The sequence below is a fragment of the Aquincola sp. J276 genome, from assembly GCF_024700035.1.
In the GTDB taxonomy this organism is placed as follows: domain Bacteria; phylum Pseudomonadota; class Gammaproteobacteria; order Burkholderiales; family Burkholderiaceae_C; genus Aquincola; species Aquincola tertiaricarbonis.
The window spans coordinates 392,225-449,746 of record NZ_JAJONC010000002.1 but is presented as its reverse complement, the minus strand read 5'-3'; the positions used below and the strand labels follow the sequence as shown (position 1 = coordinate 449,746).

Sequence of the window (57,522 nt, the reverse complement as noted above, 5' to 3'; positions counted from 1 at the left end):
GGTCCACCGCCTCGCGCATCGCGGCCACGCAGTCGCGCACCAGCGCCGGCTCGGCCATCAGGCAGGCACCGAAGGCACCGCGCTGGACCCGCTCGCTGGGGCAGCCGCAGTTCAGGTTGATCTCGTCATAGCCCCATTGCGAACCCAGGCGCGCGGCCTTGGCCAGGTCGTCGGGCTCGCTGCCACCGAGCTGCAGGGCCACCGGATGCTCCTCGTCGTTGAAGTCGAGGTGGCGCGGCACGTCGCCGAACAGCAGCGCGCCGGTGGTCACCATCTCGCTGTACACGCGGGTGTGGCGGGTGATCTGGCGGTGCAGCAGCCTGCAGTGGCGGTCGGTCCAGTCCATGCAGGGCGCGACGTTCAGGCGCCAGGGGAGAAGTCGGTCTCGGGCGGCATGGCAGTGGGTTCAGGCGCGGGCTGCATTGGTGGCGATGCCATCGGCAAAGCGCGGCAGCAGTTCGTCCGGCAGATCGTGGCCCATGCCGTCGACCAGGTCCAGCGTGGCCTCGCGCAGCTTGAGCTTCAGGTCGAGCGCGGCGGCCGAGGGCAGCAGCGGGTCGGCGCGGCCGTGGATCAGGTGCACCGGCTGGCGGATGTCGCGCAGCCGGCGCGAACGGTCGCCGTCGGCCAGCACCGCCGCCATCTGCCGCGCCACGCCGGCCGGCCGGTAGGCGCGGTCGATGGAGGCGGTCACCCGCGCCCGCAGCGCCTCCTCCGTCGCCGGATAGGCCGGGCTGCCGATCAGCCGGAAGATGGCCTCCGCCCGCGCCACCAGGGCCGCGCGGTCGCGCCGCGGCGGCGGCTTGGCCATCATCGCGCGCTGCACCGGCCAGGCCGGGCGCGGCAGGTGGCGGGCGCCGCTGCTGGTCATCATCAGGGTCAGGCTCTTCATGCGCAGCGGCTGCTGCAGCGCCATGTGCTGGGCGATCATGCCGCCCATGGAGGCGCCGCACACGTGGGCGTCGGCCACCTCCAGCGCATCCAGCACCGCCCAGGCATCCTGCGCCATGTCGGCCAGGGTGTAGGGCGCGTCGATCGGCAGGCGCAGCATGTGCCGCGTGGCGGCCCAGCCCAGGTTAGGCACGCCCAGGTGGTCGAAGCCGTCGGACAGGCCGGCGTCGCGGTTGTCCAGCCGGATCACGCGGAAGCCGCGCGACACCAGGCCATCGACCAGCGCCTGCGGCCAGCCGATGAGCTGCATGCCCAGGCCCATCACCAGCAGCAGCGGCGTGCCGTGGGCCGGCCCCTGCACATCCACCTGGATGCCGATGCCGTTCGCACGCAGCTTCATGCGCAGGCCTTGGCCGGCGCCGGGCCGCGGCGCAGCGCCACGGCTTCGTTGGCGATGAGCGCGGCCAGCACCAGGCCGCCGCCGCCCAGCACCGCCGGCGTGGGCGACTCGGTGGTGCCCAGCCAGGTCCAGGCCACGCCGAAGATGATCTCCAGCAGGCCCAGCAGCGAGGCCTCCGGCGCGCGCAGCACCTTGCCGGCGGCCACCGCCAGCACGCAGGGAATGGCCAGCTGAACCACGCCCAGCATCGACAACCAGCCGATGTCGCTGGCCGAGGCCTGGAACGGCAGCGACAGCGGCAGCGTGAGCACGGACGACAGCACCGCGCCGATCAGCACCGCCGGCGTCATGTCGCGCGGGCCGTCGGCCGCGGGCCCGGCCGCGGTGCGGGCATTCAGCTGCAGCAGCGTCCACATCGTGGCGCCGGCGATCGGCACGCTCAGCGCGACCAGCGTGCCCAGTGCATCACGCCCGGTTCCACCGCCCACCTGCGAGCCGTACATCCAGGCCACGCCGATGCCGGCCACCACGATCGCGGCCCAGGTGCGGCCGGGCAGCCGCTGGCCCAGCACCACGCGCGAGATGAGCGCGGTGAACAGCGGCGCCAGCGACATCGTGATGAGCACGTTGGCCACGGTGGTCAGCGTGAGCGCCACCATGAAGGAGGTGAACATCACCGTCCAGCACAGGCCCGACAGCCACAGCACCCGGCCGCCGTGGCGCACCTGTTGCCACAGCGGGCCGAAGCCTCGCTGCCAGCCCAGCAGCAGCGCGAGCGCCACCGCATTGGCGGCGCTGCGCCAGAAGGTCAGCTCGAAGCTGCCGGCGGTGTCGAGGTGGCGCGTGACCACCCCGGCGATGCTCCACAGCAGCGTGACCAGCAGCATCGTGGCCACGGCCCGACGGTGCGTCACGACGACCGCGCCCGGATCAGTTCGCTTCGCGCGAGGCGCGCTTGCGCTCGTGCTCGCTCAGGTGGCGCTTACGCAGCCGCACCGACTTGGGCGTGATCTCCACCAGCTCGTCGTCCTCGATGAACTCCACGCCGTATTCCAGCGTGAGGTCGATCGGCGGCGTGATCTTGATCGCGTCTTCCTTGCCGCTGACGCGGAAGTTGGTCAGCTGCTTGGTGCGGGTGGCATTGACCACCAGGTCGTTGTCGCGGCTGTGGATGCCGACGATCATGCCTTCGTACACCGGGTCGTTCGGCTTGACGAACATGCGGCCGCGGTCGTCCAGCTTGCCCAGGGCGTAGGTGAAGATCTCGCCGGCGTCCATCGAGATCAGCACGCCGTTCTTGCGGCCGGCGATCTCGCCCTTGTGCGGCTCGTAGCCGTCGAAGATGTTGCTGATCAGGCCCGAGCCGCGGGTCAGGTTCAGGAACTCGTTGGAGAAGCCGATCAGGCCGCGGGCCGGAATGCGGTACTCCAGGCGCACGCGGCCACGGCCGTCCGGCTCCATGTTCACCAGCTCGCCCTTGCGCTCGCCCAGGGCCTGCATCACGCCGCCCTGGTGGGCTTCTTCCACGTCGGCCGTCACCAGCTCGATCGGCTCGCACTTCTCGCCGTTGATTTCCTGGAACACCACGCGCGGCTTGCTCACGGCCAGCTCGTAGCCTTCGCGGCGCATGTTCTCCAGCAGGATGGTCAGGTGCAGTTCGCCGCGGCCGGCCACCTCGAAGATGCCGTCCTCGTCGGTTTCCTTCACGCGCAGCGCCACGTTGCTCTGCAGTTCCTTCTGCAGGCGGTCCCAGATCTGGCGGCTGGTGACGAACTTGCCTTCGCGGCCGGCCAGCGGGCTGGTGTTGACGCAGAAGTTCATCGTCAGCGTCGGCTCGTCCACCTTCAGCATGGGCAGCGGCGCCGGGTTGGCGGGGCTGGTCACGGTCACGCCGATGCCGATGTCCTCGATGCCGTTGATCAGCACGATGTCGCCGGGGCCGGCTTCGGTCACCTGCACGCGGTCCAGGCCCTGGAAGGTCAGCACCTGGTTAATGCGGCCCTTGACGGTCTTGCCGTCCGGGCCTTCCATCACCAGCACGTCCATGCCGGGCTTGATGGTGCCCTGGCTGATGCGGCCCACGCCGATGCGGCCGACGAAGGTCGAGTAGTCGAGTGCCGAAATTTGAAGCTGCAGCGGCGCCTGCGGATCGCCCTTCTGCGGCGGCACGTGCTTGAGCACGGTGTTGAACAGGGCCGACATGTCGGGGCCCCACTGCTCGCCCGGCGCGCCTTCTTCCAGCGAGGTCCAGCCGTTGATGCCCGAGGCGTACACCACCGGGAAGTCGAGCTGCTCGTCGTTGGCGCCCAGCTTGTCGAACAGGTCGAAGGCGGCGTTGATCACCGCGTCGGGCTTGGCACCCGGCTTGTCGACCTTGTTCACCACCACGATGGGCTTCAGGCCGAGGGCCAGCGCCTTCTTGGTCACGAAGCGCGTCTGCGGCATCGGGCCTTCCTGGGCGTCGATCAGCAGCACCACGCCGTCGACCATCGACAGCGCGCGCTCCACCTCGCCGCCGAAGTCCGCGTGGCCCGGGGTGTCGACGATGTTGATGTGGGTGCCTTCCCAGCTCACGGCGCAGTTCTTCGCCAGGATGGTGATGCCCCGTTCGCGTTCGATGGCGTTGTTGTCCATCACGGTGTCGACGACCTTCTCGTGTTCGGCGAAGGTGCCGCTCTGGCGGAGCAGCTGGTCGACCATGGTGGTCTTGCCATGGTCCACGTGGGCGATGATGGCGATGTTGCGGATCTGCTTGGTCATGGAACGTTCTTTCAGGAAATCAGGCCCTGCACCTCGACGGGACTGAGCAGGCGGTCGGCGATCAATTCACCCGACGCAATGTGTGCGCTGCCGAGAAACGCACTCGGCTGCGGGCCGTAAACGCGCACGGCGGGCGCATCGGCCAATCGCACGCGCCGTCGCAGGCCGGTGAGGAAACGACCGGCTTCGTCTTCCGGCAAGGCCACGCAGGGCCAGTCCGAAAGCAGCCAGTCGACGGGCTTCAGCAGCGCTTCGCGGGCCGCCTCGTCGAGCGCCGCGAGTTGTTCAAGCGTGACCGCGTCGGCCACCCGCAGCGGGCCGCTGCCGGTGCGCCGCAGGGCCGACAGGTGGGCGCCGCATCCCAGCGCCTCGCCGAGGTCCTGGCCCAGCGTGCGGATGTAGGTGCCCTTGCTGCAGCGCACGTCGATCACGAGCGTGTCAGCCTGCCAGTCGATGATGTCGATGGCGTGAATCGTCACCTGCCGCGGCTCGCGCTCCACCTCGATGCCGGCGCGCGCGTACTCGTACAGCGCCTTGCCGTCGCGCTTCAGTGCCGAATGCATTGGCGGCAGCTGCGAGATAGGACCGGTGAAGCGCGCGCAGGCGGCTTCGATGGCTGCGCGGTCCACCGCCACCGGGCGCTGCTGCAGCACGTCGCCCTCGGCATCGCCGGTGGTGGTGGTGCGGCCCAGCGCCAGCGTGGCGCGGTAGGCCTTGTCGGCGTCCAGGCTCACCTGGCTGAACTTGGTGGCTGCGCCGAAGCACAGCGGCAGCAGGCCGGTGGCCAGCGGATCGAGCGTGCCGGTGTGGCCGGCCTTCTCGGCGCGCAGCAGCCACTTGGCCTTCTGCAGCGCGTCGTTGCTCGACAGGCCGACCGGCTTGTCGAGCAACAACACGCCGTGCAGCGCGCGGCGCTGGATGCGCTGGCGGGCCGGGCGCGGGCCGCGGCGGGGGGCACTGCGTACTGCGTCGTCCACGGTCAATCCTTGGCCTGTTGCTCGTTGGCCTGGCGGATGAGCGCATTCAGCTCGGCCGCACGTTCTGTGGTGCGGTCGAACTGGAAGTGCAGCGTGGGCACGGTGTGGATCTGCAACCGCTTGAACAAGCCGTTGCGGATGAACCCCGCCGCCTCGTTCAGCGCGGCCTGGCATTCGTCCGGGTCGCCCACCAGCAGCGAGAAGCGCACCGTGGCGTGGGCATAGTCGGGCGTGATGTCCACGCCGGTGACCGTCACCATGCCGATGCGCGGATCCTTCAGGTCGCGGATCAGCTCCGACACATCGCGCTGGATCTGGTCGGCGATCCGCAGGCTGCGGTTGGGTATCGCTTTCTTGTGTCGCATGAGGTTGTCCTTGCGGCCCTACAAGCACGAACCCCGCCACCTTGCGGACGGCGGGGTTCGGGTGAAGAAGCCCGCCGTTGTTACAGCGTACGCGCCACTTCCTTGATCTCGAAGAATTCGAGCTGGTCGCCCTCGGCGATGTCGTTGTAGTTCTTCAGCTTCACGCCGCACTCGAAGCCTTCCTTGACCTCGCGCACGTCGTCCTTCATCCGCTTCACCGAATCGACCTCGCCGGTGTAGATCACCACGTTGTCGCGCAGCAGGCGGAAGCGCGCGTCACGGCGCACCACGCCCGCGGTGATCATGCAGCCCGCGACCGTACCGATCTTGGACGCCACGAACACCGTGCGGATCTCGGCCGTGCCGATGACTTCCTCGCGTTGTTCCGGCGCCAGCATGCCGGTCATCGCCGCCTTCATCTCGTCGACCGCGTCGTAGATGATGTTGTAGTAGCGCAGGTCGACGCCGTTGTTCTCGGCCAGCTTGCGGGCGCCCGCATCGGCACGCACGTTGAAGCCCACGATGACCGCCTTCGACGCGATGGCCAGGTTGACGTCGTTCTCGCTGATGCCGCCCACCGCCGCGTGCACGATCTGCACCTTGACTTCGGCGGTGCTGAGCTTCTGCAGCGATTGCGACAGCGCTTCCTGCGAGCCCTGCACGTCCGCCTTGACGATCAGCGCCAGCGTCTGCGCCTGGCCTTCGCCCATGTTCTCGAACATGTTCTCCAGCTTGGCGGCCTGCTGCTTGTTCAGCTTCACGTCGCGGTAGCGACCCTGGCGGAAGGTGGCGATCTCACGTGCACGACGTTCGTCGGACAGCACCATGAAGTCGTCGCCGGCCTGCGGCACTTCGGTCAGGCCCTGGATCTCGACCGGGATCGACGGGCCGGCCTCGTTGGTCGGCTTGCCGTCCTCGTCCAGCATGGCGCGCACGCGGCCATAGCTGGAGCCGGCCAGCACCACGTCGCCACGCTTGAGCGTGCCCGACTGCACCAGCACCGTGGCCACCGGGCCGCGGCCCTTGTCCAGCTGCGCCTCGATCACGATGCCCTTGGCCGGCGCTTCCTTGGAAGCGGTCAGCTCCAGCACCTCGGCCTGCAGCAGCACCTGCTCCAGCAGGTCGTCGATGCCCTGGCCGGTCTTGGCCGACACCGGCACGAACGGCGATTCGCCACCGAATTCTTCCGGTACCACCTGCTCGGCCACCAGCTCGCTCTTCACGCGCTCGAGGTTGGCATCGGGCTTGTCGATCTTGTTGACCGCCACCACCAGCGGCACGCCGGCCGCCTTCGCGTGGTGGATGGCTTCCTTCGTCTGCGGCATCACGCCGTCGTCGGCCGCCACCACCAGGATGACGATGTCGGTGGCCTTGGCGCCACGGGCACGCATCGCGGTGAACGCCGCGTGGCCCGGGGTGTCCAGGAAGGTGATCATGCCGCGCGGCGTCTCGACGTGATACGCACCGATGTGCTGCGTGATGCCACCCGCTTCGCCTGCGGCCACACGGCTGCGGCGGATGTAGTCCAGCAGCGAGGTCTTGCCGTGGTCCACGTGGCCCATGACGGTGACCACCGGGGCGCGCGGCAGCAGCTCGGTGTCGACCGTGGCGTGCTCTTCCTCGAGGAAGGCTTCCGGGTCGTCCAGCTTGGCGGCCAGCGCCTTGTGGCCCATTTCCTCGACGAGGATCATGGCCGTTTCCTGGTCCAGCTGCTGGTTGATCGTGACCATCTGGCCCAGCTTCATCAGCTGCTTGATCACCTCGGCGGCCTTGACCGACATCTTGTGCGCCAGGTCGGCCACGCTGATGGTCTCGGGCACGTGCACCTCTTGCTGCACGAACTCCGCCGGCGGCTGGAAATGCGAGCCACCGCCGTCGTTGCGGTCGCGGCCACCACGGCCACGCGGCGCGCGCCAGCCCGGGCGGCCGGCGGCCGGCCCGTCGGTGCGGCCCTTGGCCGCGGCGCTGCGCTTCTTGGCGTCGTCGGCCCAGCTGGACGAGAGCTTCTCGGACTTGACCGACTTCTTCTCGCCCGGCTTGGCGCCCGGCGCACCGGCACCGGCGGGCGCAGGCGCGCCCGGCTTGGCGGCCGGCTTGTGGATAGTGCCCTTGATGGCGTTCTCGGCCGACACCGCCGGCTTCGGCGGCTCTTCCGGCTTCTTCGCGATGAGCACCTTCTTGGGCGCATTCATCATGGCGCGGATGGCCGCGGCTTCGGCTTCGGCGGCACGGCGCCGCTTCTCCAGGTCGAGCATGCGCTGCTTCTCCGCGGCGTCGGTGTCGGCGGCCTTGACCACGCGCAGGCCAGGCTTGGGGGCTTCCGCCGGCGCGGCGGGCTTGGCAGGCGCGGCGGCAGCCGGTGCGGGCGCAGCGGCGGCGGGCGCCGATGCCGGCGCAGGCGCCGGGCTCGGTGCCTTGGCGGCTGCGGCGGCGGCTTCGGCGGCGGCCTTGGCGGCCGCAGCTTCGGCAGCGGCCTTCTCGGCGGCTTCGCGGGCACGGGCCTCTGCGGCTTCGCGCTCGGCGCGCTCCTGCTCCTCGCGCTGGCGACGCTTCTCGGCCAGCTCTTCTTCCTGGCGGCGGAGCTGCTCGGCCTGCTGCTGGGCTTCTTCCTCGCGGCGCTGCAGTTCCAGCGCCTCGTCGACCGGCGCGGGTGCACCTGCCTCTTCGCCGGCCGGCGCGTCGTCACGCTTGATGAAGGTGCGCTTCTTGCGCACTTCCACCTGGATGGTGCGGGCCTTGCCGGTGGAATCGGCCTGCTTGATCTCGCTGGTGCTCTTGCGCGTCAGCGTGATCTTCTTGCGGTCGCCGCCGGTGTTGCCGTGGCTGGTCCGCAGGAAGCCGAGCAGGCGTTCCTTGTCGGCGTCGGTGAGCTGATCGTCGGTGGAGACTTTGCGCACCCCGGCGGACTGCAGCTGCTCGAGCAGCGTCGCGGCCGGGCGGTTCAGCTCGGCGGCAAATTGGGCGACGGTGGTCACTGCCATTGTGAAGATCCTTGGAAAACGGGGGCGCGGGTGGCGTACTGGCGTTGGGCGATCAATCGATGTCCGTGAGGTGTCAGGCGGTGAACCAGTGTTCACGCGCCTTCATGATCAGCGCCTTCGCCTGGTCGGCATCCATGCCGGTCATGTCGGTGAGCTCGTCGACGGCCAGGTCGGCCAGGTCGTCGCGGGTGTGGACGCCGGCGTCCGACAACTTGGCGATCAGCTCGGAATTGAGGCCATCGAGGTCGCGCAGATCCTGCGACACCTCCTCGACACTCTCCTCGCGGGCAATCTCCATCGTCAGCAGGGCGTCCTTGGCGCGGGTGCGCAGCTCGGTGACGGTGTCCTCGTCGAAGCTCTCGATCTCGAGCATCTCCTGCATGGGCACGTACGCCACTTCTTCCAGGCTGGTGAAGCCTTCGGCGATCAGGATCTCCGCCACTTCCTCGTCGACGTCGAGCTTCTCGACGAAGAGCTTGCGGATCACGTCGCTCTCGGCAGCCTGCTTGGCCTGCGATTCCTCGGCGGTCATGATGTTGATGCGCCAGCCGGTGAGCTCCGACGCCAGGCGCACGTTCTGGCCGCCGCGGCCGATGGAGATCGCGAGGTTCTCCTCGTCGACCACCACGTCCATCGCATGCGGCTCCTCGTTCACCACGATCGACTGCACGTTGGCCGGGGCCAGCGCGCCGATGACGAACTGCGCCGGGTCCTCCGACCACAGCACGATGTCCACGCGCTCGCCGGCCAGCTCGTTGGTCACCGCGTTAACGCGCGAGCCCCGCACGCCGACGCAGGTGCCGATCGGGTCCACGCGCTTGTCGTGCGACACCACGGCGATCTTGGCGCGCGAGCCCGGATCGCGGGCGCAGCTCTTGATCTCGAGCAGGCCCTGCTCGATCTCCGGCACTTCCTGGGCGAACAGCTCGATCATGAAACCGGGCGCGCTGCGCGACAGCATGATCTGGGGGCCACGCACCGTGGGATCAACCCCTGCGATATAAGCCCGCACGCGGTCGCCGGTGCGCAGGTTTTCCTTCGGGATCATCTCGCTGCGCTTCAGGCGGCCTTCGACGCGGCCGCTCTCCACGATGATGTCGCCCTTGTCCAGCCGCTTGACGGTGCCGACGAAGATCTTCTCGCCACGGGCGAGGAAGTCGTTCAGCAGCTGCTCACGCTCGGCGTCGCGGATCTTCTGCAGGATGACCTGCTTGGCGGCCTGCGCGCCGATGCGGCCGATGGGCACCGACTCGATCGGCTCCTCGATGTGGTCGTCGACCTCGATGTCGCCGATCTGCTCCTTCGCTTCGAAGAACAGGATCTCGGCGTCAGGGATCTGCAGGCCGGCTTCATCCGGCACCACGTGCCAGCGGCGGAAGGTCTCGTATTCGCCGGTGTCGCGGTCGATCTGAACGCGGATGTCCACTTCGCCGCCATGCAGCTTCTTGGTGGCGGAGGCCAGGGCCGCTTCGACGGCGCCGAACACGACGTCGCGCTCCACGCTCTTCTCGCGTGAAATCGCATCCACCAGCATCAACAGTTCGCGGTTCATTCTTCTGGACCTCCATGCACCTCGGGCTGCACAGGAGCAGCCGGACGACCTTTGAAATTGACGACGGGAACGAGCCGCGCTTCGCGCACCTCATCGAGCGTGAAGTCGAGCGCCGGCTGCGTGTCCGCCCCGGCGGCACCGGCCGCAGCCTTCGCCTTGCTCGACTTGCCGCCAGTCTTGGCGCCGGCGCGCACCGGCGCACCCGCGTTGTCGTCCAGCAGCAAGCGCCACCCACCGTCACGCGACATCAGGATGCCGCGATACTTTTTGCGCCCCTGGAAAGGCAGTTTCAACGTGATGTCGATCGCCTCGCCGGCAAACCGCTCATAGTCGGCCGATTTTTTCAAAGGCCGATCGAGCCCCGGCGACGAAACTTCCAATCGTGCGTATTCGACGTTCTCGACTTCCAGCAGATACTGCAACTGCCGCGTGACAGCCTCACAATCCTCCACCGTCACGAACTCGGATGCACCCAGCCCCTCGGGGTAGGCGTGGCCCGCCACGCGGTCGATGGTGACGCGCAGCAACCCACCCCCCGTGCGTTCGAGGTCGACCAGGTCGTAACCCAGCCCAGTGACGGTACGTTCGACGGCAGACTGCCAAGTCATCTAAGAAAGCGTTCGAGCAAAAAAAAGGGCAGGAACAGAATCCGCCCGGTTGGGAGCACACGGTGTTTCCAGGGAAATGCGGATTGTACTGCGGCAACCACGCTGCCGCCAAGAGGTGAATCCGTCGGCCGGTAAGGCCATGCCAGAATCACGGCCCTTTCCTGACCTGAGCTACGGAGACACCATGGGTTTTCTCGCCGGCAAGCGGCTGCTGATCACGGGCGTGCTGTCCAACCGTTCCATCGCCTACGGGATCGCCCGGGCCTGTCACCGCGAAGGGGCAGAACTGGCATTCAGCTACGTCGGCGAGCGTTTCAAGGACCGGATCACCGAATTCGCGAGCCATTTCGGCTCCACCCTCACCTTCGATTGCGACGTCGGCAGCGACGAGCAGATCGACAAGCTGTTCGCCGACCTGCGCAGCGCCTGGCCCGAAGGTTTCGACGGCCTGGTGCATGCCATCGGCTTCGCGCCGCGCGAGGCGATCGCCGGCGATTTCCTCGAAGGGCTGAGCCGCGAAGCCTTTCGCATCGCGCACGACATCTCCTCCTACAGCTTCCCCGCGATGGCCAAGGCCGCCGCCGGCCAGCTGCGCCCGAATGCCGCGCTGCTGACGCTGAGCTACCTCGGCGCCGAGCGCGCCGTGCCCAACTACAACACGATGGGCCTGGCGAAGGCTTCGCTGGAAGCCAGCGTGCGCTACCTGGCCGCCGGCCTGGGGCCCAGGGGCTGGCGCGTGAACGGCATCTCGGCCGGGCCGATCAAGACGCTGGCGGCCTCGGGCATCAAGGGCTTCGGCAAGATGCTGGACGTGGTGGAGCAGAACGCGCCGCTGCGCCGCAACGTGACGATCGACGACGTGGGCAACGTCGCGGCCTTCCTGCTGTCCGACCTGGCCGCCGGCGTCACCGGCGAGATCACCTATGTGGACTGCGGCTTCAGCCGCGTGATGGGCGGGCTGGCGGAGACGCCGGCGGCCTGACGGCGGCCCACGCCGGCGACCAGGCGCCCCGCGGGGCGCCTTTTTCATGGGGCGGCGCGGCGGCTCACAGCGCCTGCAGGATCTCCTTGCGCTTGGCCTGGTATTCCTCTTCGGTCAGCAGGTTCTGGTCGCGCAGGCGCTTCAGGCTGCGCAGGCGCTGCTCCTGTTCCTCGTAGAAGCGTGCGTCGCGTGAGACGGGCACCGGCTGCACCGCCGGGCGCGGGGCGGCGGCGGCAGCGCCTGCCGGCGCGACCGGGGCGGCGGCCGGCGACACCGCCGCGGCCGCAGCGGCCGGTGTCACCCCGGCCGGCGCCGGTGCGGCCACAGCCGCCGGCGTGCCCAGCGCAAAGGCCAGCCAGTCCGCACGCACGCCGGTGGCCTCCGGGCTGGACACCTTCACCGCCCCGGCCGCGCCCCGGCTGCCGAAGCGGAACTCCGGCAGGATGCGCGCGCCCCGGTACTGGTTGTAGAAGTCCAGCCGCGCCTCCTGCACCAGCAACTGCAGCGCCCCGCCCTGCACGAACAGGCGCGCGGTGATGCCGTAGGGCGTGCCCAGCAGGCCACCGTCGCGGCGCGAGGTGCTAAGCAGCAGCAGGTCGTCCTGCGGGCTGGCGACGGCCAGGGCATCGGCGATCACCGCCGGCAGCGAGGCCAGCTCGTCCGTGCCGAACAGCGGCTCACGCTGGGTGCCGCGCTGCAGCACCACGCCCTGCATCCATTGACGCAGCACCGCGGCCGGAATCACCTGCGGATGCTCGTTCAGCGCCGCCGAGGTTTCGCGCGGCTCCAGCCGCAGCTCGGTGAACTCCGCCAGCTGCCAGTGGCGCCGTCCCGGCTTGGAACTCGGGGCCGCTTGCTCCGAAGCGGCGGCCGTCGAGCGGCCGAACAAGGTGTCGAACACGCCGGCCTGCGCGGGGCCGGTGGCGGCCAGCAGGGCCGCGGTGCAGGCGAAAGCGGCGGTGCCGCGGGCGATCGGACGGTGCATCTGCATGTCTCCTGACTGTCGCGATGTTTTCAAAGTACACAACTACACCTCACTACACGGCCAGTAGTCAAGCTACATCTGGCCTCGTGCGCGCGAAGCGTAGCGCCCAGCTGTAGCCCTGAAAAACCGGGTATTCCCCGGTAATCGGCTTGTAACGCCGCCAGGAATTCCCGGATGGGCGGATGTAGTTTCGCTACGTAAAGTGCCTTCAGTCGCTGCGGAGTCCTTCCGCATGTAGTCAAGCTACAGGCCCACCGAACGGTTTCCGTCGGGCGGAGCCGCCGTGCCAGACGTTTTTGCCGGCGCCTCCGAGGCGCTCCCCTCCACCTTCCGTACAACAGAGGAGAGACTGATGAAGACCCGTTTGAAGTTGATCGCCGCCGCCGCGGCCACCGTGGCCGCCGCTGGCGTGGTGAGCCCGGCCACGGCCCAGGGCCTGGAGTTCAAGGGCTACGCCCGCACCGGCACCGGCGGCTCCACCGAAGGCGGCAAGCAGGTGTGCTTCGGCCTGCCGGGCGCCGGCGCCAAGTACCGGCTGGGCAACGAGTGCGAGACCTACGCCGAGAGCCAGTTCGTCATGCCCTTCGGCAAGAGCGACGGCACCTGGGCCAAGTACAACCTGATGCTGGCCCTGGTGGAGAACAACGCCGGCGCCGACTACGAAAGCTCCAAGGGCGACAAGTTCGACATCGCCAGCCGGCAGAACTACTTCGAGGCGGGCGGCTTCTTCGGCCCCGGCGCACTGGAGAAGGCCAGCATCTGGATCGGCAAGCGGTACTACAACCGCCATGACGTCCACATCAACGACTACTACTACTGGAACAACAGCGGCCTGGGCGGCGGCATCGAGGACATCAACATCGGCGCGGCCAAGCTGGCCTTCTCGTACCACAGCAAGGGCGACGACACGCTGGTGACCGACACCATCAACGGCCTGAACACCAGCCGCTTCTCGGCCCGCGCGTACGACATCGTGACCAACCCCGGCGGCACGCTGGAATTCGAACTGGTGGCCATGCGCGGCACCAGCGCCGGCCGCGCCGAGCGTGGCGAGGGCAGCGGCTGGCTGCTGTTCAGCGAGCACAAGCAGACCGGCATCTTCGGCGCCGGCTACAACAAGCTGGCCCTGGTGCTGGGCAAGGACGCCGGTGCGGGCGGTGCCGACGTCAACAACTACCGCGACGCCACCGACGATGTGCGCGGCTCCAGCTGGCGCGTGGTGGACCAGCTGTACTTCGCGCCCAACGGCTCGCCCTGGTCGGCCATGGCCACTGCCGGCTACCAGCGCGTGAAGCTGGACGACGCGGCCAAGACCACCTGGTTCACCGCCGGCATCCGCCCGCAGTACCAGATCAACAACTTCTTCAGCATCGCCGCCGAGCTGGGCTATGACCGCGTGAAGACCGACGGCCAGGACACCGCGCACCTGACCAAGCTGACCATCGCGCCGCAGGTGGCGCTGGCGCCGGGCTTCTGGTCGCGTCCGGTGTTCCGTGCCTTCGTCACCTATGCCAAGTGGAACGACGCCGCCAACGGCGCCGGCACCAACGGCGTGTTCGGCAACAAGAACAACGGCGTGACGTACGGCATCCAGGCCGAAGCCTGGTGGTGATCCGCCGATGAGCCAACAGCCTTCATCCGGCGCGCAGCGCCCCTGGTGGCGCGGCGGCGTCATCTACCAGGTGTACCCGCGCAGCTTCGCGGACCACGACGGCGACGGCGTGGGCGACCTGCCCGGGATCATCGACCGACTCTCGTACATCGCCGACCTGGGCGTGGACGCGATCTGGATCTCGCCGTTCTTCCGCTCGCCGATGAAGGACTTCGGCTACGACATCAGCGACTACCGGGATGTCGATCCGATGTTCGGCACCCTGGCCGATTTCGACCGCCTGGTGGAGCAGGCCCATGCGCTGGGCCTGAAGGTGGTGATCGACCAGGTGCTGTCGCACACCTCGGACGAATCGGCCTGGTTTCGCGAAAGCCGCGCCAGCCGGCACAACGACAAGGCTGACTGGTACGTGTGGGCCGACCCCCGGCCGGACGGCACGCCGCCCAACAACTGGCTGAGCGTGTTCGGCGGCTCGGCCTGGCAGTGGGAGGCCCGGCGGCGCCAGTACTACCTGCACAACTTCCTCATCAGCCAGCCCGACCTCAATTTCCACTGCGAGGCGGTGCAACGGCAGCTGCTGGACGACGTGCGCTTCTGGCTGGACCGCGGCGTCGACGGCTTCCGCTTCGACGCCTGCAACTTCCACTTCCACGACCGGCAGCTGCGCGACAACCCGCCGGCCGAGGTGCGGGACACCAAGTCGGTGCAGGCCAGCAATCCTTATGGCATGCAGCGCCACCTGCATGACAAGACGCAGCCGGAGAACCTGGACTTCCTGCGCAAGCTGCGTGCGCTGCTCGACGAGTACGGCGCTGCCAGCCTGGGCGAGGTGGGCTGCGACAACACCCTGGCCACCATGGCGGCCTACACCTCGGGCGGCGACAAGCTGCACATGGCCTACGGCTTCAACCTGCTGACCACCGACAGCAGCGCCGGCTACATCCGCGGCCAGGTGGACGAACTGGAACAGGCGCTGACCGACGGCTGGCCCTGCTGGTCGGTCGGCAACCACGACGTGATGCGGGTGCGCAGCCGCTGGGGCGGCCCCGATGCACCGCCGCACTACAACAAGCTGGCAATGGCGGTGCTGCTGAGCCTGCGCGGCAGCGCCTGCTGGTACCAGGGCGACGAGCTGGGCCTGCCCGAGGCCGACGTGGCCTACGAGCGCCTGCGCGACCCCTATGGCCTGGCCTTCTGGCCCGAGTTCAAGGGCCGCGACGGCTGCCGCACGCCCATGCCGTGGGTGCACTCGCTGCCCGATGCCGGCTTCAGCCGCGTGCCGGCGCACGCGCCCTGGCTGCCGGTGCCGGCTGAACACAGCGCGCTGGCGGTGGACCTGAACAACGACGACCCGGACTCGGTGCTGAACTTCAGCCGCCGCTTCCTGGCCTGGCGCAGGCAGCAGCCCGCGCTGCTGGACGGCGAGATGCGCTTCCTGCCCGCGCCGGAGCCGGTGCTGGCCATCGAGCGCCGCTCGACCGACGGCAGCCAGCGCGTGCTGGCCGTCTTCAACCTCGGCCGCGAGCCGGTGCAGCTGGCGCTGGCCGAGGCGCCCGCGGGCAGGGCGCTCACCGGCCATGGCTTCGGCCCGGCGCAGACCGGCCACCGCGAAGGCACGGTGTTCCACGTGCCGGCCTGGGGCGCCTGCTTCGAGACACCGCTGGACTGACGGGCTCATTTCCGATGGCGAACCTTCAACTCAAGGGCCTGCGCAAGTCGTACGGCGATGTGCAGACGCTGCACGGCATCGACCTCGACATACCCGATGGCGAGTTCACCGTCTTCGTCGGGCCTTCGGGCTGCGGCAAGTCCACGCTGCTGCGCTGCATCGCCGGGCTGGAGGACATCACCGCCGGCGAGCTCTACATCGGCGGCGAGCGGGTGAACGAGGTGCCGCCCGCACGCCGCGGCATCGCGATGGTGTTCCAGAGCTATGCGCTGTATCCCCACATGACGGTGGCGGACAACATGGGCTTCGGCCTGCGGCTGGCCGGCTTCAACCGCCAGCAGCAGGACGAGGCGGTGGCCCGCGCCGCGCAGATCCTGCAGATCGAGCACCTGCTGCAGCGCAAGCCCAAGGCCTTGTCGGGCGGCCAGCGGCAGCGCGTGGCCATCGGCCGCGCCATCGTGCGCAAGCCGGGCGTGTTCCTGTTCGACGAGCCGCTGTCCAACCTGGATGCGGCGCTGCGGGTGCAGATGCGGGTGGAGCTGGCGCGCCTGCACCGCGAGCTGCGCACCACCATGATCTACGTGACCCATGACCAGGTCGAGGCGATGACGCTGGCCCACCGCATCGTGGTCTTCAACGCCGGCCGCATCGAGCAGGTGGGCCGGCCGATGGACCTGTACCACCGCCCGGCCAACCTGTTCGTCGCGGGCTTCATCGGCTCGCCGAAGATGAACTTCGTCGAAGGCACGCTGGCCAGCGCCGATGCGGCCGGCGCCCGCGTGCGCCTGCCCGACGGCACCCTGCTGGCGGTGGCCGCCGATGCCACCCGGCTGGCCGCCGACAGCCCGGTGACGCTGGGCGTGCGGCCCGAGCACCTGGGCGCCGATGCGGCGCCGGCCGCCGGCACCGCCGCCGCGGCCAATGCGCTGCATGGCAGGGTGCAGGCCGCCGAGCACCTGGGCGACAGCACCTACCTCTACGTCGACGTGCCCGGCGCCCTGCAGCCGGTGGTGGTGCGCGCCGACCCCGACAACCCCTGGCCGCCGGCGACACCGCCTGGCTGACGGTGCCGCCGCCGCGGGCCCACCTGTTCGACGGCAACGGCATCGCCCTGCCCCGCGCCTGACCGAGGCGCAGCTTCCATCCCACCCCCACGAAGGAGACAGACATGACCATCCAACGCCAACGCATCCGCCTCATCGCGGCCGCTGCCGCCCTCACGCTGGGCGGCACCGCGGGCATCGCCCAGGCCGCCGAGCAGGGCAAGCTGCTGATCTGGATCAACGGCGACAAGGGCTACAACGGCCTGGCCAAGGTGGGCGAGGAATTCACCAGGAAGACCGGCGTGCCGGTGGTGGTGGAGCATCCCGAGGACGCGCCCAACAAGTTCCAGCAGGCCGCGGCCGCCGGCAAGGGCCCGGACATCTGGATCTGGCCGCACGACCGCGTGGGCGAATGGCTGGGCGCCGGCCTGCTGCAGCCGGTCACGCCTTCGAAGAAGGTGCAGGCCGACATCGACCCGCTGGGCTGGAAGGCCTTCACCGTGGGTGGCAAGACCTGGGGCTATCCAGTGTCGATCGAGGCGGTGGCCCTGGTCTACAACAAGGACCTGGTGCCCACGCCGCCCAAGACCTTCGAGGAAGTGATCGCGCTGGACAAGAAGCTGGCCGCGCAGGGCAAGAAGGCCATCCTCTGGGACTACACCAACACCTACTTCACCTGGCCGCTGCTGGGCGCGGGCGGCGGCTATGCCTTCAAGGCCAAGGGCGATGGCAGCTATGACGCCACCGACACCGGCGTGGCCAATGCCGGCGCGCTCAAGGGCGCCGAGCTGCTGGCGCAGATGGTCAAGGACGGCGTGATGCCCAAGGGCGCGGCCTATGCCGACATGGAGTCGGGCGTCAACCAGGGCAAGGTGGCAATGATGATCAACGGCCCGTGGTCGTGGGACAACCTGCGCAAGTCGAAGATCAACTTCGGCGTGGCCAAGATCCCGGCGGTGGGCGGCGCCAAGGCCACGCCCTACGTGGGCGTGCTGGGCGCGATGATCTCCAAGGCTTCGCCCAACCGCGAGGTGGCGGTGGAGTTCATCGAGAACTTCATGCTCACGCCGGCCGGCCTGAAGATGATCGACGACGACGTGCCGCTGGGCGTGCCGGCCTCCAAGGCCTTCTACGACCAGCTCAAGTCCAACCCCAACATCCAGGCCACCATGGCCAGCGCGCAGGACGGCTCGCCCATGCCCAACAACCCGGAGATGGGCCGCTTCTGGTCGTCGATGCAATCGGCGCTGCAGAACGTGACCGAGGGCCGGCAGACGCCCAAGGCCGCGCTGGACGCCGCCGCCAAGCGCATCACCGCCAAGTAAGCCGCCGCCGGCGCTGCACCGCATGCCCCTGAACCCGAATACCGCCGCGGTCGCCCTGCCGGGGCTGCCCGATGCCCGATCGCGACGCCGGCTGCGCTGGCTGGGCCCTGCGCTGGGGCTGCTGCTGGCGCTGGGGGCGCTGTACATCCTCACCGCCGTGTACCTGGCCGGCGAAACCCTTCTGGCCGGCGCGCTGCTGGCCACGCTGGCGCTGGCCGGCTGGGTGTACGGCTCGCAGCGGCTGTATGCCTGGCGCTACCTGTTCCCGGGCGTGGCAGCGGTGGTCATCTTCGTGGTGTTCCCGATCCTGTACACGGTGTCGATGAGCTTCAGCAACGCCAGCTCGCGGCACCTGCTCACCTTCGAGCGCGCCACCCGCTACTTCCTCGACGAGACCTATGCCGGCGAGGGCCGCAGCCTGCAATCCAGCCTGCGGGCCGAGGGCGGCGGCTACCGCCTGCGGCTGCAGGACGAGGAGGCTGGCACGGCGTACGAGACGGGCCCGCTGCCGCTGGACCGGGACACGCCCGCCAAGGCCAAGGCCGTGCCCGCGAGCGGCGAGCCGGCGGGCGAGGCCCTGCCGTTGAAGGACGTGATCCGCCTGCAGCCGGCGCTGAAGGCGCTGACGGTGCAGATGCCCGACGGCAGCGAGCTGCGCAGCACCGGCCTGCGCAGCTTCGGCCCGGTGACCCACCTGTATAGACAGGATGCGCAGGGCCGGCTGGTCAACCAGCAGGACGGCAGCCTGCTCACCCCCAACATGCGCAGCGGCTTCTACGAGGCCGCCGACGGCAGCGCGGTGCAGCCCGGCTTCCAGGTGGGCATCGGCTGGGCGCATTACGCACGCATCTTCACCGACGAGGCCTTCCGCGAGCCCTTCCTGCGCATCTTCGGCTGGACGGTCACCTTCGCGGCGCTGACGGTGCTGTTCGCCGCCTCGCTGGGCATGCTGCTGGCGGTGCTGCTCACCTGGGAGGCGCTGCGCTTTCGGGCCGTGTACCAGACGCTGCTGTTCCTGCCCTACGCGGTGCCGGGCTTCATCTCCATCCTGGTGTTCAAGGGCCTGTTCAACAACAACTTCGGCGAGATCAACCTGATCCTGGATGCGCTGTTCGGCATCAAGCCGGCGTGGTTCTCCGACCCGCTGCTGGCCAAGTCGATGCTGCTGATCGTCAACACCTGGCTGGGCTACCCGTACATGATGGTCATCTGCATGGGCCTCATCAAGGCGATACCGGCCGACCTGTACGAGGCCTCGGCCGTGGCCGGCGCCGGGCCGCTGACCAACTTCTTCCGCATCACCCTGCCGCTGGTGCTCAAGCCGCTGACACCGCTGCTCATCGCCGCCTTCGCCTTCAACTTCAACAACTTCGTGCTGATCAGCCTGCTGACCAACGGCCGGCCCGACTTCCTCGACACCCGGATCCCGGCGGGCACCACCGACATCCTGGTGTCGTACACCTACCGCATGGCCTTCGAGGATTCGGGCCAGAACTTCGGCCTGGCTGCGGCCATCTCCACCGTGATCTTCGCGATGGTGGCGCTGCTGTCGTGGATCAACCTGCGCGCCGCGCGCGTGACCAAGGAGGCGAGCTGACATGCCGATGGTGCTGGACAAGTCCCACCGCTGGCGCGTGGTGGCCGCGCATGTGTTCATGCTGTGCCTGATCGCGCTGGTGATCTTCCCGTTCCTGATGATCCTGTCGATCTCGCTGCGGCCGGGCAACTTCGCCAGCGGCAGCCTGATACCGGAGCAGATCAGCCTGGAGCACTGGCAGCTGGCGCTGGGCATTCCCTACACCGAGCCTGACGGCCGCGTGGTGCAGCCGCCCTTCCCGGTGCTGCTGTGGCTGTGGAACTCGGTCAAGGTGGCCACGCTGTCGGCCTGCATCATCCTGCTGCTGAGCACCACCGCGGCCTATGCCTTCGCCCGCATGCGCTTCCGTGGCAAGTCGCAGGCGCTGTCGGCGCTGATGATGATCCAGATGTTCCCGGCGGTGCTGGCGCTGGTGGCCATCTACACCGTGTTCGACCGCGTGGGCGGCATCTTCCCGGCCTTCGGCATCGACAGCCACTGGTCGCTGCTGCTGGCCTATGCCGGCGGCATCGGGCTGCACGTGTGGACGATCAAGGGCTACTTCGACACCATCCCGACCGAGATCGAGGAAGCCGCCAAGGTGGACGGCGCCACGCCGTGGCAGGCCTTCCGGCTGGTGCTGCTACCGATGGCGGTGCCGATCCTGATGGTGGTGTTCCTGCTGGCCTTCATCGGCGCCATCATCGAGTACCCGGTGGCCTCGGTGCTGCTGAACGAGGAGCGCCAGCTCACGCTGGCGGTGGGCTCGCGGCTGTTCCTCTACGAGCAGCGCTACCTGTGGGGCGACTTCGCCGCGGCGGCCATCCTGTCGGGCCTGCCGATCACGGTGGTGTTCATGCTGGCGCAGAAGTGGATGGTCTCCGGCCTGACCTCGGGCGGGCTCAAGGGATGACCATGCCGCGCCGATCCTGGCTGGCGCTGGCCGCGGCCGCGCTGCTGTGCGGCTGCGCCGGCCTGCCGGCCGCGCCCGCCGCGGTGCCCGGCAGCTTTGCCGACAACCCCATCGTCTACCTCGTCATCACCGACCGCTTCGCCAACGGCGATCCGTCGAACGACGGCGCCTACGGCCGCCAGCGCGAGCCCGGCAACGATGCCGGCACCTTCCATGGCGGCGACCTGAAGGGCCTGAAGCAGAAGCTGGACGAAGGCTGGTTCCGTGCGCTGGGCGTCAACGCGATCTGGATCACCGCGCCCTACGAGCAGATCCGCGGCTGGACGCAGGGCGGCCAGGCCGCCTTCAAGCACTACGGCTACCACGGCTACTACGCGCTGGACTACACCGTGCTCGACCAGGCCATGGGCACGCCCGACGAGCTGCGCGCGCTGGTGGACACGGCGCATGCACAGGGCATCCGCATCCTGTTCGACGTGGTGATGAACCACCCGGGCTACCTCGACCTGGCCACCGCGCGCGAGCTGCTGCCGGAGGTGCTGTGGCCCGGCAGCGAGCAGGCCACGCTGAAGAACTACCACTCCTTCTTCGACTACAACAGCTTCGAGTTCGGCAGGTGGTGGGGCCGCGACTGGGTGCGCGCCGGCCTGCCCGGCTACACCGACCCCGGCCGAGACGACCTGACGATGCAGCTGGCCCACCTGCCCGATTTCCGCACCGAGAACCCGCAGCCGGTGAGGCTGCCCGAGCTGCTGCGCCGCAAGCAGGACACGCGCGCGGTCGACCTGCCCGGCACGCCGGTGCGCGGCTACCTGGTGCGCTGGCTGACCGACTGGGTGCGCGAGTACGGCATCGACGGCTTCCGCGCCGACACCGTCAAGCATGTGGAGCCCGAGGCCTGGGCCGAGCTCAAGCGCGAGGCCACCGCCGCCCTGGCCGACTGGAAGGCGCGCCATCCGGGCAAGAAGATCGACGACGCGCCGTTCTGGATGGTGGGCGAGTACTGGGGCCAGGGCCCGGCGCGCTCGCCGCTGCATGACAGCGGCTTCGATGCGCTGCTGGACTTCGACTTCCAGCAGCGCGCCGCGCAGTACACGCAGCCCGAGCCGCTGTTCGCCGCCTATGCCGCCACCTACGCCGGCCGGCCCGGCTTCAGCAACCTGGCCTACATCTCCTCCCACGACACCACGCTGTTCGACCGCGGCCGGCTGTTCGAAGCCGCCACCGCGCTGATGCTGGTGCCCGGCGGCGTGCAGGTCTTCTACGGCGACGAGACCGCCCGCCCGCCAGGCGAGGCACCGCGCGGCGATGAACAGCAGGCCACCCGCTCCGACATGAACTGGACCGACATCGACCGGCCGCTGCTGGCGCATTGGCAGCAGCTGGGCAGCTTCCGCCAGCGTCATGTGGCGCTGGCCCGCGGCCGCCATGCGCAGCTGCAGGCCACGCCCTACGCCTTCAGCCGCATCGACGACGCCAGCGGCGACCGCGTGGTGGTGGCCCTGGGCGTGGACGCACCCGCGCTGCTGGACGTGTCGTCGGTGTTCCGCGAGGGCGAGCGGCTGTGGGAGGCCTATGGCGGCCAGGCGCTGGTGGTGCAAGGCGGCCGCGTGGCGCTGCCCGCCCAGCGCGTGGTGCTGCTGGAACGTGCGCCCGCCCCATGATGGCGCATGCGGCCGGCCCGGGGCGGGCGCGATGTCTGCTACAAGTGATATCCCGTCCGGCACCGCCGGGCGCTTCGTGCAGCCGAACCGAGACACGCCGGCCAACGCCGGCTCCCACGCGACGATGAGCTCAACGCCCCCGCACTGTTCCGCAGTGCACCGCGCCTGCTGGCCGACATCGGCGCCACCTATGCCCGCTTCTGCATCGAGCAGGTCGCGGGCCGCTTCGAGCACATCAGCGTGCTGCCCTGCGCCAGCTATCCCGGCTTCGTGGAGGTGGTACAGGCCTACATTGGCACGGTGCCGGTGGCGCTGCGGCCGCGGCATGCGGCGGTCGCCATCGCCAACCCGATCGAAGGCGACCGGGTGCGCATGATCAACCGCGACTGGGCGTTTTCCATCCGCGACGCGCAGCGCCGGTTGGGCCTGGACACGCTGCTGCTGGTCAACAACTTCACCGCGCTGGCGATGGCGCTGCCGCACATCGGCCCGGCCGGCCGCATGCAGGTGGGCGGCGGCGAGCCGCAGGAGCTGGGCGTCATCGGCCTGATCGGCCCGGGCACCGGCCTGGGCGTGTCCGGCCTGGTGCCCAGCGGCGCCGACCGCTGGTCCACGCTGGCCAGCGAAGGCGGCCATGCCAGCTTCTCGCCCAGCGACGAGCGCGAGCTGAAGGTGCTGTCCTTCGCCTGGAAGCAGCACCTGCACGTGTCGGCCGAGCGGCTGGTGTCGGGGCCAGGGCTGGAACTCACCTACCGCGCGCTGGCCGCCGATGCCGGCGCCGCGGTGCAGGCGCTGGAGGCGGCGGAGATCGTGCGCCGCGCGATGGGGGAGACCGACCCGCTGTGCATGGAGGCGCTGGAATGCTTCTGCCGCATGCTGGGCACGGTGGCCGCCAACGTCGCCCTGATGCTGGGCGCCACCGGCGGCATCTACATCGGCGGCGGCATCGTGCCGCGGCTGGGCGGCACCTTCCTGCGCTCGGGCTTCCGCGAGCGCTTCGAGCGCAAGGGCCGGCTGTCCGACTACGTGGCCCGCATTCCCACCTATGTGGTCACGGCCGAGCACCCGGCCTTCCTGGGTGTGTCGTCCCTGCTCACCGAGCACTTGCCCACGCCCGATGGCGGCAATGCGCTGCTGGACCGGGTGCGTGCCGCGCGGCCCACGCTGTCGCCGGCCGAAGGCCGCGTGGCCGACTTCGTGCTGGCCCATCCGCGCGCCATGCTGAACGACCCGGTGGGCGTGATCGCCCAGATGGCCGACGTGAGCCAGCCCACGGTGATCCGCTTCTGCCGCTCGCTGGGCATGCAGGGCCTGGCCGACTTCAAGCTCAAGCTGGCGTCCGGCCTGAACGGCAACATCCCGGTGCAGCGCACCCAGGTGCGCCGCCACGACGCCACGCCCGACCTGTGCGCCAAGGTGCTGGACAACACCATCTCGGCCATCATGCAGTTCCGCGAATCGCTGAACGTGGAAGCCGTGGACCGGGCCATCGGCCTGCTGCGCGCCGCACGCCGGGTGGAGATCTATGCGGTGGGCAACTCGGCCGCGGTGGCCGCCGACGTGCAGCACAAGCTGTTCCGCTTCCGCATCCCTTCCAGCACCCACACCGACCTGTCGACGCAGGCGCTGTCGGCCGAGCTGCTGGGGCCGCACGATGTCACCGTGTTCATCAGCAGCTCGGGCCAGCCGCCGGAGCTGGTGCGCGCGGCCACGGTGGCGGTGGAGCGCGGCGCGGCGGTCATCGCCATCACCGCCAGCCATTCGCCGCTGTCGCGGCGGGCCACGGTGTGCGTGCCGGTGGACCACGGCGAGGACGCATCGAACTTCCTGTCGATGATCTCGCGCATCCTGCACCTGCTGGTGGTGGACATGATGGCCGTGGGCGTGGCCGTGCGCCGTGAGCCCGACGGCGGCCTGCCGCCCACCGGCAGCGCACCCGCCGGCAACGCCGCTGCCGGGGTGCTGATCTCACACGTGGTGTGATGGGGCCCCCAAGGCCCGGCACTTGGTGGTTGTGCCCGCCTGGGTCTACTCCGCCTTGACGCAGTCCACGTAGGCTTCGCCGTCCTGCTCCACCAGGCCGTGCACGTCGGTGTGGAAGCCCGGGAAGCGCTTGTTGAAGTCGCGGGCGAACTTCAGGTACTCCACGATCTTGCGGTTGAAGCGCTCGCCCGGGATCAGCAGCGGGATGCCCGGCGGGTACGGCGTCAGCAGCGAGGTGGTGATGCGGCCTTCCAGCTCGTCGATCGACACCCGCTCGGTATCGCGGTGGGCGATGCGGGCATAGGCGTCGGCCGGCTTCATCGCCGGGTCGAGGTTGGACAGGTACATCTCGGTGGTCAGCCGCGCGATGTCGCCCTTGGCATAGGCCTCGTGGATCGACTGGCTCAGGTCGCGCAGGCCCATGCGCTCGTAGGTGGGATGCGCGGCCACGAAGTCCGGCAGGATGCGCCACAGCGGCGCGTTCTTGTCGTAGTCGTCCTTGAACTGCTGCAGCGCCGTCAGCAGCGTGTTCCAGCGGCCCTTGGTGATGCCGATGGTGAACATGATGAAGAACGAATAGAGGCCCGTCTTCTCCACCACCACGCCGTGCTCGGCCAGGAACTTGGTCACGATGCTGGCCGGGATGCCGGTGGGCGCGAACTTGCCGCTCATGTCCAGGCCCGGGGTGATCAGCGTGCTCTTGATTGGGTCCAGCATGTTGAAGCCGGTGGCCAGGTTGCCGAAGCCGTGCCAGGTGGCATTGGCTTCCAGCACCCAGTCCTCCTGGCGGCCGATGCCCTGGTCGGCCAGCTTCTCGGGGCCCCAGACGGTGAACCACCAGTCCTGGCCATAGTCCTTCTCCACCTTGCGCATCGCGCGGCGGAAGTCCATGGCCTCGGCCAGGCTCTCCTCCACCAGCGCGGTGCCGCCGGGCGGCTCCATCATCGCGGCGGCCACGTCGCAGCTGGCGATGATGGCGTACTGCGGCGAGGTGCTGGTGTGCATCAGGTAGGCCTCGTTGAAGAGGTGCCTGTCCAGCTTCTGGTTCTGCGCATCCTGCACCAGCACCTGCGAGGCCTGGCTGAGGCCGGCCAGCAGCTTGTGCGTGCTCTGGGTGGCGTAGACCATCGCCTCCTTCGGGCGCGGGCGGTTCTTGCCCATCGCGTGGTAGGCGCCGTAGAACTTGTGGAAGGCCGCATGCGGCAGCCAGGCCTCGTCGAAGTGGATCGTGTCGATCCAGCCGTCCAGCTTGGCCTTGATGGTCTCGGTGTTGTAGAGCACGCCGTCGTAGGTGCTCTGCGTCAGCGTGAGGATGCGCGGCTTGACCGCATCGGGATCCACGCCCTTGAGCAGCGGGTTGGCCGCGATCTTGGCGCGGATGGCCTCGGGCGAGAACTCGCTCTCCGGGATCGGGCCGATGATGCCGTACTGGTTGCGCGTGGGCGCCAGGAACACCGGCACCGCGCCGGTCATGATGATGGAGTGCAGGATGCTCTTGTGGCAGTTGCGGTCCACCACCACCACGTCGCCCGGTGCCACCGTGTGGTGCCACACCATCTTGTTGCTGGTGCTGGTGCCGTTGGTCACGAAGAAGCAGTGGTCGGCATTGAAGATGCGCGCCGCATTGCGCTCGCTCTGCGCCACCGGGCCGGTGTGGTCCAGCAGCTGGCCCAGCTCCTCCACCGCATTGCACACGTCGGCGCGCAGCATGTTCTCGCCGAAGAATTGGTGGAACATCTGGCCCACCGGGCTCTTCAGGAAGGCCACGCCGCCGGAGTGGCCGGGGCAGTGCCAGGAATAGGAGCCGTCCTGCGCATAGTCCATCAGCGCCTTGAAGAACGGCGGCGCCAGGCCGTCCAGGTAGCTCTTGGCCTCGCGGATGATGTGGCGGGCCACGAACTCCGGCGTGTCCTCGAACATGTGGATGAAGCCGTGCAGCTCGCGCAGGATGTCGTTCGGGATGTGCTGCGAGGTGCGTGTCTCGCCGTACAGGTAGATCGGGATGTCCGCGTTCTTGAAGCGGATCTCCTCGATGAACTTGCGCAGGCTCAGCACCGCGGGATCGAGGTCGGGGCCGTCCTTGAACTCCTCGTCGTCGATCGACAGGATGAAGGCCGAGGCGCGGCTTTGCTGCTGCGCGAAGGACGACAGGTCGCCGTAGCTGGTGACGCCCAGCACCTCGAAGCCCTCGCGTTCGATGGCCTGGGCCAGCGCGCGGATGCCGAGGCCGGAGGTGTTCTCCGACCGGTAGTCCTCGTCGATGATGACGATGGGAAAGTGAAAACGCAGCATGCGCAGGACTCCTCGTGGCCCCCGGGGCGGCCGGCGGCGAAATGGGCTTCCAAGCCCCGGAAAGCCGCGCAGTGTAGGGCGTGTACGTGTCGCTACACTGCCCGCCCACGACAGGAGCCGCAATGGACTGGAATGCGCCGACCCTCTGGTGGCTGATCGCCGGCCTGCTGGTGGCGGTGGAGCTGGTCACCACCACCTTCTACCTGCTGATGATGGCGCTGGGCGCGGTGGCCGGCGCCCTGGCCGCGCACCTGGGCCTGGGCCTGAACCTGCAGGTGGCCATCGCCGCCCTGGTGGGCGGCGGCGCGGTGGCCGTCTGGCACCTGGTGCGTCGCCGGCGCCGCGCCGTTGCGGCCGGCGATGCCGAGCTGCAGCTGGACGTGGGCGCGCAGGTGCAGGTGCCCGCCTGGCAACCCGATGGCCAGGCGCGGCTGTCCTACCGCGGATCGACCTGGAGCGCACGCTACGTGGGCAGCGGCGCCGCCCTGCCCGGCCCGCACGTCATCCGCGGCGTGCAGGGCAGCCTGCTGCTGCTGGACCGCCTGCCGGGCTGACCGGCGCATACCTCCCGAACCCTTGCCGAAAGCAACCATGGAAATCATCGCGATCGTCCTGCTCGTCATTGCCGTGGTGTTCGTCGTGCGCACCCTCAAGGTGGTGCCGCAGCAGAACGCCTGGGTGGTGGAGCGGCTGGGCAAGTACAACGCCACGCTCACGCCGGGGCTGAACTTCCTGGTGCCCTTCGTCGACCGCGTGGCCTACAAGCACTCGCTCAAGGAGATCCCGCTGGACGTGCCCAGCCAGGTGTGCATCACCAAGGACAACACGCAGCTCACGGTGGACGGCATCCTGTACTTCCAGGTCACCGACCCGATGCGCGCCAGCTACGGCAGCAGCAACTACATCGTGGCCATCACGCAGCTGGCGCAGACCACGCTGCGCAGCGTGATCGGCAAGATGGAGCTAGACAAGACCTTCGAGGAGCGCGACGCGATCAATGCGGCCGTGGTCAATGCGCTGGACGAGGCGGCGGCCAACTGGGGCGTGAAGGTGCTGCGCTACGAGATCAAGGACCTGGCGCCGCCGGCGGAGATCCTGCGCTCGATGCAGGCGCAGATCACCGCCGAGCGGGAGAAGCGGGCGCTGATCGCGGCCAGCGAGGGCCGTCGCCAGGAGCAGATCAACATCGCCACCGGCGAGCGGGAAGCCAACATCGCCCGGTCCGAAGGCGAGAAGCAGGCGGACATCAACCGCGCCCAGGGCGAGGCCGCGGCCATCGTGGCGGTGGCCGATGCCACGGCCGAGGCCATCCGCAAGATCGCCAGCGCGCTGCGCGAGCCAGGCGGCCCGGAGGCGGTGCAGCTCAAGGTGGCGGAAAAGGCGGTGGACGCCTTCGGCCAGCTGGCCAAGGTGAACAACACGATGATCGTGCCCGGCAACCTGAGCGAGGTGAGCGGACTGGTCGCCAGCGCGATGGCGCTGTTCAAGAGCGCCGACATCGGCGGCAAAAACCTCGGCTAGAATCGCGGGCTTCCCGGAGAGATGGATGAGCGGTTTAAGTCGCACGCCTGGAAAGCGTGTGAGGGTTAACAGCCCTCCGCGGGTTCGAATCCCGCTCTCTCCGCCACACAGCAAGCAAAACGGGCCCTCGCGGCCCGTTTCTGCTTTCTAGCCTTCCCTTTTTTCCCCCGCCACGTTCATCCCCGCCCCACCCGCACCACCACCTTGCCGATATGGCGGCCGTCCAGCAGGTCCTGCAGCGCTGCGGGCGCGTGTTGCAGGCCGTCGATCACCTCCTCGTGCAGCTGCACCTCGCCCCGCTGCACCCAGGCCGCCATCTCGCGCTGGAAGGTCTCGAAGCGCTGGCCGTCGTGGTCCAGGATGATGAAGCCCTGCAGCCGCACGCGTTTTTGCAGCACGGTGGCCAGCAGCGAGGGCCGCAGGTCCGGGCCGGCCGGCGCGGGCCCGTCGTTGTAGTGGGCGACGAAGCCGCACAGCGGCACGCGGGCGCCGACGTTCAGCAAGGGCAGCACCGCATCCAGCACCGGGCCGCCGACGTTCTCGAAATACACGTCGATGCCGCGCGGACAGGCCTGCGCCAGCCGCTGCGCGAATTGCGGGTCGTGCCGGTCGACGCAGGCGTCCAGGCCCAGCGCCTCCAGCGCATGCCGCACCTTGGCCGCACCGCCGGCCACGCCCACCACCCGCGCCCCTCGCAGCCGGGCGATCTGGCCCACCACCGAGCCCACTGCACCGGTGGCCGCGGCCACCACCACGGTCTCGCCCGGCGTCGGCTGCCCGATGTCCAGCAGGCCCACATGGGCGGTGAAGCCCGGCATGCCGAGGCCGCCCAGCGCATGCGAGGGATGGGCCATCCCGCCCAGGCGACGCAGGTCGGTGCCGTCGGACAGCGCCAGCTCCTGCCAGCCGGCCTGGGCCAGCACCAGCTCGCCCACCTGGAAGCCCGGATGCCGCGAGGCGGCCACGCGGCTGACGGTGCCGCCGACGATGGGCGCGCCGATCTCGATGCGCGGCGCATAACCGGGGCCCACTTCGTCCATCAGGTTGCGCATGTACGGATCGATCGAGAGCCACAGCGTGCGCAGCAGCACCTGGCCCTCGCCGACCGCAGGCGCCGGCACCGTCTCCAGCCGGAAGTCGCTGGCCACCGGCCGGCCTTTCGGGCGGGCGGCCAGCACGATGCGGCGATGGCTCACCGCGGTGTCGAGGCTCGTGTGCTGCATGGGTCGCTCCTCCGGTGTCAGGCACGCACGGGCCGGGGGCCGTGGCGCAGGGTGAGCCAGGTGCCGACGCTGACGGTGACGACCGCGAAGCCCGGGCCGCCCAGGGCGCCGACGTGGTCCACGAGCCAGCCGCCGCCCATCGCGCCGGCGGCGATGGCCACCTGGAAGGCCGCCACCAGCAGGCCGCCGGCGCCTTCGGCCTGGTCGGGCGCGGCCCGCACGATCCAGGTCTGGAAGCCGACCGGGAAGGCACCGAAGGCGAAGCCCCACAGGGTGACGGCCACCGCGGTGACCAGCGCCGACTGCCCCGCCACCAGCAGGGCCAGCGCCAGCAGCGCGATGGACGCACCGCCGGCCAGGATGGCGTGCCGCTCGCTGCGGCCTGCCAGTGCGCCGCCGACGAAGTTGCCGAAGAAGCCGCCCACGCCATAACCCAGCAGCACCGCCGACACCACCGTGGCCGGCAGCTGCGTCACCTGCTCCATCAAGGGCCGGATGTAGGTGAAGCCGGCGAAATGGCCAGAGATCACCAGCACCACCGCCAGCAGCGCCACCCGCACCGCGGGCCGGCCCAGCAGCTGGCCCAGCACGCGCAGGTCCGGGTTGTCGCGCGGCGGCAGCCGCGGCAAGGTCATCCACTGCGCCACCAACGACAGCACGCTGACGCCGCCCGCCGCCATGAAGGCGCTGCGCCAGCCCCAGGCCTCGCCCATCCAGGCGCCCACCGGGGCCGCGCAGACCGTGGCCACCGACACGCCGGTGAGGATCACCGACATCGCGCGGGCGAACCGCTGCGGCGGCACCAGCCGCATGGCCAGGGCGGCGGCCATCGACCAGAAGCCGCCCAGCGCCACGCCCAGCACCACCCGCGCCACCAGCAAGGTGGCAAGGCTGCCGGCCGTGGCGGCGACGAGGTTGGACGCCACCAGCAGCAGGCTCAGCACCAGCATCACCCGCTGGCGGTCGAAGCGGCGGGTGAGCAGCGGAATCGACGGCGCCGCCACCGCTCCCACCAGCGCGGTGGCGGTGACCGCCTGGCCGGCCGCGCCGTCGCTCACGCCGAGGTCGGCGGCCATCGCGGTCAGCAGGCTGGCTGGCAGGAACTCGGCGGTGACCAGGCCGAACACGCCCAGCGCCAGCGCGCCCACCGCCGGCCAGCGCGGCCGGTCGGCCGTCGGGCAAGGGTGCAGCGGCGCGGCGGGCGCGGCATCGGCGTCACGGGAAGCCAGGGGATCGGAACAGGACGTGGCGGACACGGCAGCAGGCCTTCGCGGGTTGAACGAGCGGCACAGCTTAGGGATAGGATGTCGGCGTTTGAATGCCGGCAAATCCAAGATGCTTGACTTTTTGTCCAAGGATGCGGCGGCCGAAGGCACGCCCGACCTGCTCACCCGCATCCTGCTGGGGCTACGGCTGGACGGCGTGGAGTACGGCCGCTGCGTGATGAACCGGCCCTGGGCGGTGGCCTTTCCGGCGCAGCGCTCGGCGCGCTTCCATTTCGTCGGCAGCGGCGGCGGCTGGCTGCGCACCGCCGGCACGCCGTGGATCCGGCTGGCGCCGGGCGATGCGGTGCTGCTGCCGCGCGGCAGCTTCCACGTGCTGGCCAGCGACCCGGCCGTGCCGGCGGTGGACATCGACACGCTGGCGCGCACTTCGGTGTCCGACAACATCTACCTGGTGGACGGCCGCGCGGCCACCGCGCCCACCGGGCCGGACGCCTCCGCGGACCGCGGCGCGCCGGCCGACATGCTGTTCTGCGGCGCGCTGCGCTTCAACCTCGACCCCCTGCACCCCCTGGTGACGATGATGCCGGAGCTGATGCTGGCCGGTGACCTCGCCCAGCGCGATGCCACCGTGCCGGTGCTGCTGGAGGCGATGGAGCGCGAGGTGGCGCTGGACCGCATCGGCGCCTGCGGCATCCTGGCGCGGCTAGCCGACGTGCTGGCCGCCAGCATCATCCGCGCCTGGGTGGAATGCGGCTGCAACGACGCCACCGGCTGGGTGGCGGCGGTGCGCTGCCCGCGCATCGGCAAGGTGGTGGCCGCCATCCATGCGGCGCCGGAACGCGACTGGGACGTGCCGACGCTGGCCGGCGTGATGGGCGCCTCCCGCTCCAACTTCACCGAGGCCTTCACCCGCACCATGGGCGAGAGCCCGGGCCGCTACGTGGCCAAGGTGAAGATGTTCCAGGCCCGCCACTGGATCGCCCACGACCACATGCGCGTGGCCGCCGCCGCCGCCCGCCTGGGCTACGACTCCGAGGCCTCCTTCAGCCGCGCCTTCAAGCGCATCATCGGCCACCCGCCCAGCGCGGCGCGGGCGGCGCCGGGGGCCGGTCGCCCGCGGCCTGCGGCTGCCGGGGCAACGGCTTCCGCCTAGCGGCCGCGCCAAAACCGTGATCGATGCCCGATCGCGGAGGATATGGAGGCCGGCCGGTGTTCCGGGCCGGTCCAAGCGCCGATAACCCCCTCGGCCCCCTTGCGCATGCTGTCGGCAAGGGCGCGTCGGACACGAGGAACATCAGCTTGCGCGACCCAGATTCACCGGCAGCGCCCCGGGACACCGCCGCATCCGCGACCGACAGCCTGACCACGTCCCGCTCCGTCGCCCGGTGGCGGCTCGTGCCGCTGACGCATTGCAGGTCGACATGACACGCGACGAAGCCGACGAGAGCGCGCTGCAGGCCGCGGTGCAGATGGAGCTGGCCCGCCCGCGGCGGCTGCGCATGGCGTTCCCGGCCCTCGTGGAGCAGCGCTTCGAGCAGGACGAAGGCCCGCAGCGCCGCCGCGCGCTCGTGCTGGCCGGCACCATCGGCCTGCTGATCTATGCCAGCTTCCTGCTCAACGACCTGCACATCCGCCAGGAGATCTTCCGGCAGGCGGTGCTGTGGCGTTCGGTCGCGCTGGTGTTCGGCGCGGGCGTGCTCACCGCCATCCACCGGCAGTGGGTGGGCGCGGCTTGGCGCGAGCGGCTGCTGTCCATGGCCATCGTGGTGGTGATGGGCTGCTCCTGCGTGATCCTCGACGAGACGCAGTCGCAGGCGCGGCTGTACGACCCGTTCGCCTTCAGCCTGATCTTCCTCGCCGGCAACATCTCGCTGCCGCTGCGTTTCCGGGCGGCGGTGGGCACCTCGGTGGCCTGCCTGGCGCTGGCCGCGCTGTACATCGCACCGGACGACCGGCTGCCGGTGCAGGCGCGCATCTTCGCCATGGCGCTGATGAGCGGCACCGCGGTGTTCACGGTGCAGGCCTGCTACAGCATCGAGCGCTCGTCGCGGCTGTCGTACCTGCTGCGGCTGCGCGAGACCCTGGCCTCGCGCGCGGCCGAGCGCCGGGCCGACGGCTTCGCCCGGCTGTCGCAGACCGATGCGCTGACCGGCCTGCCCAACCGCCGGGCCTTCGAGCTGGCGATCGACAGCCGCTGGCGCAGTGGCGCCGCGTCGGCCAGGTGGCTGGCGCTGGTGCTGATCGACATCGACAACTTCAAGCCCTACAACGACACCTTCGGCCACCCGGCCGGCGATGCCTGCCTGACGCGCGTGGCGCGCGCCATGCACGACGTGCTGCCGCACGACGGCTTCCTGGCCCGCATCGGCGGGGAGGAATTCGTGGCGGTGCTGGAAGGCGCCTCGGCCGCGCAGTGCCAGGCCGCGGCAGAGCGGCTGCGGCGGGCGGTGGAAGCCCTGGGCCTGCCCAACCCGCAGGCCGGCGGCGCCGGGCTGGTGACCATCAGCCTGGGCGTGGCGCTGCGGCCGCCCGGCGGTGGCGGCGAAATGCATGCGATGGTGGCCTCGGCCGATGCGGCGCTCTACCGGGCCAAGCACGGCGGCCGCAACCGGCTGGCCCATGCCAGCCAGCCGGGCGCGCTGGACGCCACCGCCCGGGCGGGCTAGCGGCACCCTGCCGGCCGCTCAGGCCAGGATCTGCCGGTTCGCCAGCGACGGCGAGAACACCGAGAACTCGATGACGATGGCATTGCCGCGCACCCGGGCCGTGGCCGGGACGGCCAGGCGCGGCAACTCGTCCGCGAAGGAGGCTAGTTCCGGCTGCGCCAGCAGCGCGTCCGCGCCCAGCAGCAGCACCTCGGCCCGGGTAAGCGGCAGCACCGCCTCGCGTTTGACCAGCACCGGCCGCACCTGCAGGTGCTCGCCGTCGCCGGCCACCTCGCCCGGCGGGATCATGCGGCGCTCGCACGACAGCGTGAAGGCCGGGTTGTCGGAGGTGATGGACACCTGGTAGCGCAGCGGCTCTTCGGCCTTCGGGCGGATGCCCTCGAAGCGGTTGTCCTGCGAGCCGATGCTGAGCACCGTGCGGCCGGTGGCATCCGCGATGCGCAGCCGCCGCTCGCCCTTGGGCAGCTTGGCGCCCGGCGCCGCCTGCACGCTGACGCTGAAGCGCACGTCGGTGAAGGCGCTGAGGATGCCGCCCGCCAGGCCGCCCAGTCCGCCGCCGGCCGAGCCGCCGGGCGCTGGCGCGGCGGGCGCAGGTGTCACGCGCCGGCCGCCGCGGCGCTGGGCCGGTGTCGGCGTCGGCCGGGCCTGGCCTTCGCCGGCCACGCCGGCGGTGGCGCCGTCCACCGCCTTCTGCACCGTGGCCGAGGCGGCGCCGCCGGTCTGGGCCGCCTGCGCCTGCTGCTCCAGCGTGTTGCCGCTGGCCGCCTGCGCCGCCTGGGCCGGCGAGCCGGCGTTCTTCACCGCCTGGTCCTGCCGGTCGGCGGTGGTCATCGCCAGGCCGGCCTGGGTGGGGCTGGCCTTGGCGGCGTCGGCCGCCTGGGTGGCGGTGAACAGGTCGGCCGCGATCTTCAGCCGCTCGGTGTTCTGCGCCATCACGGTCTTCAGCGTGTCGGCGGCCTGGCTGGCGGCCGCCGTGGCGCCGGCGCCGGACAGCTCGCTGCCACTCTGCGCCAGGCCGGCATTGGCCGCGATGGTGGCCGACAGGTCGCGGAACGGACTGCCGGCCTGCAGCGCCGCCAGCACCGCGGCGGCATTGGCGCCGGCCGGCAGCGCGGTGGGCTCGGTCTGCTTGAGCAGCGGCGTGCCCAGGGCGCTGGTGGTCAGGTCCACCGCGCGCTGGCGGCTGGCCGCGGGCAGCGCGGCGATCTCCGGCGGCGTGAGCGGGATGGGCGAAGCCTGCCAGTCGAAGAAGCGGGTGAGGTCGATCTTCTCGGCGCTGTTGAAGCGGCCCAGCACCGCCTCGGCGAACACGCCGCCGGTGGGCAGCGGCACCGTCTGCGATTGCGGCACCGGCCGGTCCAGGCCGCGGCGCTGCAGGAATTCCTGCCAGGCCTGCACCTCGGCGGCCAGGGCCGGGTCGCCCACCTCGCCGGTGGCCGGCAGGTTGAGCTTGAGCACCACCGCATTGGCCACCACCGCCACCGGCTGCGGATCCACCAGCGAGCCCAGCGGCACGCCGCGCAGCGTCAGGCGCGACAGCAGGCCCGACAGCGTGGTGGCGTCCAGCCGCTCGAAGATGGCGCGGCTGTAGTGCAGCGCGTTGTCCCGCAGGTGCTGCAGCAGCGCCGGCGCGGCGCGGGCCGGGCTGAACTGCAGCACGTCGGCCGCCCCGCCTTCGTTGAGCTGCACGGGCACGTCCAGCGGCAGCGCGGCGCCGCCGATGTCCAGCATCAGCTTGATCGTGGCCGGGCCCGGGCCGGCATCGCCCAGCTGCACCTGCACCGCGGCGAGGTCGGCCACGCGGGCGGGGGTTTCCAGCGTGATCTGCGCCGGGCCCACCGAGGTGGCGGGCAGCTCGCCGCCGGCGCGCGGCACGACGCGCAGGCCGCCGGCCAGCCGGCCCGTCACCGCCACCGCATGCAGCCGCGCCTCGTCCGGCACGAAGACCGCGTCGCTGCCGTTGCGCAGCAGCGTGCGCGCCGACAGCGATGCCAGGCGGCCGAGCTGGCCGGCATCGAAGCCCTTGAGCGCCGTGAGCGTGGCGCCGGACTGCGCCGGCCCCAGCTCGAAGCGCAGGCCGGCGCCGGCCGCGGCCGCCGCGCGGTCGGCCTGCAGGCCGCGGTGCTGCAGCAAGGTGGAGGCCATCACCACGTCGCCGATGCGCAGCCGCGGCAGGTTGGGCACGATCTCCACCACGCCGAACTCGGTGGTGAGCTGGCGCCGGATGTCGTCGCTCAGCGCCACGTCGGCCAGCACCGCGCGCCAGCGCTCCAGCGTCAGCGCATCGCCGAAGTCCACCAGCTTCAGTGGCACGAACAGCACCCGCTCGGCACGCTGCAGCGTGGTGCTCACGCGGAAGGCCTGCACCACCTCGTAGTACTGCACGTTCAGGGCATGCATGTGGTTGTAGTTGCACACCACGCGGGTGGACAGGGCCTCGTGCTCCTGCTGGGCCACTTCCTGCACGATGCTGGCGCGGCGGCTGCGGGCGGCACTGGCCTGCTGCTGGGTCACGTCGTTGATCTGCTGCGACACGCTGGCCGACAGGTCGCGCCGGCCGAAGGAGCTGGTGACGGTGAGCGCCTCGGTGCGGGTGCTGCCGCCGCCCGACGAGCCGCCGAAGGCGATCGGCCCCACCTCGAAGCCCAGCGCCGAGCCGCCCTGCGACGACCGCGAGCTGCCCTGCGTACGGCTGCTGCCGCCCTGCACCTCGGCCGCGGTGGCCTCGGTCACCTCCGACAGCGCGCGCTGGTGGGTGGTGGTGTTGGCCAGCCGCTCGGCCTCGTCGATGTCCTCGCTGCTGCTGCCACGGCTCTGGCGCGACCAGTCGATCATCGCCATGCGGGTGCTCTCGCCCGGCGCCAGCGACAGGCTGTGCAGCAGCTGGCCCAGCGCCACGCCTTGCGAGAACCAGTCCTGGCTGAAGGTGAGCAGCGCGCCGCTGGCCACGCGGGTAAAGCCCTGGTCCTGGCCGGACAGCACCGTGGCCAGTGACAGCGCATCGCCCAGCTGTTCCAGCGGCTGCACGCCGGCGTCGCCGGTGCTGTCGATCAGCAGCTGGCGGTAGGCCACCCGCTCGGTGGGAAAGGCGCCGTTGCGCGGCAGCAGTTCGGCCGGCGTGCCCGGGTCGCCGGGCGGCAGCGGCTCGTCGCCCGCCAACTGCCCGGCCAGCAGCGCGCGCCGCCGCCGCATACGGCGGCCACAGCGCCAGGTCGCGCACCCGGTCGGTGGCCAGCGCGGTGCGCAGCGCCGGTGCGCGGGTGCTGCCCACGGCCTTGAGCGCCTCGATGGGCAGCAGCGCCAGGTCGGCCACCGGCATGCCGGCGGGCATGTCGGCGATGTCGGAGGCCACCCGCTGCAGCTGCGCCTCGGGCTGCGTGGCATCGTCGCGCAACAGCAGCAGCCGCCGCGCGGCGGAGAAGGCCGCGGAGGCGGCCAGGTCGAACACGGTGCGGATGTCCAGCGCCTCCAGCGCGGCCTGCTGGGCAGCGTCCACGCCGCGCAGCACCGACGGGGCGGCCAGCATCAGCGCGTCGCCGCCCAGGCCGGCGCTGTCACCCTTGAGGAAGGACCGGGGATCGATGGCCATGGTCAGCCTCCCACCGCGCGTGCGAAGGCCGCGAGGTCGGCCAGGCCGGGGATCAGCTGCTCGTCGGCCTCGATCGCGCCGTCGTGGCGGCGGATGCCGCATTCGAAGCCGCGCGCCGGCTCGCCGCCGCCGGCGGGCGGTGCCTGCAGGTACACGTCGATGAAGCGGGTCTCGCCATCGGGCGACGCCGCGCCCTCGCCGTCGATGCGCAGCCGCAGCAGCACCTCCAGCAGCGCCGGGGCGTCGGCCGAGGGCGGCTGCGGCTCGAAGAAGGCCTCCTCGCCGGCCACCAGCTCGAGGCCGAATTCCGCATCGCTGCGCACGCTGCCGTCGTCGGCATGCCGGGCCAGCGCCACCGCCACGATGGCGGCCAGGTCGTCGGCCTCGGTGTCGTTGCGCACGCGCACGCGCGCCTGGTCGCCCAGCAGACCGGCCAGGGCATCGGCTCCGAGAGGGGTGGTGGCCATCGCTGCAACTCCGGCGATCAATCAGGCAGGGCATCCAGCCGCAGCAGTGCCAGCTGCGGGAAGCGGGCGACGAACTCGCCGGCGGCATTGGTGCTGACCACCGGCTTCTTCAGCACGGTGCGCAAATCGAAGGCCACCCGCGCCAGCACCTGCGCCACCTCGGCGTCGCTGGGCGGGTTGGGGCCGGCGCTGATGAACTGCGTGTGCTGCTGCACCTGCGCCACCACGTCCAGCCGCAGCGTGGTCTTGACGCCGGCCGCGGGCACGCTGGCACTGCGGCGCAGCACGGTCGTGGTGGGCTGCGGCCAGGCGGTCTGCAGGGTCAGCGCCAGCTCGGCCACCACCTGCGGCGAAGCGGTGGCCAGCGGCAGCGTGGCGGTGCCGCCGCCGTCCAGGCCCGAGCGGCTGGCGATCAGCGTGCCGTCGCGTTCCTTCACCTGCAGCTGCAGCGGCACCGGTGCGTTGTCGAACAGTGCCGCATCGCGCAGCAGCTGGGCACCGCGCAGCTCCAGCGTCAGCCTGCGCGGGCCGGTGGCCTGGGCGGGCGGCGCCGCGCCGTCACCCTGCGCGGCGCGCGTGACCGCCTCGACGATCCGCGCCGCGGTGCCGCCGGCCTGCGCGCCGCTTTGCCGCTGCTGCAGCTCGGTGGCGGCCGGGCGCTGGCCACCGCCCTGCGCCGGCGGGGTGGCCTGGCTCAGGTCCAGCGCCTTGGCGCGGTTCTCCAGGCCGCCGGCCAGCGTGTTGCCGGCGGCGCCGCCTTCCTTCGCACCCCCACCGCCGGCACCGCTGCCACCGCCGCCCGGCGTGGGCACGCCGGCCAGGGTGGCCGCCACCTTGGCGGCGGTGCGCAGGCGTTCGGTGTTCTGTTCCATCACGGTCTTCAGCGTCTGCGCGGCCAGCGCGCCGCCGGAGGTGGCGCCGGCCGCACCCACCTTCTGCAGGGCCTGCGCGAGCTTGATCGTGGCGTCGGCACCGCTCAGGTCGTTGAACAGGTTGCGGGCGCCCAGCGCGCCCAGCACCGCCGCCAGGCCGGTGGGGTCGGGCAGCGCCGTCGGCGCCTGGATGTTGATGATGGGCGCCGACGGATTGGTGGGCGCGAGGTCCTCGTCGCTGGCGCGCGAGCCGGCCCCCAGCGGCGCGATCTCGCTGGCCACCAGCGGAACCGGCGACTCCTGCCAGTCGAAGAAGCGGGTGCTGTCGAGCCGCTCCGCACCCATGGAACGGCCCAGCACCGCCTCGGCGAACACGCCGCCGGTGGGCAGCATCATCAGCTCGCGCCGCGGCGTGGCGTCGAGCAGCCCCGACGCGGCCAGGAACTGCTGCCAGGCCTGGGCGAGCCCGGCCAGGGCCGGGTCGGGCGGATCGCCGGCATTCGGCAGGCCGGCCTTGAACACCAGGTAGTTGGCGGTGACGGCCACCGGCTGGTGGTCCACCCACTGCGCCAGCGGCACGCCGCCGAAGCTGAAGCGCGCCAGCAGGGCCGACAGCACCGAGGCATCCAGCGTGCGCATCACCGCCTGGGTGTAGTGCAGCGCATTGGCCTTCAGGTGCACCAGCAGCTCGTCCTGCTCGGGCGGCGCCTCGAAGCTCACCACCCGCTGCAGCGCCGACAGCGGCCCGCCGGCCTGCAGTGCCACCGGCACGCCGGCGGGCGTGGCGGTGCCCAGCAGGTTGAGCTGCAGCGTGACCGTGGTTTCCTTGGGCACGATGAGCGCGCTGCGCAGCATCACCGCCGCCAGGTCGCGCACGGCTTCGGGCGCGGCGAAGCGGGCGCCGGCGGGGCCGGCGTCCACCAGCGGCACCAGGCTGCCGTCGCGCCGCCGCACCTCCAGGGCCAGGGCCAGGTCCTGCGGCAGCGAGACCGCGCTCACCAGGGTGTCGGCCTGCAGCGTGAGCACCGTCTCCAGCCGGGTGGCGATTGGCCGCACGCCGCAGCGCACCAGCGTGCGCAGCTCGTCGGCATCCCAGCCGTCGGCGCTGAAGCGCTGCAGCATGCCGCCGCGGGCGGCCAGCGCGGGCGCGGGCGCCGGGGCCGGTGCGGGCGACGGCGCGGGCGCGGGGGACGGCGCCGGGGCCGGTGCCGGTGCGGCGTCCCCCACCGCGGCCGCCAGCGCCGCCGACTGCAGCGACACGGGGCTGGCCAGCGACACCGCGGCCACGAAGCGCCCGTCCAGCAACCTCAGCCGGCGCGGCTGGCGGCTGCGCACCAGGACGCTGCCGAACAGCGCGATGCGCTGGCGCGTGGCTTCGTCCAGCGCCGCCTCTGTCAACGCGATGCGAAAGCGTTCGATCTGGCGGGTGTCGTCGAAGTCGATCAGCTGTATCGGCACGAACACCACCCGCTGCGCACGCTCCAGCCGCGTGGCCACGCTGTAGGCCTGCACCACCTCGTAGTACTGCAGGTTCAGCGTGTGCATGTGGTTGTAGTTGGCGACGACCCGGGTGGACAGCGTCTCGTGCTCGCTCTGGCTCAGCTCCCGCACCACGCTGGCCCGGCGGCTGCGCGCGGCGCTGGCCTGCTGCTGGCTCACGTCGTTGATGCGCTGCGCAGTGCTGGTGGCCAGGTCGCGCCGGCCGAAGGAGCTGCTGACGGTCATCGCCTCGGTCCGGGTGCTGGCGCTGCCGCCGCTGCTGCCGAAGGCGATCGGCCCCAGCTCGAAGCCCAGCGCGGAGCCGCCCTGCGAGGTGGACGAGTTCGACGTCGCCCGCGTGCTGCCGCCCTGCACCTCGGCCGCGGTGGCCGCGGTCACCTCCGACAGCGCGCGCTGGTGGGTGGTGGTGTTGGCCAGCCGCTCGGTCTCGTCGACGGCTTCGCTGCCGCGCCCGCGGCTCTGGCGCGACCAGTCGATCATCGCCATGCGGGTGCTCTCGCCCGGCGCCAGCGACAGGCTGTGCAGCAGCTGGCCCAGCGCCAGGCCCTGCGGCGACCAGCTCTGGCTGAAGCTGAGCAGCGCGCCGGTGGCCACGCGGCGGAACGGCGTGGCGCCACCGAGGGCCGGGCCCAGGTCCACCGGCTCGGCCTGCTCCACCGGCGTGGCCGCCCCCTCGTCCACCGCCCCGGCCACGCTGTCGATCAGCAGCGTGCGGTAGAACACCTTGTCGGTGGCGTGCTCGCCCATGCGCGGCAGCAGGTCGGCCGGCGCTTCGGGGTCGAAGCCCGGCGCCTGGTCCGGAATGCAGGCGGCGGCCAGCAGGTCGCGCGCCGCCAGTCCCGGCGGCCAGGCCGCCAGCTCGCCCAGCGTGGCCACGCCCAGGTCCGCCTGCAGCCGGGCCGCACCGGCCGTGCCCACCGCACGCAGCGCGGCCAGCGGTGCATCGGCCAGCCCGCCGCTGTCGGCGGCGGCGGCCGCGTCCAGCACGTCGCCGCCCAGGCGCGGCGCCGGCCGTGCCAGCGCATGGCGCAGCGTGTGCAGCAGGCGGGACGCCGCCAGGTCGAACACGCTCGCAATGCCCAGCACCTCGCGCAGCGCCGCCGCCTGTGGCGCGGTGGTGCCGTTCAATGCATCCACCGGCGCGGCGAGCAGCTCGGTGGGGCCCAGGCCGGCGAAGCCGCTCTTGACGAACGATTCGATCTGCACGGCAGCCTCCCCAACGGCGATGGCGCCATCGTCAGCCTGCGCCCGGCGCCGCAAAACCCCTAGAAACCGCGCGCCAAAAATTTGTTATCCACACCGCTTGTGCACAGGGCTGTGGACAAGCAGTGGACGCCGGCATCGCGCACGGCCGGCGCCGCGGCCGCCCGCTGGATCGCTGCAAAAAGCAGCACTCGGCAGAACTGACAGGCCTGCCATCGCTGCCGATTCGACAGCCAGCCGCCGGCTGGGGTACTGTATGTCCGTACAGTCTTTTGATCGCCATGCCTGCCCTCGCCGACGCGCCCGCCGCCCCCTGCCCCGACTCCGACGCCGGTCGGCCCCCGCCCGTGCTGCCACCGCCGGTGGCTGCCGCCCTCTGGCGTGGCTGCGACCTGGGCGGTGCCGCCGGGCCGGTCACCGGCTCGGGCTTCGACGCGCTGGATGGCGAGCTGCCCGGCGGCGGCTGGCCCTCGCGGGCGCTGACCGAGGTGCTGTGCGCCCAGCCCGGCGTGCTGGAGTGGCGGCTGCTGGGCGGCGCGCTGCGCCGGGTGGTGGCCGCCGGCCGCTCGGTGGTGCTGGTGGGCCCGCCGCGCCATCCGCACCTGCCCGGGCTGCGGCACGAGGGGCTGGATGCCCGCCACCTGGTGTGGATCCGTGCCGAAGCGCCGTCGGAGCGGCTGTGGTGCACCGAGCTGCTGGTCAAGTCCGGCGCCAGCGGCGCTGTGGTGGCCTGGCTGCCGCAGGCGCGGCCCGAACAGGTACGGCGGCTGCAGGTGTGCGCCCAGTCCTGCGAAGGCCCGGTGTTCCTGTGCCGGCCGCTGGCCGCGCGGCATGAGCCTTCGGCCGCGCCGCTGCGGGTGCTGGCCGGCCTGGGGCCGGACTGGTCGCTGCAGGTGCAGCTGCTCAAGCGCCGCGGCGCCGCGCACGAAGGCGTGCTGCAGCTGCCTTCGGTGCCCGGCGGCCTGGCCCTGGCGCTCACGCCGCGGCTGATGGCGCCCAGCCGCCTGATCCATGAACGCCTGACCGACCGAGGTGCCCATGCTGGTCTGGGCCGCGCTGCGCCTGCCCGCCGAAGCCCCGCCCGCGCCCACTGAGGCGCAGGTCGGCCTGGCCACCTGGGCGCTGCAGTTCACGCCGCGGGTGGCGCTGCAGGAGGAAGCGGTGGTGATGGAGCTGTCGGCCAGCATCCGCCTGTTCGGCGGCAAGCGGGCGCTGCGCGACCGCGTGCTGTCGCAGGCCGGCGAGCTGGGTGCGGTGGCGGTGGCCTGGGCACCCAACAGCCTGGCCGGCCTGGCGCTGGCACGCGCCGGCATCGACAGCGGCTTCCGCCCTTCGCTGGCCGAGGTGCTGGACGGCCTGCCGATCGACACCCTCAGCGCGGCGCGGCCGCATGCGGTCACGCTGGCGCAGCTGGGCTGCCGGGCGCTGGGCGACCTGCGCCGGCTGCCGCGCGGCGGCCTCGGCCGGCGCTTTGACGACCGGCTGCTGGCCGCGCTGGACCAGGCCTACGGCCTGCGGCCCGAGGCGCACGAGTGGATGGTGGCGCCCGAGCGCTTCGACGCCCGGCTGGAGCTGCCGTTCCGGGTGGAGATGGCGCCGGCGCTGCTGTTCGGCGCGCGCCGGCTGCTGCTGCAGCTGTGCGGCTGGCTGGCCGCCCGCCAGGCCGGCACCACCGCCATCCGCCTGCAGTGGCTGCACGATGCCATGCGCCCGCGCAGCGCCGGCGCCGGCGGCGAGCTGGTGCTGCGCACCGCCGCGCCCACGCGCGACGTCGACCACCTGTGCCGGCTGCTGGCGGAGCACCTGGCCCGGGTGGAGCTGCCCGCCCCGGTGGGCGACCTGGCGCTGCAGGCGCTGGAGGTGCAGGCCCTGGCCGTGGCCAGCGCATCGCTGCTGTCCGACACCGTCGACGAGGGCGAGGCGCTGGGCCTGACGCTGGAGCGCATCGCCGCCCGGCTGGGGCCCGAGCGGGTGCTGCGGCCGGTGCTGCAGGAGGACCACCGGCTGGAATGGATGCAGCACTGGCAGCCGGCGGCCGAGCCGCAGCCACGGCGCATGGCGGCACCCACGCCGCTGCCGCAGCCCACCTTCGTCTTCCCCGAGCCGATCCGCCTGGCGATGCAGGGCGACCGGCCGCTCTACCAGGGCGTGCTGCAGCTGCTGACCGGGCCGCACCGGCTGGAAGGCGGCTGGTGGCACCGCGTGCCCGATGCGGCGGTGCCGGGCGGCCAGGCCATGCTGCAGGTGCAGCGCGACTACTGGCTGGCGCTGAGCCCGCATGCCGGCGCGCTGTGGGTATTCCAGACCCGGCTGGCCGACGAGGCCGCCTGGTACCTGCATGGCAGCTTCGCCTGAACCAGCCGCCCGCCGCATGAAGCCGCCGCTGGACGTGCCCCCTATGCCGAGCTGTGGTGCCTGTCGAGCTTCTCGTTCCTGCGCGGCGCCAGCGCGCCGGAGGAGCTGGTCGAGCGCGCCCGGCAGCTGGGCTACGGCGCGCTGGCGCTGACCGACGAATGCTCGGTGGCCGGCATCGTGCGCGCCCACGTGGCCGCCAGGGAGCACGGCCTGCCGCTGCGGGTGGGCGCGCAGTTCGAGCTGCAGGGCCATGCGCCCTGCACCCTGGTCGTGCTGGCCTGCAACATGAACGGCTACGGCAACCTGTGCCAGTTCATCACCCGGCTGCGGCGCAGCGCGCCCAAGGGCAGCTACCACCTGCACATCGACGCGCTGCTGCCCGAGGCGCTGCAGGACTGCCTGCTGCTGGCCGCGCCGGCGCGCCACGCCAGCGACGCCGAGCTGCAGGCGGTGGCGCGCTGGCTGCTGCAGCACTTCCGCGGCCGCTGCTGGCTGGCGGTGTCGCTGCTGCGGCAGATCGACGACGAGATGTGGCTGCACCGGCTGCAGCAGGTGGCCGCGCTCACCGCGGTGCCGCTGGTGGCCGCCGGCGACGTGCACCTGCATGTGCGCTCGCGCAAGCCGCTGCAGGACGTACTGACCGCCACCCGCGTGGGCCGGCCGCTGGCCGAATGCGGATGGGCGCTGCAGCCCAATGCCGAGCGCCACCTGCGCACCCGGCTGCGGCTGGCGCAGACCTATCCGCCCGAGCTGCTGGCCGAGACGCTGCAGGTGGCCGCGCGCTGCACCTTCTCGCTGGACGAGCTGCGCTACCAGTACCCCAGCGAGGTGGTGCCCGCCGGCCACACGCCCGGCTCCTACCTGCGGCAGCTGGCCTATGAAGGCGCCGGCCGGCGCTGGCCGCAGGGCCTGTCGGCCGAGGTGCAGGCCAAGATCGAGTACGAGCTGGCGCTGATCGAGGAGCTGAAGTACGAGCATTACTTCCTCACCGTGGCCGACATCGTGATGTTCGCCCGCTCGCGCCACATCCTGTGCCAGGGCCGGGGCTCGGCGGCCAACAGCGTGGTGTGCTTCTGCCTCGGCGTCACCGAGGTGGACCCGGCGCGCATGTCGGTGCTGTTCGAGCGCTTCATCTCCAGGGAGCGCAACGAGCCGCCGGACATCGACGTCGACTTCGAGCACGAGCGGCGCGAGGAGGTCATCCAGTACCTGTACGGCAAGTACGGCCGCGACCGCGCCGCGCTCACCGCGGTGGTCATCAGCTACCGGCCCAAGTCGGCCATCCGCGACGTGGGCAAGGCGCTGGGCTTCGATCCCGCGGTGCTGGACGTGCTGGCCAAGAGCCACCAGTGGTGGGACGGCCGCGAGATCCAGGCCGAGCGGCTGCTGGAAGCCGGCCTGCAGCCCGACGACCTGGCGGTGCGGCAGCTGATGCAGCTCACCCGGCAGCTGGTGGGCTTCCCGCGGCACCTGTCGCAGCACCCGGGCGGCTTCGTGCTCACCCAGGGGCCGGTCACGCGCATGGTGCCGGTGGAGAACGCAGCGATGGCCGAGCGCACCGTCATCGAATGGGACAAGGACGACCTGGACGCGCTGGGCCTGCTGAAGGTGGACGTGCTGGCGCTGGGCATGCTCACCGCCATCCGCAAGGCGCTGGCCTTCATCGAGGACCGCCGCGGCCATGCCTTCGGGCTGCAGGACATCCCCGACGAGGACGCCGCCACCTACGACATGATCTGCGACGCCGACACCGTGGGCGTGTTCCAGATCGAGAGCCGTGCGCAGATGAGCATGCTGCCGCGCATGCGACCGCGCACCTTCTACGACCTGGTGATCGAGGTGGCCATCGTGCGGCCCGGCCCCATCGTCGGCGGCATGGTGCACCCCTACCTGAACCGCCGCCAGGGCAAGGAGCCGGTCGTGTACCCCAGCGAGGCGCTGAAGGTGGCGCTGGGACGCACGCTGGGCGTGCCGGTGTTCCAGGAGCAGGTGATGCAGATCAGCATCCTGGCCGCCGGCTTCACCCCCGGCGAGGCCGACGGCCTGCGCCGCGCGATGGCGGCCTGGCGGCGCAAGGGCGGGCTGGAGCGCTACTACTCGAAGATCGTCGACGGCATGACCTCCCGTGGCTACGACGAGGCCTTCGCCAAGTCGATCTTCGAGCAGATCAAGGGCTTCAGCGAATACGGCTTCCCGGAAAGCCATGCGGCCAGCTTCGCGCTGCTTGTCTATGCAAGTTGCTGGATCAAGTGCCACTACCCGGCCGAGTTCCTGGCGGCCATGCTCAACAGCCAGCCGCTGGGCTTCTACAGCCCCAGCCAGCTGGTGCAGGACGCGCGCCGCCACGGCGTGGACGTGCGGCCGGTGGACGTGATGCACAGCGACTGGGACTGCACGCTGGAAGGCCTGCCCGCGCCGCCGGCGGTGCGGCTGGGGCTGCGCCGGGTGTCCGGCCTGCAGGAGGCGTCGGCGCTGCGCATCGTGCAGGCACGCGCCGCGCTGCCCTTCGACGGCGCCGACGACCTGGCCCGCCGCGCCGGCCTGGAGCAGCACGAGATGCGGCTGCTGGCCGGTGCCGATGCACTGGCCAGCCTGGCCGGCCACCGGCGCCAGCAGGTGTGGGAAGCCGCCGCGCTGCAGCGGCCGCCGGCCCTGCTGCGGGCCGCGCCGGTGGACGAGGACTGGCTGGACCTGCCGCCCGCGCCGGAAGGCGAGGAGATCGTCTTCGACTACCACGCCACCGGGCTGACGCTGCGCCGCCATCCGCTGGCGCTGTTGCGCGAACGGCTGGCCGAGCGGCACATGCTGACCGCCGAGCAGCTGCACCGCCTGCCGGGCGGCCGCCGCGTGGCCACCTGCGGCATCGTCACGCTGCGCCAGCAGCCCTCCACCGCCAACGGCACCATCTTCGTGAGCCTGGAGGACGAGACCGGCGTGGTGCAGGTCATCGTGTGGAAGGGCCTGCGCGACGAGCAACGCGCCGAGCTGCTGGGCGCGCGGCTGCTGGGGGTGCACGGCACCTGGCAGCGCGAAGGCAAGGTATGCAACCTGATCGCCCACCGGCTGAGCGACTGGACGCCGCTGCTGGGCCGCCTGGCCGATGCGCAAAGGAGCCGGGACTTCCGCTGAAGGCGGCCTTGACGCTCAGCGCCCCCGAGCCCCCTCCAGGAGCTTCCAGCCATGCCACATCGACGCATGCCTCGTGCCATGCGGCACTCGGAACCACCCGGTTCTGCCGCGCAGACCCCTAGCCCGCGGCGCCGTCGCGCCGGGCCTGCAGCCGCCAGCGCGCCGGCGGCATGCCATGCAGCCGGCTGAAGGCGCGGCTGAACGAAGCCTCGGTGTCGTAGCCCGCTTCCTGGGCGATGTGGCCGATCGGCCGGCGGGTGTGCACCAGCGCGCTGCCGGCCAGGAACAGCCGCCATTCGCGCAGGTAGCGCATCGGCGACTTGCCCAGCAGCGCCGCGAAGCGCTCCGACAGCACCGAGCGCGAGGTGGCGCCGGCGCGGGCCAGCGAGGCCACGGTCCAGGGCTCGCGCGGGCGGTCGTGGATCACCGCCAGCGTGCGGGCCACGATGGGGTCGCCCATGCCGGCCAGCAGGTTGGGCGCCGCGCCTTGCCGGGCGACGATCTCGCTGCGCAGCAGCTCGATCAGCAGGATCTCGGTCAGGCGCTCCACCACCGAGCTGCCGCCGGGGCTGCCGGACTGCGCCTCGGCCACCAGGGCCTGCACCGCGCCGTGCAGCAGCGGGCCCGCGCCCGGCGCGCCCGCATGCAGCTGCATGACGCTGGGCAGGGCCTCGCGCAGCGGCTGGAAGTTCATCGCCTCCAGCGACACGAAGCCGCACAGCAGGCGGGTGGTGGCGGGGCCCTGGCCATAGCGCAGCACCGGCACCTCGGCCCAGGGCCGCGGCGGCAGGTCGTCCACCGGGCAGATCAGCGGCCCGCCTTCGCCCCGGCCGAGCGCATGGCCGGTGGCAAACGGGAAGGCCACCACGTCGCCGGCCTGCAGCGCATACCGCTGCTGCTGCACCCGCAGCCAGCACTCGCCGTCGGCCACCACGTGGAAGGGGATGGTGGGCAGCGCGCTGCGGGCCAGGCCACCCAGGCGGGGCGTGCCGTCGGTCTGCCAGTCGCCGCCGGCCTGCACGCAGAACTGCAGCGAGCCGGCGATGCGCACCGACCTCAGCAGCGTCGACAGTACATCCGCAGCCATGTCCCCTGCCCTCCGGGCACCGCTGCCCGCCACGGACATCACCTTACAGGACGGCGGCCGCGGAGCTTCGGCCAAGCGGCGCGGCATCGCGGCCATGGCGGCCGGCGGCCGCGGCTCGTAAGGTCATGCCGTGCCAACCCCACAGGAGAACCCCATGAGCACGGAACCGCGAGAACTGGTGGTCGTCATCACGCACGGCATCGACCACGAACTGTCGTCGGCGGCGATGACCATCGCCCTGGGCGGCCTCACCGCCGGCCTGAAGGTGTCCATCTTCCTCACCAGCAGCGGGGTGGACATCGTGCGGCGCGGTGCGGCCGACACCACCCACGTCAAGCCGCTGGAGCCGCTGGCGGACATGCTGCAGGGCTTCATGGCCCGCGGCGGCGTGCTGTGGGCCTGCACGCCCTGCGTGAAGAGCCGCGGCTATGCCCCGGAAGCGCTGCTCGAAGGCGTCGTCGTCACCGGGGCCAGCCTGATGCACGAGGCGCTCAAGCGCGGCGCGGCGACGCTGTCGTTCTAGACGGCGGCGGCCGCCTGCGCTCAATCGTGCAGCAGCAGGTCGCCGAAGACCGCATGCTCGCCTTCGCGGCGGTCGGGCCCGGGAGCGTCGTACAGCACCAGCCATTGCGGCTGCCCGCCGGACAGGGCACGCGGCACGTCGCACAGGGCTTCGGCGCGGTCCATGCCCTCGCCATGCGGCAGCGGCACGGCGCCGGTCAGGCCGGTCTCGAAGCGCACCGGCTCGGTGTGGCTGGCCAGCAGCAGCCGGGCGGCCGGCCACTTGTACACGCGGATCTCGCCGTCCAGCACCATGGTGGGGCCGGCCAGGATGAAGAGGTCGTCGCCGGAGAAATGCAGGTCGCGCACGCCCAGGCCGTCGAGCTGCAGGAAATGCTTGCGCAGCAGCGTGCCGGCCTCGTCCAGCGGCGCCAGGCGCAGATGGTCGCCCCGCACTTCCACCGCGATCTCCAGCACCGCCGACCAGCCGCGCAGCACCGGGCCGCGCAAGCCCAGCAACAGCCGCCGGCCATCCACGGCCAGGCCTTCGATGTCCAGCCCGTTGTCCTTGCCGGGGATCGCCATGTAGGGCCCCACATGCGGATCGGCGGCCAGCAGCCGGGTGAGCTCGTTGCCGTGGCCGTCGCCCTTCAGGCGCAGCGCACGCCGGCCGTCCTGCGCCTGGCGCACCAGGCAGGGCTGGCCCTGGGCATCGTCCTCCAGCGGCAGGCAGGCCAGCAGCAGCCGGTTGGGATCCAGCGACACCTTGGCCAGCCGCTTGGCATTCTCCTCATGGCTGCGGCCCGCCTTGGCGTTCTTGCGCTTCAGGCCGTGGGAGCCCACCACCCACAGCATGCCGTCCACGCAGTCGAGGCCTTCGAGGTCGGCCTCCTTGCCGGCCGGGCCCGGCAGGTCCAGCAGCTCGCCCAGCGGGAAGTCGCGCACCTCGCCGAAGCGCAGGGTCTCGTTGCCCACCGGCGGCAGCCGGCGCAGGCGGTCGAGGCCGCAGGCCTCGTCGCCCGCCACCCACAGCCAGTCACCGGTGAAGGCGGCGCCCGACAGGTTGGAGCGCACCAGCGAGCCCTGGCCGAACTCGAGGCGGACGGCATGGGCGGATCGGGCAGTGGGGGTGGGCATGAACGGTGCTCCGTGCGGGTTGGCGTGGGCGGGTTGTACCAAGGCCGCGGCGCGGCGGCTCACGAGGCGAGGCCGACCGCAAGCTCGGCCCACACCGCCAGCAGCACCAGGCCCACCACCGCGCCGAGCGCCAGCCGCTGCCGGCGGCTGCGGGCCAGACGGGCCAGCAGCGTCCAGGCCATGCCGGCGCCGAACACCAGCGCACCGGCGGCGGCGAAGTCCTCCCAGCCCCAGGCCATGTGGGCACTCAGGCGCGTGGCCACGCCGGCCAGCGCCAGCACCGCGGCCGCCGCGGCCAGGCTGCGCAGGCCGGCACGAACGAGCATCGACATGGTGTCCTCCCACGTGAGCGATGGAGGACCGCATCATCCCAGGTCGGCCGCCTCTTGGCCATCCGGCCATGCACCGCCGCACCTGTCTAGACAAGCGGCCACCGCCGGACACGGCATCGGCTGACACCGCCACGGCGGTTCCGCCGGCCGCGATGAATGCGCCGGGCCGCTACGCTGGACACCTGTTCCCTGCCCTGGAAGGCGCCGCATGAATGCCATCGACCTGCTGGTCACCCAGCACCGCAGCATCGAGACCGCCTTGCAGCAGGTGCTGGACACCGACGACGAGGCCGCCCGTGCGCGCGGCTTCGCGGCCGTGGCCGACCTGCTGACGGTGCACATCGCCTCCGAGGAGGAGATCTTCTATCCCGCGGTGCGGGCCGGCCGCACCGAAGGCATCCTGCTGGAATCGCTGGAGGAACACCTGTCGCTCAAGCGCCTGCTGGCCGACCTGATCGCGCTGGATCCGCGCGAGCAGACCTTCGTGCCCAAGTACAAGGTGCTGAAGGAACAGAGCGAGCACCACCACGAGGAGGAGGAGGAACACCTCTTCCCCCAGGCGAGCGAGCTGCTGGGCAGCGCCGAACTGGACCGGCTGGCGACGCAGATGCTGGGCCTGCAGCAGCGGCTGCGCAGCGAAGGCGCGCCGCGCGAGGCCATGCCCGAGCAGACCGACAAGGCCGCGCCCCTGAAGTGAGCGTGGCCGGTCAGCGCTTGCTGTCGTCGGCCTCCTCCACCGCGAACATCTCGGGGTCGATGCCGGCGGGCAGGCGCTCGCAGTCGTCGCCCAGCCACTTGAACACCGTCGACTGCTCCAGCTTCAGCGGCAGGCCGCGGGAGGTGGCTTCCATGCTGAGCTGCTGGCGCGCGGCGGTACGGCCGGTCACCTCGTAGCTGCCGCGGCCGCTGCCCTGCAGCTTGCCGCTGCAGCTCAGGGCGATGGTGCCGCTGGTGGCATTGGTCGGGCTCACCTTCACCTGGCAGCCTTCCAGCGCCTGCGGCGCGGGCAGGCGGTAGCTGTCGCTGCGCTGGCAGTGCAAGGCCAGGTTGCTGCCGGCCGGCAGGCCTAGCCGGCTCATTGCGGCCGTCAGGCTGCTGCGCTGCTCCGGCGTCATCGCGCCGTTCACGTCGAACAGCGTGGGCATGTTGCTGCCATTGAGGCGCGTGGTGGAGGCGCTGGCCCACAGCCCGGGCTTGACCGACAGGGTCTGCGCCTGGGCGCCCCCCACGGCCAGCCAGCTGATGAGGGCGACCAGCGCCGGGGTGACGAACGACTTCATGAACGGCATTCCTGTGCGGACGAGGATGCCAGGCCGGGCCTGGCGGGCCCGCATTCTCTGGCCGCACGGCGCACCCCGGTGTTACCGATGGTGGCCGGCCGGGCTGGCCTCAGGCGGCTTCCAGCCCGAGCAGGAAGTCGGCGAAGCCACCGCTGGCGCGGGCCTGGCGGCGGGCGCTGGTGTGCACCCGCGGCGTGATGCTCCAGGCGATGCGGGCGCCGCTGGCTTCCAGGTCGTGCACCAGGGCCACGTCCTCGCCGGAGGCCAGCGGGCGGAAGCCGCCGGCGCGACGGTAGGCCTGCGCTTGCACGCCCAGGTTGGCGCCGTGGATGTGGCGGTGGCCTTCCACCGGGCGGTAGTGCGCCTCGTAGCGGCCACGCACCTGCGGGCTGTGGGCCGACCAGTCGGCCACGCTCACGCAGCCGCACACCGCGTCGGCACCGGCCTCGTGCAGGGCCAGCTGCGCCACCAGCCAGTCGTCGGCCACCTCGCTGTCGGCATCGGTGAAGGCCAGCCACTGCGCGCCGGCATCGAGCAGCGCCTGGGCACCGGCGGCGCGCGTGCGGCCCACGTTGCGGTGCTGCACCACCAGCGGCAGCACGCCATGGCCGGCGGCTACCGCGGCCGAGGCGTCGGTGCAGGCATCCAGCACCACCACCAGCCGCACCGGCTCGCCATGCAGGCCGGGATGGCGGGCGGCGCGCTCCAGCGCATCGAGGCAGCGGCCCAGCAGCGCCTGCTCGTTGTGCGCCGGTACCGCCACGCCGATCACAGCAGGCCCTCGCGCACCGCAGGCGAGCGGCCGTCGCGGCTCCACACCGCCAGGTGGAAGTCGGGCTCCAGGTGCTGCACCAGCCGCGGCAGGCCCAGCGCCTGGTGCAGCGCCTGCTGCACCGTGTCGCCGTCCAGCGCGCAGCCTTCGATGGGATGCCGCCAGTGGCAGGCCAGCACCACGCCGTCCTCGGCCAGGCTGCGCAGCGCCAGCCGCGCCACTTCGGCCAGTCCGTCGGCACCGAGGTAGTAGCCCAGCTCGCTGAGCACCACCAGGTCGAAGCGCAGGCCCTGCGGCCAGCCGCCGGGCAGCTGCAGCTGCCGCACCTCCACCTGCGGCAGCGGTGCCAGCAGCCGGGTGGCGGCGGCCACGGCGGTGGGATCGAGGTCGGCCGCCAGGTAGCGGTCGCAGCGCGGCGCCAGCTCGGCCGCCAGGTCACCGCCGGCGCAGCCGGGCTCGAAGCCGAAGGCATAGCGCCGCCCGGGCAGGCAGGCCGCGGTGACGGCGCGCTTGCGCTGCTCGTACCAGCGGGTGCGGTAGCCCCAGGGGTCGTCGCCCTGGGCGTAGAGCTTGCGGAAGTAGTCGGCGTCGGTGGCGGCGCTCGGGGGGGATGCGGGTGGCGTGGCGGGCATGGCGGGGGTGTTCAGGGCGAAGGAACGACGGGGGCCAGCAGGTATTCCCAGGGCCGCAGCCAGCGCGCCAGCGCCCAGCCGGGCAGGATGGGCTGCGAACCCTGCGGCGCCTGCAGCTGGGAGCGGTGCTCGGCCAGCGCCCGCTGTTTGGCCTGCCGGGCGGCCGGCGGCAGCGCCACCCGGCGCAGCCGCTGCCAGGGCACCCGGGCATCGCCCGGGGAGGCCCAGTGCCAGGTCCATACCGGCACCTCGTGCAGGCAGGCGCCAGCAGCTGCGCAGGCGGCCGCGGCCGCGCGGCCGGTGGCTTCATGGTCGGGATGGCCATCGTGGCGCCAGGTGGTGAACACCTGGTCGCCCGGGCGCAGCAGCGCGGTCAGGCGCTGCACCAGCTGGGCTTCGTGGTCGCTGGCGCCACCGTCGGGCAGGCCCAGGCGCTGGATGGCGCGGGCCGGCAGGCCCAGGTGGGCCAGCCCGCGCTGCCGCTCGATGCGGCGGCGGCGCGCCAGCCGGGCGGCGGGCGTGGCATCGCCCGCGGGCAGGCCGGCTTCGCCATCGGTCACGCCCAGCACCCGCACGGGCCGGCCGGCGGCCAGCCACTGCTGCATCAGGCCGCCCACGGCCAGCAGTTCGTCGTCCGGATGCGGCGCCACCACCACCGCGCGGGCGCCGTCCGGCAGCAGCTGCCCCGCACTGCAGCCGGGCAGCGCCTGCAGCACCGGGCAGGCGGCCCAGGCCGACGCCGGCGTGCCCTGGCCATGGATCAGCGGCGGCTCTACAGCGCCCATGCGGCGGCGCCGTCGGCTTCCGGGGTGGCCAGGCGCGCCAGCGACGCCAGGTCGCGGTCGGCATGGGTCTGGCGCACGAACACCGGCAGGTCGGCAGCCAGGCGGGCGAAATGGCGGTCGCGGCAATACGGCGTGGCACCCAGCGCGCGGCCGGCCAGCACCAGCAGGCGCTGCACGGCGGCATCCACCGCGCTGCGCACCCGCAGCGCCAGCGCCTGCGCCGACTGCAGCGGATGGTCGTCGACCCAGGCGGCAGCCTGGCGCAGCAGCACCGCCAGGCCATGCAGTTCCACGTCGGCCTGGCCCAGCGCCACCTGGGCCGCGTGGCGGCGCTCGGGCGGGCCGTCGCGGGCCTGCAGCTCGGCATGCCGCAGCGCATCGCCCAAGGCGGCACAGCCGCCATACCAGCAGGCGGCCACGCCCAGGCCGCCCTGCCAGAAGCCGGGGCGCGACAGGTAGTCGCCGGCGCCGCCGCACAGGCGGCCGGTGGCGCCGTCCAGCTGAACGTCCAGGCTCTGGCTGTCGGCCATGCCCACGGCACGCCAGGCGCCGCCCAGCACCTTCACCGCGGGCTGCGCCATCGGCACCAGCACCAGCCAGGGTCCGCTGCCATCGGCCTGCCAGGCGGTGAGCAGACCATGCGTCACATCGGCCGCGCCCGAGCACCAGCGCTTGCTGCCCTGCAGCCGCACCTCGTCGCCGCCCTGGCGCTCGAAGCCCACGCGGCCGTCGGGCGGCTCGGCGGCCCACATGCCTAGACAACTGCCGGCCGGCGGTGCCGGCGCGCGCAGCTCCTGCAGCACGGCCAGCGCATCGGTGTGGCCCTCGTACAGCTTGGCCAGCGAGAGATCGTGCCGGGCCACGGTGGCCAGGGCCTGCCAGCGCTGCAGCGTGCGTCCGCCGGCCGGCGGCGGCAGCGCGTCCAGGCCGGCGTGGATCAGCGCATGCAGCTGCTGGGCGGGACTGCGTTGCCCATCGGGGCCGCCCAGCACATCAAGCAGCGCGCGGGTATCGCCGGCATGCCGGCCCGGCACCGACGCGGTGGTGGGGAGATGGGGGACATTTGCCGCAGGAGGTGTCGCGAAGGCGGACATCGAACAGTGCGGCAAGCGCCGGCCAGGTGACTCTGCCGGCATCGTCGCAGCGCCTGCTCGCCCGCCCTGTAGGACGGTTGCACATGTGGCCGTAGGTAACGGGCTGCCTATCGGCCCGCAGCGTCGGGCTTGTCGCCGCTTTCGGGCGCCAGGTGCGGGTCGTCCTTGTCCCGCGGCTGGCCGACCGGGGCGGCCGGGGCGGGCTGGCCACCGGTGCGGATCTGCTCGCCGGAGGCCGCGGGCTTGTCGTCGGCGCCGGCACCGGGCCAGCTCTTGTTCTCTGCGGGCAACTGGGTCATGGCTTGCATCCGTTGAGTGGGGGATGCAGGTCGGCGGCAAGCCGCGTTCCGACAGCCGCCTCAGAACTGTGAATGAACCGGTCGCACCCGAGCGGCGCGGCACGGCGGCCTGGATCCAGGCGCAAGGCGCAGCCATGGCTCGGGTGAGTGGTTCGTTCACAGGTTCTCAGCCGAGGAACCAGCGCAGCACCAGCCGCTGCGCCAGCCCGCCATAGGGCGGATGGAACAGCTGGCTGGGAAACCAGCGCCGCCGCGTGAATACCGTGCGCGCGTGCGACAGCGCGAGAAAGCCCTCATGCCCGTGGTACGCGCCCATGCCCGAGCCGCCGATGCCGCCAAACGGCGCATCGTGGTTGACCACGTGCCAGCCCCAGTCGTTGAAGGTCACGCCGCCGGAGCGGGTTCGCTCCAGCACCTGGGTTCGCTCCGCCGCATCGTGGCTGAAGCAGTACAGCGCCAGCGGCCGCGGCCCGGCATTGATGGAGGCGATGGCGTCGTCCAGCGTGTTGTAGGGCAGCACCGGCAGGATGGGGCCGAACAGCTCCTGCGTCATCACGGCCATGTCCGGCGTCGCGCCGACCACGATGTGCAGCGGCAGCTGCCGGCCCTCGCCCCGCGGCATGGGGCCGCAGGCCAGCACCTGCGCACCGCGTTCGCGGGCATCGTCCAGCAGCCAGAGCAGCCGGCGCTGGTGATGCGGATTGACGATGGCGGTGCAATCGGCATTGCCTTCGGCCACGCCGCCGTAGAACCGCTGCCAGGCCGCCTGCACCGCCGCCACGAAGGCCGGCAGCTGCTCGCGCGGCACCAGCACATGGTCGGGCGACACGCAGATCTGCCCGCTGTTGGCCGCCTTACCATGCGCCACCCGCCGCGCCGCATCGGCCAGCGGATAGCGCCGGCCCACCAGCGCGGGCGACTTGCCGCCCAGCTCCAGCGTCACCGGCGTCAGGTGCTCGGCGGCCGCACGCATCACGCGGCGGCCCACCGCGGGCGAGCCGGTGAACAGGATGTGGTCGAAGGGCAGCGAGGTGAAGAAGGCCGGGTCGGCCAGCTCCTGGCCCACCAGCGCCACCTGCGCCTCGTCGAACACCTCGGCCAGCACGGCGCGCAGCGCGGCGTTGGTGGCCGGCGTGGCCTCGGGCATCTTCACCATCACCCGGTTGCCGGCGGCCAGTGCCGAGGCCAGCGGACCCAGCGCCAGGTACACCGGGAAGTTCCAGGGCACCACCACCGCCACCACGCCCTTGGGCTGGTGGTGCACCTGCAGCCGGTTGCCGGCGAACAGCCACTCGGTGCGGCGGCGGCTGGGCTTCATCCAGCGGCGCACATGGCGGGCCGCATGGTCCAGCGCCAGCACCGAGCCCAGCACGTCGAGCATCTGCGATTCGGCCGCCGCGCGGTGGCCGAAGTCCTGGCCCATGGCCTGCACCAGCAGCGCCTGCCGGCGCAGCACGGCCTGCTTCAGCGCCAGCAGCTGCGCGCGCCGCTGCGCCGCGTCGGTCGGGGGCTGCGCCATGCAGGCCGCCTGCTGGGCGGCCAGCAGGCCGCGGATGCGCTGGTGCAGTTCGGCCTGCGCGGCGGCCTGCGCTTCGGCATCGTGTGCAGGCGCCCGGGACGGAGCTTCGGTGGTGTGGTTCATGGCGCGGCAGCGGGCGATGGGCCGTGGCGGGGGTGGTCCCCCGCAGTCTGCCAGCGCGGCCCTGCCCGCCCGCCCCGGGTCAGCCCGAGCGGCCGGCGCGGCGCACGCCGGGCAGGATGCCGGGCTGGGCATCCCGCGGCGCCGCAGCGGCGGCGGGCTCGGGGGCCGAAGGCTCCAGCGCGATGCTGATCTCGTTGGGGTACTTCCACATGGCGCCGGTGATCATGTCGGTGATGCCCAGGTCGAGGAAGAAGCCGCCCACGACGCCCGAGGTCTGGGTGCGGCTGACCAGCCGCTGGGTGGCGTTCTCATGGCCGGGGGCGGCGCACTGCACCAGCACGTCCTTGGCGCCCTTGTCCAGCGTGACGGTGTTCTGCCGGCCGGTGACGATGCCCAGCTGCGAACCCTCGCGGGAGACGACGCAGCGGGCCTCCTTGGGCGTGAGGTGGAACACCACCGTCTGCGAGGTGCCGTCGGTGATGGAGGCACAACCGCTGCCCAGGGCCAGCAGGGCGGTGAGCAGGGTGGCGGTGGTGGCGTGGATGCGGGGCGGGACGTTCATGGTGCGAAGGCCTGGCGGCGGCTGGAGGAAGGAAGGCCGCCAGTGTTCCGCCCGGGGGCCGCGCCCACATCGGCCGATGGAGCCATCGGCCCGGCCCGCGAGGAGCCACCCCGCAGGGGGATGTGCGCCTCGGCGCGCTCAGTGCGGGAAGGCCAGGCGCTTTTCCAGCAGCCGCTGCACCTGCTCGAACAGCAGGCTCAGCACCCAGTACACCCCCGCGGCCGCCAGATACAGCGGAAACGGCTGGAAGGTGGTGGAGATCAGCTCCTTGGTGGCCAGCATCAGCTCGGTGACCGCGATCACCGACACCAGCGAGGTGTCCTTGATCAGGCTGATCAGCGAGTTGGACAGGCTGGGCACGGCGGTGCGCAGGGCCTGCGGCGCCACGATGAAGCGCAGCGTCTGCACATGCGTCAGGCCCAGGCTGGTGCCGGCCATCCACTGGCCGCTGCCGATGCTCAGCACCGCGCCGCGCAGGCTTTCCGACAGGTAGGCCGCCACGTTGAGCGTGAGCGCCAGGATGCCTGCGGTGACCGGCGAGAACTCGATGCCGATGCTGGGCAGCCCGTAGTACACGATGAACACCTGCACCAGCAGCGGCGTGCCGCGGAAGATGCTGACGTACAGCCGCGCCAGCCAGTGCAGTAGCGGCAGCTCCAGCACCCGCACCAGCGCCACCAGCGCACCCAGCGCCAGGCCCAGCACCATGGCCGAGACGGCGAAGAACAGCGTGTAGCCGGTGGCGCGCAGCATCACCGGTGCCGCCAGCTGCAGCAGCGGTATCAGCTCCATCGCCGCACCCCGGCGCCTGCAGCGCTCACTTGGCCGCGGTCAGCGGCTTGCTCACGTCGCGGGCAAACCACTTGACCGAGATCTTCTCGAAGCTGCCGTCGGCCTTCAGGTCGGCCAGGGCCTGGTCGATGGCGGCCTTGAACTTCGGGTTGCCCTTGCGGAAGGGGATGGCGTTGCTCTCGCTGGGGCCGATGGGCGCACCGGCCTTCAGCGGCAGCTTGCTGGTCTGCGTCAGGTAGGGGATCAGCAGGCTGTCGTTCAGCGCGGCGTCGATGCGG

At 71.5% G+C, this 57,522-nt stretch carries 46 protein-coding genes, 1 tRNA gene and 2 pseudogenes (2 of these 49 only partly in view); 20 read left to right on the top strand and 29 right to left on the bottom strand.

The window, feature by feature from the left end; translation table 11 throughout:
* The 9 genes from dusA to rimP all read right to left on the bottom strand — a co-directional run.
* Positions 1–346, bottom strand: partial view of a tRNA dihydrouridine(20/20a) synthase DusA gene (gene dusA, locus LRS14_RS19900; protein WP_257800783.1) — the beginning only. It extends 644 nt beyond the left edge of the window; the window shows 346 of its 990 coding nt (coding positions 1–346); it begins with the start codon at positions 344–346; its stop codon lies off the left edge, out of view.
* Positions 347–406: 60 nt separating this feature from the next.
* Positions 407–1,291, bottom strand: coding sequence for an alpha/beta fold hydrolase (locus LRS14_RS19895; protein ID WP_257800782.1), 885 nt, complete (start codon positions 1,289–1,291; stop codon positions 407–409).
* Entirely contained in the window at positions 1,288–2,205 is a 918-nt protein-coding gene (locus LRS14_RS19890) for a DMT family transporter (RefSeq protein ID WP_257800781.1), read from the bottom strand. The genes LRS14_RS19895 and LRS14_RS19890 overlap by 4 nt, the downstream gene beginning before the upstream one ends.
* Before the next feature lie 16 nt (positions 2,206–2,221).
* Entirely contained in the window at positions 2,222–4,051 is a 1,830-nt protein-coding gene (typA, locus tag LRS14_RS19885; protein WP_046114449.1) for a translational GTPase TypA, read from the bottom strand.
* An 11-nt stretch (positions 4,052–4,062) separates the two neighbouring features.
* Positions 4,063–5,028 (bottom strand): tRNA pseudouridine(55) synthase TruB, encoded by a 966-nt coding sequence (gene truB / locus LRS14_RS19880; protein WP_257800780.1) that lies wholly within the window; start codon positions 5,026–5,028, stop codon positions 4,063–4,065.
* 2 nt (positions 5,029–5,030) lie between these two features.
* On the bottom strand, positions 5,031–5,393 hold the full coding sequence (rbfA, locus tag LRS14_RS19875) for a 30S ribosome-binding factor RbfA (RefSeq protein WP_046114451.1): 363 nt from the start codon (positions 5,391–5,393) through the stop codon (positions 5,031–5,033).
* A gap of 80 nt (positions 5,394–5,473) precedes the next feature.
* Entirely contained in the window at positions 5,474–8,374 is a 2,901-nt protein-coding gene (infB, locus tag LRS14_RS19870) for a translation initiation factor IF-2 (RefSeq protein WP_046114452.1), read from the bottom strand.
* 73 nt (positions 8,375–8,447) lie between these two features.
* Positions 8,448–9,926 carry a transcription termination factor NusA gene (gene nusA / locus LRS14_RS19865; protein ID WP_046114453.1) on the bottom strand — a complete coding sequence of 493 codons (1,479 nt, stop codon included), beginning with the start codon at positions 9,924–9,926 and terminating at the stop codon, positions 8,448–8,450.
* The gene (gene rimP / locus LRS14_RS19860) at positions 9,923–10,534 is read right to left on the bottom strand and encodes a ribosome maturation factor RimP (RefSeq protein ID WP_257800779.1); all 612 of its coding nucleotides are present in this window, start codon (positions 10,532–10,534) and stop codon (positions 9,923–9,925) included. Before rimP ends, nusA begins: the two co-directional genes overlap by 4 nt.
* Before the next feature lie 184 nt (positions 10,535–10,718).
* On the opposite strand from rimP, the gene fabI reads away from it, so the two are divergent.
* Entirely contained in the window at positions 10,719–11,516 is a 798-nt protein-coding gene (fabI, locus tag LRS14_RS19855) for an enoyl-ACP reductase FabI (protein WP_257800778.1), read from the top strand.
* 64 nt (positions 11,517–11,580) lie between these two features.
* Here the strand turns inward: fabI and LRS14_RS19850 are convergent, their stop codons facing one another.
* Positions 11,581–12,501, bottom strand: a complete 921-nt coding sequence (locus LRS14_RS19850) for an SHOCT domain-containing protein (protein ID WP_257800777.1) — start codon at positions 12,499–12,501, stop codon at positions 11,581–11,583.
* A gap of 352 nt (positions 12,502–12,853) precedes the next feature.
* On the opposite strand from LRS14_RS19850, the gene LRS14_RS19845 reads away from it, so the two are divergent.
* The 8 genes and pseudogenes from LRS14_RS19845 (at position 12,854) to glk (ending at position 24,286) form a co-directional block, all read left to right on the top strand.
* On the top strand, positions 12,854–14,113 hold the full coding sequence (locus LRS14_RS19845; protein WP_257800776.1) for a carbohydrate porin: 1,260 nt from the start codon (positions 12,854–12,856) through the stop codon (positions 14,111–14,113).
* A 7-nt stretch (positions 14,114–14,120) separates the two neighbouring features.
* A complete protein-coding gene (locus LRS14_RS19840) occupies positions 14,121–15,782 on the top strand; it encodes an alpha-glucosidase (protein WP_257800775.1) in 1,662 nt (553 codons plus the stop codon).
* A gap of 14 nt (positions 15,783–15,796) precedes the next feature.
* Positions 15,797–16,908 (top strand): annotated as a pseudogene (locus LRS14_RS19835) (ABC transporter ATP-binding protein).
* Between the two features lie 42 nt (positions 16,909–16,950).
* Positions 16,951–18,150 (top strand): maltose/maltodextrin ABC transporter substrate-binding protein MalE, encoded by a 1,200-nt coding sequence (gene malE / locus LRS14_RS19830; protein ID WP_257800773.1) that lies wholly within the window; start codon positions 16,951–16,953, stop codon positions 18,148–18,150.
* Positions 18,151–18,172: 22 nt separating this feature from the next.
* Positions 18,173–19,747: a maltose ABC transporter permease MalF gene (malF, locus tag LRS14_RS19825; protein WP_257800772.1), complete on the top strand. Its 1,575-nt coding sequence runs from the start codon at positions 18,173–18,175 to the stop codon at positions 19,745–19,747.
* A 1-nt stretch (position 19,748) separates the two neighbouring features.
* A complete protein-coding gene (malG, locus tag LRS14_RS19820) occupies positions 19,749–20,639 on the top strand; it encodes a maltose ABC transporter permease MalG (protein WP_257800771.1) in 891 nt (296 codons plus the stop codon).
* A gap of 2 nt (positions 20,640–20,641) precedes the next feature.
* Positions 20,642–22,303: an alpha-amylase family glycosyl hydrolase gene (locus LRS14_RS19815; RefSeq protein WP_257800770.1), complete on the top strand. Its 1,662-nt coding sequence runs from the start codon at positions 20,642–20,644 to the stop codon at positions 22,301–22,303.
* Between the two features lie 144 nt (positions 22,304–22,447).
* Positions 22,448–24,286, top strand: coding sequence for a glucokinase (gene glk, locus LRS14_RS19810; protein ID WP_310740902.1), 1,839 nt, complete (start codon positions 22,448–22,450; stop codon positions 24,284–24,286).
* Positions 24,287–24,331: 45 nt separating this feature from the next.
* Here the strand turns inward: glk and LRS14_RS19805 are convergent, their stop codons facing one another.
* A complete protein-coding gene (locus tag LRS14_RS19805) occupies positions 24,332–26,578 on the bottom strand; it encodes an arginine/lysine/ornithine decarboxylase (protein WP_046114464.1) in 2,247 nt (748 codons plus the stop codon).
* Between the two features lie 122 nt (positions 26,579–26,700).
* On the opposite strand from LRS14_RS19805, the gene LRS14_RS19800 reads away from it, so the two are divergent.
* The 3 genes from LRS14_RS19800 to LRS14_RS19790 all read left to right on the top strand — a co-directional run bounded on the left by LRS14_RS19800 (position 26,701) and on the right by LRS14_RS19790 (position 28,205).
* Positions 26,701–27,132 carry an NfeD family protein gene (locus LRS14_RS19800; RefSeq protein WP_257800769.1) on the top strand — a complete coding sequence of 144 codons (432 nt, stop codon included), beginning with the start codon at positions 26,701–26,703 and terminating at the stop codon, positions 27,130–27,132.
* Positions 27,133–27,169: 37 nt separating this feature from the next.
* Complete coding sequence (locus LRS14_RS19795) at positions 27,170–28,099, top strand: SPFH domain-containing protein (protein ID WP_257800768.1); 930 nt, start codon at positions 27,170–27,172, stop codon at positions 28,097–28,099.
* A 15-nt stretch (positions 28,100–28,114) separates the two neighbouring features.
* Positions 28,115–28,205 (top strand) — tRNA-Ser (locus LRS14_RS19790).
* Positions 28,206–28,275: 70 nt separating this feature from the next.
* On the opposite strand, the gene LRS14_RS19785 is transcribed toward LRS14_RS19790, so the two are convergent.
* The gene (locus LRS14_RS19785) at positions 28,276–29,322 is read right to left on the bottom strand and encodes an NADP-dependent oxidoreductase (RefSeq protein ID WP_257800767.1); all 1,047 of its coding nucleotides are present in this window, start codon (positions 29,320–29,322) and stop codon (positions 28,276–28,278) included.
* Between the two features lie 17 nt (positions 29,323–29,339).
* Positions 29,340–30,578 carry an MFS transporter gene (locus LRS14_RS19780; protein WP_404977594.1) on the bottom strand — a complete coding sequence of 413 codons (1,239 nt, stop codon included), beginning with the start codon at positions 30,576–30,578 and terminating at the stop codon, positions 29,340–29,342.
* Positions 30,579–30,657: 79 nt separating this feature from the next.
* On the opposite strand from LRS14_RS19780, the gene LRS14_RS19775 reads away from it, so the two are divergent.
* A complete protein-coding gene (locus tag LRS14_RS19775; RefSeq protein ID WP_257800766.1) occupies positions 30,658–31,701 on the top strand; it encodes an AraC family transcriptional regulator in 1,044 nt (347 codons plus the stop codon).
* Between the two features lie 268 nt (positions 31,702–31,969).
* A complete protein-coding gene (locus LRS14_RS19770; RefSeq protein ID WP_257800765.1) occupies positions 31,970–33,214 on the top strand; it encodes a diguanylate cyclase in 1,245 nt (414 codons plus the stop codon).
* 18 nt (positions 33,215–33,232) lie between these two features.
* Here the strand turns inward: LRS14_RS19770 and LRS14_RS19765 are convergent, their stop codons facing one another.
* The 3 genes from LRS14_RS19765 to LRS14_RS19755 all read right to left on the bottom strand — a co-directional run bounded on the left by LRS14_RS19765 (position 33,233) and on the right by LRS14_RS19755 (position 40,848).
* Complete coding sequence (locus tag LRS14_RS19765; RefSeq protein WP_257800764.1) at positions 33,233–36,406, bottom strand: hypothetical protein; 3,174 nt, start codon at positions 36,404–36,406, stop codon at positions 33,233–33,235.
* A 399-nt stretch (positions 36,407–36,805) separates the two neighbouring features.
* On the bottom strand, positions 36,806–37,270 hold the full coding sequence (locus tag LRS14_RS19760; protein WP_046111892.1) for a hypothetical protein: 465 nt from the start codon (positions 37,268–37,270) through the stop codon (positions 36,806–36,808).
* Between the two features lie 17 nt (positions 37,271–37,287).
* On the bottom strand, positions 37,288–40,848 hold the full coding sequence (locus tag LRS14_RS19755) for a hypothetical protein (RefSeq protein ID WP_257800763.1): 3,561 nt from the start codon (positions 40,846–40,848) through the stop codon (positions 37,288–37,290).
* A 278-nt stretch (positions 40,849–41,126) separates the two neighbouring features.
* Between LRS14_RS19755 and imuA the strand changes: the two genes are divergently transcribed.
* The 3 genes and pseudogenes from imuA to LRS14_RS19740 form a co-directional block, all read left to right on the top strand.
* Positions 41,127–41,939: a translesion DNA synthesis-associated protein ImuA gene (gene imuA, locus LRS14_RS19750; RefSeq protein ID WP_257800762.1), complete on the top strand. Its 813-nt coding sequence runs from the start codon at positions 41,127–41,129 to the stop codon at positions 41,937–41,939.
* Positions 41,887–43,200, top strand: coding sequence for a DNA polymerase Y family protein (locus tag LRS14_RS19745; RefSeq protein WP_257802180.1), 1,314 nt, complete (start codon positions 41,887–41,889; stop codon positions 43,198–43,200). Before imuA ends, LRS14_RS19745 begins: the two co-directional genes overlap by 53 nt.
* Positions 43,201–43,242: 42 nt before the next feature.
* Positions 43,243–46,329: pseudogene (locus LRS14_RS19740) on the top strand (error-prone DNA polymerase); the annotation flags it as partial.
* A 118-nt stretch (positions 46,330–46,447) separates the two neighbouring features.
* Here the strand turns inward: LRS14_RS19740 and LRS14_RS19735 are convergent.
* Positions 46,448–47,416 (bottom strand): AraC family transcriptional regulator, encoded by a 969-nt coding sequence (locus tag LRS14_RS19735; protein WP_257800761.1) that lies wholly within the window; start codon positions 47,414–47,416, stop codon positions 46,448–46,450.
* Between LRS14_RS19735 and LRS14_RS19730 the strand changes: the two genes are divergently transcribed.
* Entirely contained in the window at positions 47,415–47,537 is a 123-nt protein-coding gene (locus LRS14_RS19730; protein ID WP_257800760.1) for a hypothetical protein, read from the top strand. The two genes, LRS14_RS19735 and LRS14_RS19730, sit on opposite strands and share 2 nt — an antisense overlap.
* Positions 47,538–47,570: 33 nt before the next feature.
* Positions 47,571–47,939: a DsrE family protein gene (locus LRS14_RS19725; protein WP_046111895.1), complete on the top strand. Its 369-nt coding sequence runs from the start codon at positions 47,571–47,573 to the stop codon at positions 47,937–47,939.
* 20 nt (positions 47,940–47,959) lie between these two features.
* Here the strand turns inward: LRS14_RS19725 and LRS14_RS19720 are convergent, their stop codons facing one another.
* Together LRS14_RS19720 and LRS14_RS19715 are read right to left on the bottom strand one after the other, a co-directional pair.
* Positions 47,960–49,054 (bottom strand): DUF3616 domain-containing protein, encoded by a 1,095-nt coding sequence (locus LRS14_RS19720; protein ID WP_046111896.1) that lies wholly within the window; start codon positions 49,052–49,054, stop codon positions 47,960–47,962.
* A 59-nt stretch (positions 49,055–49,113) separates the two neighbouring features.
* Positions 49,114–49,386 carry a hypothetical protein gene (locus tag LRS14_RS19715; protein WP_257800759.1) on the bottom strand — a complete coding sequence of 91 codons (273 nt, stop codon included), beginning with the start codon at positions 49,384–49,386 and terminating at the stop codon, positions 49,114–49,116.
* Between the two features lie 208 nt (positions 49,387–49,594).
* On the opposite strand from LRS14_RS19715, the gene LRS14_RS19710 reads away from it, so the two are divergent.
* Positions 49,595–50,083 (top strand): hemerythrin domain-containing protein, encoded by a 489-nt coding sequence (locus tag LRS14_RS19710; RefSeq protein WP_046111897.1) that lies wholly within the window; start codon positions 49,595–49,597, stop codon positions 50,081–50,083.
* A 10-nt stretch (positions 50,084–50,093) separates the two neighbouring features.
* On the opposite strand, the gene LRS14_RS19705 is transcribed toward LRS14_RS19710, so the two are convergent.
* The 10 genes from LRS14_RS19705 to LRS14_RS19660 all read right to left on the bottom strand — a co-directional run.
* Positions 50,094–50,666 carry a DUF3617 domain-containing protein gene (locus LRS14_RS19705; protein WP_257800757.1) on the bottom strand — a complete coding sequence of 191 codons (573 nt, stop codon included), beginning with the start codon at positions 50,664–50,666 and terminating at the stop codon, positions 50,094–50,096.
* Between the two features lie 109 nt (positions 50,667–50,775).
* A complete protein-coding gene (locus tag LRS14_RS19700; protein ID WP_257800756.1) occupies positions 50,776–51,438 on the bottom strand; it encodes a glycosyltransferase family 2 protein in 663 nt (220 codons plus the stop codon).
* Positions 51,435–52,070 (bottom strand): nodulation S family protein, encoded by a 636-nt coding sequence (locus LRS14_RS19695; protein ID WP_257800755.1) that lies wholly within the window; start codon positions 52,068–52,070, stop codon positions 51,435–51,437. Before LRS14_RS19695 ends, LRS14_RS19700 begins: the two co-directional genes overlap by 4 nt.
* 11 nt (positions 52,071–52,081) lie before the next feature.
* Entirely contained in the window at positions 52,082–52,855 is a 774-nt protein-coding gene (locus LRS14_RS19690) for a PIG-L deacetylase family protein (protein ID WP_257800754.1), read from the bottom strand.
* On the bottom strand, positions 52,843–53,889 hold the full coding sequence (locus tag LRS14_RS19685) for an acyl-CoA dehydrogenase family protein (RefSeq protein WP_257800753.1): 1,047 nt from the start codon (positions 53,887–53,889) through the stop codon (positions 52,843–52,845). The genes LRS14_RS19690 and LRS14_RS19685 overlap by 13 nt, the downstream gene beginning before the upstream one ends.
* 167 nt (positions 53,890–54,056) lie before the next feature.
* Complete coding sequence (locus tag LRS14_RS19680; RefSeq protein WP_257800752.1) at positions 54,057–54,248, bottom strand: hypothetical protein; 192 nt, start codon at positions 54,246–54,248, stop codon at positions 54,057–54,059.
* Between the two features lie 166 nt (positions 54,249–54,414).
* Positions 54,415–55,890 carry a coniferyl aldehyde dehydrogenase gene (locus tag LRS14_RS19675; RefSeq protein WP_257800751.1) on the bottom strand — a complete coding sequence of 492 codons (1,476 nt, stop codon included), beginning with the start codon at positions 55,888–55,890 and terminating at the stop codon, positions 54,415–54,417.
* Positions 55,891–55,969: 79 nt separating this feature from the next.
* A complete protein-coding gene (locus tag LRS14_RS19670) occupies positions 55,970–56,452 on the bottom strand; it encodes a hypothetical protein (protein ID WP_257800750.1) in 483 nt (160 codons plus the stop codon).
* A 138-nt stretch (positions 56,453–56,590) separates the two neighbouring features.
* Positions 56,591–57,244, bottom strand: coding sequence for an amino acid ABC transporter permease (locus tag LRS14_RS19665; RefSeq protein ID WP_046111904.1), 654 nt, complete (start codon positions 57,242–57,244; stop codon positions 56,591–56,593).
* Between the two features lie 25 nt (positions 57,245–57,269).
* On the bottom strand, positions 57,270–57,522 hold the final stretch of the coding sequence (locus LRS14_RS19660) for a transporter substrate-binding domain-containing protein (RefSeq protein WP_257800749.1). The gene runs 548 nt beyond the window's last position; the window shows 253 of its 801 coding nt (coding positions 549–801); its start codon lies beyond the right edge, outside the window; its stop codon occupies positions 57,270–57,272.

Excerpts from the sequence above, each read along its gene's own strand:
- malE (WP_257800773.1), top strand. The coding sequence starts at position 16,951 with ATGACCATCCAACGCCAACGCATCCGCCTCATCGCGGCCGCTGCCGCC.
- LRS14_RS19680 (WP_257800752.1), bottom strand. The coding sequence starts at position 54,248 with ATGACCCAGTTGCCCGCAGAGAACAAGAGCTGGCCCGGTGCCGGCGCC.
- LRS14_RS19805 (WP_046114464.1), bottom strand. The coding sequence starts at position 26,578 with ATGCTGCGTTTTCACTTTCCCATCGTCATCATCGACGAGGACTACCGG.
- LRS14_RS19785 (WP_257800767.1), bottom strand. The coding sequence starts at position 29,322 with ATGCAGCACACGAGCCTCGACACCGCGGTGAGCCATCGCCGCATCGTG.
- LRS14_RS19725 (WP_046111895.1), top strand. The coding sequence starts at position 47,571 with ATGAGCACGGAACCGCGAGAACTGGTGGTCGTCATCACGCACGGCATC.
- imuA (WP_257800762.1), top strand. The coding sequence starts at position 41,127 with ATGCCTGCCCTCGCCGACGCGCCCGCCGCCCCCTGCCCCGACTCCGAC.
- LRS14_RS19710 (WP_046111897.1), top strand. The coding sequence starts at position 49,595 with ATGAATGCCATCGACCTGCTGGTCACCCAGCACCGCAGCATCGAGACC.
- malF (WP_257800772.1), top strand. The coding sequence starts at position 18,173 with ATGCCCCTGAACCCGAATACCGCCGCGGTCGCCCTGCCGGGGCTGCCC.
- infB (WP_046114452.1), bottom strand. The coding sequence starts at position 8,374 with ATGGCAGTGACCACCGTCGCCCAATTTGCCGCCGAGCTGAACCGCCCG.
- LRS14_RS19735 (WP_257800761.1), bottom strand. The coding sequence starts at position 47,416 with ATGGCTGCGGATGTACTGTCGACGCTGCTGAGGTCGGTGCGCATCGCC.
- LRS14_RS19775 (WP_257800766.1), top strand. The coding sequence starts at position 30,658 with ATGCTTGACTTTTTGTCCAAGGATGCGGCGGCCGAAGGCACGCCCGAC.
- LRS14_RS19715 (WP_257800759.1), bottom strand. The coding sequence starts at position 49,386 with ATGTCGATGCTCGTTCGTGCCGGCCTGCGCAGCCTGGCCGCGGCGGCC.
- malG (WP_257800771.1), top strand. The coding sequence starts at position 19,749 with ATGCCGATGGTGCTGGACAAGTCCCACCGCTGGCGCGTGGTGGCCGCG.
- LRS14_RS19765 (WP_257800764.1), bottom strand. The coding sequence starts at position 36,406 with ATGCGGCGGCGGCGCGCGCTGCTGGCCGGGCAGTTGGCGGGCGACGAG.
- LRS14_RS19760 (WP_046111892.1), bottom strand. The coding sequence starts at position 37,270 with ATGGCCACCACCCCTCTCGGAGCCGATGCCCTGGCCGGTCTGCTGGGC.
- LRS14_RS19675 (WP_257800751.1), bottom strand. The coding sequence starts at position 55,890 with ATGAACCACACCACCGAAGCTCCGTCCCGGGCGCCTGCACACGATGCC.
- LRS14_RS19720 (WP_046111896.1), bottom strand. The coding sequence starts at position 49,054 with ATGCCCACCCCCACTGCCCGATCCGCCCATGCCGTCCGCCTCGAGTTC.
- LRS14_RS19795 (WP_257800768.1), top strand. The coding sequence starts at position 27,170 with ATGGAAATCATCGCGATCGTCCTGCTCGTCATTGCCGTGGTGTTCGTC.
- LRS14_RS19850 (WP_257800777.1), bottom strand. The coding sequence starts at position 12,501 with ATGCACCGTCCGATCGCCCGCGGCACCGCCGCTTTCGCCTGCACCGCG.
- rbfA (WP_046114451.1), bottom strand. The coding sequence starts at position 5,393 with ATGCGACACAAGAAAGCGATACCCAACCGCAGCCTGCGGATCGCCGAC.
- LRS14_RS19730 (WP_257800760.1), top strand. The coding sequence starts at position 47,415 with ATGTCCCCTGCCCTCCGGGCACCGCTGCCCGCCACGGACATCACCTTA.
- typA (WP_046114449.1), bottom strand. The coding sequence starts at position 4,051 with ATGACCAAGCAGATCCGCAACATCGCCATCATCGCCCACGTGGACCAT.
- LRS14_RS19665 (WP_046111904.1), bottom strand. The coding sequence starts at position 57,244 with ATGGAGCTGATACCGCTGCTGCAGCTGGCGGCACCGGTGATGCTGCGC.
- fabI (WP_257800778.1), top strand. The coding sequence starts at position 10,719 with ATGGGTTTTCTCGCCGGCAAGCGGCTGCTGATCACGGGCGTGCTGTCC.
- LRS14_RS19845 (WP_257800776.1), top strand. The coding sequence starts at position 12,854 with ATGAAGACCCGTTTGAAGTTGATCGCCGCCGCCGCGGCCACCGTGGCC.
- LRS14_RS19670 (WP_257800750.1), bottom strand. The coding sequence starts at position 56,452 with ATGAACGTCCCGCCCCGCATCCACGCCACCACCGCCACCCTGCTCACC.
- LRS14_RS19895 (WP_257800782.1), bottom strand. The coding sequence starts at position 1,291 with ATGAAGCTGCGTGCGAACGGCATCGGCATCCAGGTGGATGTGCAGGGG.
- LRS14_RS19800 (WP_257800769.1), top strand. The coding sequence starts at position 26,701 with ATGGACTGGAATGCGCCGACCCTCTGGTGGCTGATCGCCGGCCTGCTG.
- LRS14_RS19815 (WP_257800770.1), top strand. The coding sequence starts at position 20,642 with ATGCCGCGCCGATCCTGGCTGGCGCTGGCCGCGGCCGCGCTGCTGTGC.
- LRS14_RS19690 (WP_257800754.1), bottom strand. The coding sequence starts at position 52,855 with ATGGGCGCTGTAGAGCCGCCGCTGATCCATGGCCAGGGCACGCCGGCG.
- LRS14_RS19705 (WP_257800757.1), bottom strand. The coding sequence starts at position 50,666 with ATGAAGTCGTTCGTCACCCCGGCGCTGGTCGCCCTCATCAGCTGGCTG.
- LRS14_RS19770 (WP_257800765.1), top strand. The coding sequence starts at position 31,970 with ATGACACGCGACGAAGCCGACGAGAGCGCGCTGCAGGCCGCGGTGCAG.
- LRS14_RS19695 (WP_257800755.1), bottom strand. The coding sequence starts at position 52,070 with ATGCCCGCCACGCCACCCGCATCCCCCCCGAGCGCCGCCACCGACGCC.
- LRS14_RS19840 (WP_257800775.1), top strand. The coding sequence starts at position 14,121 with ATGAGCCAACAGCCTTCATCCGGCGCGCAGCGCCCCTGGTGGCGCGGC.
- rimP (WP_257800779.1), bottom strand. The coding sequence starts at position 10,534 with ATGACTTGGCAGTCTGCCGTCGAACGTACCGTCACTGGGCTGGGTTAC.
- nusA (WP_046114453.1), bottom strand. The coding sequence starts at position 9,926 with ATGAACCGCGAACTGTTGATGCTGGTGGATGCGATTTCACGCGAGAAG.